General features: G+C 66.8%; 52 protein-coding genes and 1 pseudogene (2 of these 53 running past the window's edge). 24 read left to right on the top strand and 29 right to left on the bottom strand.

What is annotated here, in order from left to right; translation table 11 throughout:
- Together CX676_RS03660 and recR are read left to right on the top strand one after the other, a co-directional pair.
- A protein-coding gene (locus CX676_RS03660; RefSeq protein ID WP_101751406.1) for a YbaB/EbfC family nucleoid-associated protein crosses the window boundary here: on the top strand, positions 1-253 show its 3' portion. 92 nt of this gene lie to the left of the window's left edge; 253 of the gene's 345 nt are visible here — the last part of the coding sequence; its start codon lies off the left edge, out of view; the stop codon is at positions 251-253.
- Between the two features lie 7 nt (positions 254-260).
- Positions 261-860, top strand: a complete 600-nt coding sequence (gene recR / locus CX676_RS03655) for a recombination mediator RecR (protein ID WP_101751405.1) — start codon at positions 261-263, stop codon at positions 858-860.
- Positions 861-957: 97 nt separating this feature from the next.
- Here the strand turns inward: recR and CX676_RS03650 are convergent, their stop codons facing one another.
- The gene (locus tag CX676_RS03650; protein WP_101751404.1) at positions 958-1,413 is read right to left on the bottom strand and encodes an Hsp20 family protein; all 456 of its coding nucleotides are present in this window, start codon (positions 1,411-1,413) and stop codon (positions 958-960) included.
- Between the two features lie 280 nt (positions 1,414-1,693).
- Between CX676_RS03650 and CX676_RS03645 the strand changes: the two genes are divergently transcribed.
- Positions 1,694-2,410, top strand: coding sequence for a hypothetical protein (locus CX676_RS03645; RefSeq protein ID WP_157935840.1), 717 nt, complete (start codon positions 1,694-1,696; stop codon positions 2,408-2,410).
- Positions 2,411-2,483: 73 nt separating this feature from the next.
- The gene (locus CX676_RS03640; RefSeq protein ID WP_198590271.1) at positions 2,484-3,245 is read left to right on the top strand and encodes a DUF599 domain-containing protein; all 762 of its coding nucleotides are present in this window, start codon (positions 2,484-2,486) and stop codon (positions 3,243-3,245) included.
- Here the strand turns inward: CX676_RS03640 and CX676_RS03635 are convergent.
- On the bottom strand, positions 3,166-4,353 hold the full coding sequence (locus CX676_RS03635) for an MFS transporter (protein ID WP_101751402.1): 1,188 nt from the start codon (positions 4,351-4,353) through the stop codon (positions 3,166-3,168). The two genes, CX676_RS03640 and CX676_RS03635, sit on opposite strands and share 80 nt — an antisense overlap.
- Before the next feature lie 220 nt (positions 4,354-4,573).
- Here CX676_RS03635 and CX676_RS03630 point away from each other — a divergent pair, with 220 nt between their 5' ends.
- Positions 4,574-7,738, top strand: coding sequence for a Hint domain-containing protein (locus CX676_RS03630; protein ID WP_101751401.1), 3,165 nt, complete (start codon positions 4,574-4,576; stop codon positions 7,736-7,738).
- Between the two features lie 13 nt (positions 7,739-7,751).
- On the opposite strand, the gene CX676_RS03625 is transcribed toward CX676_RS03630, so the two are convergent.
- On the bottom strand, positions 7,752-8,009 hold the full coding sequence (locus CX676_RS03625) for a hypothetical protein (RefSeq protein ID WP_101751400.1): 258 nt from the start codon (positions 8,007-8,009) through the stop codon (positions 7,752-7,754).
- A 132-nt stretch (positions 8,010-8,141) separates the two neighbouring features.
- On the opposite strand from CX676_RS03625, the gene CX676_RS03620 reads away from it, so the two are divergent.
- Positions 8,142-8,843, top strand: coding sequence for a GntR family transcriptional regulator (locus tag CX676_RS03620; RefSeq protein ID WP_101751399.1), 702 nt, complete (start codon positions 8,142-8,144; stop codon positions 8,841-8,843).
- Between the two features lie 46 nt (positions 8,844-8,889).
- Positions 8,890-9,627 (top strand): cytochrome c biogenesis CcdA family protein, encoded by a 738-nt coding sequence (locus CX676_RS03615; protein WP_101751398.1) that lies wholly within the window; start codon positions 8,890-8,892, stop codon positions 9,625-9,627.
- A 23-nt stretch (positions 9,628-9,650) separates the two neighbouring features.
- Here the strand turns inward: CX676_RS03615 and CX676_RS03610 are convergent, their stop codons facing one another.
- From CX676_RS03610 to CX676_RS03600, 3 genes are all read right to left on the bottom strand, one after another.
- A complete protein-coding gene (locus CX676_RS03610) occupies positions 9,651-10,940 on the bottom strand; it encodes a PQQ-dependent sugar dehydrogenase (protein WP_101751397.1) in 1,290 nt (429 codons plus the stop codon).
- Positions 10,941-11,016: 76 nt separating this feature from the next.
- Positions 11,017-11,397 carry a YigZ family protein gene (locus tag CX676_RS03605; RefSeq protein WP_101751396.1) on the bottom strand — a complete coding sequence of 127 codons (381 nt, stop codon included), beginning with the start codon at positions 11,395-11,397 and terminating at the stop codon, positions 11,017-11,019.
- On the bottom strand, positions 11,397-12,047 hold the full coding sequence (locus CX676_RS03600) for a lytic transglycosylase domain-containing protein (protein WP_101751395.1): 651 nt from the start codon (positions 12,045-12,047) through the stop codon (positions 11,397-11,399). The genes CX676_RS03605 and CX676_RS03600 overlap by 1 nt, the downstream gene beginning before the upstream one ends.
- 234 nt (positions 12,048-12,281) lie before the next feature.
- Here CX676_RS03600 and gatB point away from each other — a divergent pair, with 234 nt between their 5' ends.
- The 4 genes from gatB (at position 12,282) to CX676_RS03580 (ending at position 17,015) form a co-directional block, all read left to right on the top strand.
- Positions 12,282-13,793, top strand: a complete 1,512-nt coding sequence (gene gatB / locus CX676_RS03595) for an Asp-tRNA(Asn)/Glu-tRNA(Gln) amidotransferase subunit GatB (protein ID WP_101751394.1) — start codon at positions 12,282-12,284, stop codon at positions 13,791-13,793.
- 120 nt (positions 13,794-13,913) lie between these two features.
- Positions 13,914-14,792, top strand: coding sequence for a YcaO-like family protein (locus tag CX676_RS03590; RefSeq protein WP_232816574.1), 879 nt, complete (start codon positions 13,914-13,916; stop codon positions 14,790-14,792).
- Positions 14,793-14,841: 49 nt separating this feature from the next.
- Positions 14,842-16,287, top strand: a complete 1,446-nt coding sequence (locus CX676_RS03585; protein WP_101751392.1) for a peroxidase family protein — start codon at positions 14,842-14,844, stop codon at positions 16,285-16,287.
- Positions 16,288-16,292: 5 nt separating this feature from the next.
- Entirely contained in the window at positions 16,293-17,015 is a 723-nt protein-coding gene (locus CX676_RS03580) for a hypothetical protein (RefSeq protein ID WP_101751391.1), read from the top strand.
- Here CX676_RS03580 and CX676_RS03575 read toward each other — a convergent pair.
- The 9 genes from CX676_RS03575 to CX676_RS03535 all read right to left on the bottom strand — a co-directional run bounded on the left by CX676_RS03575 (position 17,012) and on the right by CX676_RS03535 (position 27,711).
- Positions 17,012-18,913 (bottom strand): BTAD domain-containing putative transcriptional regulator, encoded by a 1,902-nt coding sequence (locus CX676_RS03575; RefSeq protein WP_101751390.1) that lies wholly within the window; start codon positions 18,911-18,913, stop codon positions 17,012-17,014. The two genes, CX676_RS03580 and CX676_RS03575, sit on opposite strands and share 4 nt — an antisense overlap.
- 119 nt (positions 18,914-19,032) lie before the next feature.
- A complete protein-coding gene (gene chrA / locus CX676_RS03570; RefSeq protein ID WP_101751389.1) occupies positions 19,033-20,409 on the bottom strand; it encodes a chromate efflux transporter in 1,377 nt (458 codons plus the stop codon).
- 67 nt (positions 20,410-20,476) lie between these two features.
- The gene (locus CX676_RS03565; protein WP_101751388.1) at positions 20,477-21,787 is read right to left on the bottom strand and encodes a TRAP transporter large permease; all 1,311 of its coding nucleotides are present in this window, start codon (positions 21,785-21,787) and stop codon (positions 20,477-20,479) included.
- Positions 21,780-22,331 (bottom strand): TRAP transporter small permease, encoded by a 552-nt coding sequence (locus tag CX676_RS03560; protein ID WP_101751387.1) that lies wholly within the window; start codon positions 22,329-22,331, stop codon positions 21,780-21,782. Before CX676_RS03560 ends, CX676_RS03565 begins: the two co-directional genes overlap by 8 nt.
- A 57-nt stretch (positions 22,332-22,388) precedes the next feature.
- On the bottom strand, positions 22,389-23,531 hold the full coding sequence (locus tag CX676_RS03555) for a C4-dicarboxylate TRAP transporter substrate-binding protein (RefSeq protein WP_101751386.1): 1,143 nt from the start codon (positions 23,529-23,531) through the stop codon (positions 22,389-22,391).
- Between the two features lie 74 nt (positions 23,532-23,605).
- Complete coding sequence (locus CX676_RS03550) at positions 23,606-24,595, bottom strand: NAD(P)H-quinone oxidoreductase (protein ID WP_101754123.1); 990 nt, start codon at positions 24,593-24,595, stop codon at positions 23,606-23,608.
- A gap of 13 nt (positions 24,596-24,608) precedes the next feature.
- Complete coding sequence (locus CX676_RS03545; protein ID WP_101751385.1) at positions 24,609-25,628, bottom strand: phosphotransferase family protein; 1,020 nt, start codon at positions 25,626-25,628, stop codon at positions 24,609-24,611.
- A gap of 3 nt (positions 25,629-25,631) precedes the next feature.
- Positions 25,632-26,864, bottom strand: a complete 1,233-nt coding sequence (locus CX676_RS03540) for an acyl-CoA dehydrogenase family protein (protein ID WP_101751384.1) — start codon at positions 26,862-26,864, stop codon at positions 25,632-25,634.
- A gap of 22 nt (positions 26,865-26,886) precedes the next feature.
- On the bottom strand, positions 26,887-27,711 hold the full coding sequence (locus CX676_RS03535; protein WP_232816573.1) for an SDR family NAD(P)-dependent oxidoreductase: 825 nt from the start codon (positions 27,709-27,711) through the stop codon (positions 26,887-26,889).
- A 109-nt stretch (positions 27,712-27,820) separates the two neighbouring features.
- Between CX676_RS03535 and CX676_RS03530 the strand changes: the two genes are divergently transcribed.
- Positions 27,821-29,440 (top strand): long-chain fatty acid--CoA ligase, encoded by a 1,620-nt coding sequence (locus CX676_RS03530; RefSeq protein ID WP_232816572.1) that lies wholly within the window; start codon positions 27,821-27,823, stop codon positions 29,438-29,440.
- 15 nt (positions 29,441-29,455) lie between these two features.
- Positions 29,456-30,073: a TetR/AcrR family transcriptional regulator gene (locus CX676_RS03525; protein WP_101751383.1), complete on the top strand. Its 618-nt coding sequence runs from the start codon at positions 29,456-29,458 to the stop codon at positions 30,071-30,073.
- Positions 30,074-30,086: 13 nt separating this feature from the next.
- Here CX676_RS03525 and CX676_RS03520 read toward each other — a convergent pair whose 3' ends face one another.
- The 3 genes from CX676_RS03520 to putA all read right to left on the bottom strand — a co-directional run bounded on the left by CX676_RS03520 (position 30,087) and on the right by putA (position 35,205).
- Positions 30,087-30,806 carry a PA1136 family autoinducer-binding transcriptional regulator gene (locus CX676_RS03520; RefSeq protein ID WP_101751382.1) on the bottom strand — a complete coding sequence of 240 codons (720 nt, stop codon included), beginning with the start codon at positions 30,804-30,806 and terminating at the stop codon, positions 30,087-30,089.
- The gene (hchA, locus tag CX676_RS03515) at positions 30,806-31,669 is read right to left on the bottom strand and encodes a glyoxalase III HchA (RefSeq protein WP_101751381.1); all 864 of its coding nucleotides are present in this window, start codon (positions 31,667-31,669) and stop codon (positions 30,806-30,808) included. Before hchA ends, CX676_RS03520 begins: the two co-directional genes overlap by 1 nt.
- Before the next feature lie 116 nt (positions 31,670-31,785).
- The gene (gene putA / locus CX676_RS03510) at positions 31,786-35,205 is read right to left on the bottom strand and encodes a bifunctional proline dehydrogenase/L-glutamate gamma-semialdehyde dehydrogenase PutA (RefSeq protein WP_101751380.1); all 3,420 of its coding nucleotides are present in this window, start codon (positions 35,203-35,205) and stop codon (positions 31,786-31,788) included.
- A gap of 112 nt (positions 35,206-35,317) precedes the next feature.
- Here putA and CX676_RS03505 point away from each other — a divergent pair, with 112 nt between their 5' ends.
- Entirely contained in the window at positions 35,318-35,785 is a 468-nt protein-coding gene (locus CX676_RS03505; protein WP_101751379.1) for an Lrp/AsnC family transcriptional regulator, read from the top strand.
- Between the two features lie 16 nt (positions 35,786-35,801).
- Here CX676_RS03505 and CX676_RS03500 read toward each other — a convergent pair whose 3' ends face one another.
- Entirely contained in the window at positions 35,802-36,866 is a 1,065-nt protein-coding gene (locus CX676_RS03500) for an ornithine cyclodeaminase (protein ID WP_101751378.1), read from the bottom strand.
- Between the two features lie 130 nt (positions 36,867-36,996).
- On the opposite strand from CX676_RS03500, the gene CX676_RS03495 reads away from it, so the two are divergent.
- On the top strand, positions 36,997-37,440 hold the full coding sequence (locus tag CX676_RS03495; protein ID WP_101751377.1) for an Lrp/AsnC family transcriptional regulator: 444 nt from the start codon (positions 36,997-36,999) through the stop codon (positions 37,438-37,440).
- Positions 37,441-37,550: 110 nt separating this feature from the next.
- Positions 37,551-37,967 (top strand): VOC family protein, encoded by a 417-nt coding sequence (locus tag CX676_RS03490; protein ID WP_101754120.1) that lies wholly within the window; start codon positions 37,551-37,553, stop codon positions 37,965-37,967.
- A gap of 3 nt (positions 37,968-37,970) precedes the next feature.
- Here CX676_RS03490 and aroA read toward each other — a convergent pair whose 3' ends face one another.
- The gene (gene aroA / locus CX676_RS03485; protein WP_101751376.1) at positions 37,971-39,302 is read right to left on the bottom strand and encodes a 3-phosphoshikimate 1-carboxyvinyltransferase; all 1,332 of its coding nucleotides are present in this window, start codon (positions 39,300-39,302) and stop codon (positions 37,971-37,973) included.
- Between the two features lie 112 nt (positions 39,303-39,414).
- Here aroA and CX676_RS03480 point away from each other — a divergent pair, with 112 nt between their 5' ends.
- Entirely contained in the window at positions 39,415-40,095 is a 681-nt protein-coding gene (locus CX676_RS03480) for a DNA alkylation repair protein (RefSeq protein ID WP_101751375.1), read from the top strand.
- Here the strand turns inward: CX676_RS03480 and CX676_RS03475 are convergent.
- A complete protein-coding gene (locus CX676_RS03475; RefSeq protein WP_101751374.1) occupies positions 40,092-40,622 on the bottom strand; it encodes a hypothetical protein in 531 nt (176 codons plus the stop codon). The two genes, CX676_RS03480 and CX676_RS03475, sit on opposite strands and share 4 nt — an antisense overlap.
- A gap of 121 nt (positions 40,623-40,743) precedes the next feature.
- Here CX676_RS03475 and moaA point away from each other — a divergent pair, with 121 nt between their 5' ends.
- A complete protein-coding gene (moaA, locus tag CX676_RS03470; RefSeq protein WP_101751373.1) occupies positions 40,744-41,748 on the top strand; it encodes a GTP 3',8-cyclase MoaA in 1,005 nt (334 codons plus the stop codon).
- Between the two features lie 170 nt (positions 41,749-41,918).
- Here moaA and betA read toward each other — a convergent pair whose 3' ends face one another.
- From betA to betI, 4 genes are read right to left on the bottom strand one after another with little or no spacing between them, the layout of a single operon-like run.
- Positions 41,919-43,535, bottom strand: coding sequence for a choline dehydrogenase (gene betA / locus CX676_RS03465; RefSeq protein ID WP_101754119.1), 1,617 nt, complete (start codon positions 43,533-43,535; stop codon positions 41,919-41,921).
- Positions 43,535-44,188, bottom strand: coding sequence for a glutathione S-transferase family protein (locus CX676_RS03460; RefSeq protein ID WP_101751372.1), 654 nt, complete (start codon positions 44,186-44,188; stop codon positions 43,535-43,537). Before CX676_RS03460 ends, betA begins: the two co-directional genes overlap by 1 nt.
- Positions 44,175-45,614 carry a betaine-aldehyde dehydrogenase gene (betB, locus tag CX676_RS03455; RefSeq protein WP_198590322.1) on the bottom strand — a complete coding sequence of 480 codons (1,440 nt, stop codon included), beginning with the start codon at positions 45,612-45,614 and terminating at the stop codon, positions 44,175-44,177. Before betB ends, CX676_RS03460 begins: the two co-directional genes overlap by 14 nt.
- Before the next feature lie 2 nt (positions 45,615-45,616).
- Complete coding sequence (betI, locus tag CX676_RS03450; RefSeq protein WP_101751370.1) at positions 45,617-46,183, bottom strand: transcriptional regulator BetI; 567 nt, start codon at positions 46,181-46,183, stop codon at positions 45,617-45,619.
- A gap of 93 nt (positions 46,184-46,276) precedes the next feature.
- Between betI and choX the strand changes: the two genes are divergently transcribed.
- From choX to CX676_RS03430, 4 genes and pseudogenes are all read left to right on the top strand, one after another.
- On the top strand, positions 46,277-47,218 hold the full coding sequence (gene choX / locus CX676_RS03445; protein ID WP_101751369.1) for a choline ABC transporter substrate-binding protein: 942 nt from the start codon (positions 46,277-46,279) through the stop codon (positions 47,216-47,218).
- An 83-nt stretch (positions 47,219-47,301) separates the two neighbouring features.
- Positions 47,302-48,147: a choline ABC transporter permease subunit gene (gene choW / locus CX676_RS03440; protein ID WP_101751368.1), complete on the top strand. Its 846-nt coding sequence runs from the start codon at positions 47,302-47,304 to the stop codon at positions 48,145-48,147.
- A complete protein-coding gene (choV, locus tag CX676_RS03435) occupies positions 48,147-49,178 on the top strand; it encodes a choline ABC transporter ATP-binding protein (RefSeq protein ID WP_101751367.1) in 1,032 nt (343 codons plus the stop codon). Before choW ends, choV begins: the two co-directional genes overlap by 1 nt.
- Before the next feature lie 184 nt (positions 49,179-49,362).
- Positions 49,363-50,569 (top strand): annotated as a pseudogene (locus tag CX676_RS03430) (NAD-dependent epimerase/dehydratase family protein); the annotation flags it as partial.
- Positions 50,570-50,716: 147 nt separating this feature from the next.
- Here CX676_RS03430 and CX676_RS03425 read toward each other — a convergent pair.
- From CX676_RS03425 to CX676_RS03410, 4 genes are all read right to left on the bottom strand, one after another.
- Positions 50,717-51,538, bottom strand: coding sequence for an MBL fold metallo-hydrolase (locus CX676_RS03425; RefSeq protein WP_101751365.1), 822 nt, complete (start codon positions 51,536-51,538; stop codon positions 50,717-50,719).
- A gap of 92 nt (positions 51,539-51,630) precedes the next feature.
- Positions 51,631-53,556 carry an acyl CoA:acetate/3-ketoacid CoA transferase gene (locus tag CX676_RS03420; protein ID WP_101751364.1) on the bottom strand — a complete coding sequence of 642 codons (1,926 nt, stop codon included), beginning with the start codon at positions 53,554-53,556 and terminating at the stop codon, positions 51,631-51,633.
- Positions 53,557-53,584: 28 nt separating this feature from the next.
- A complete protein-coding gene (locus CX676_RS03415; RefSeq protein ID WP_101751363.1) occupies positions 53,585-54,958 on the bottom strand; it encodes a GntP family permease in 1,374 nt (457 codons plus the stop codon).
- A gap of 161 nt (positions 54,959-55,119) precedes the next feature.
- The gene (locus CX676_RS03410) at positions 55,120-55,503 is read right to left on the bottom strand and encodes a DUF2147 domain-containing protein (protein ID WP_101751362.1); all 384 of its coding nucleotides are present in this window, start codon (positions 55,501-55,503) and stop codon (positions 55,120-55,122) included.
- A 143-nt stretch (positions 55,504-55,646) separates the two neighbouring features.
- On the opposite strand from CX676_RS03410, the gene hisA reads away from it, so the two are divergent.
- Both hisA and CX676_RS03400 read left to right on the top strand, forming a co-directional pair.
- Positions 55,647-56,363, top strand: coding sequence for a 1-(5-phosphoribosyl)-5-[(5-phosphoribosylamino)methylideneamino]imidazole-4-carboxamide isomerase (gene hisA, locus CX676_RS03405; RefSeq protein ID WP_101751361.1), 717 nt, complete (start codon positions 55,647-55,649; stop codon positions 56,361-56,363).
- On the top strand, positions 56,363-56,647 hold the 5' portion of the coding sequence (locus CX676_RS03400; protein ID WP_101751360.1) for a DUF2867 domain-containing protein. 168 nt of this gene lie beyond the right edge of the window; only the first 285 of its 453 coding nucleotides appear in the window; it begins with the start codon at positions 56,363-56,365; its stop codon lies off the right edge, out of view. Before hisA ends, CX676_RS03400 begins: the two co-directional genes overlap by 1 nt.

Below are 56,647 nucleotides of genomic sequence, written 5' to 3'. Positions count from 1 at the left end.
TCTGGACAACATCAAGGTCCAGGGCGAATCCGGCGGCGGGCTGGTGCGCGCCACGGCGACGGCCAAGGGCGAGCTGACGGCGCTGGAGATCGATCCCTCGATCTTCGTGGCTTCCGAAAAGGAACTGGTCGAGGACCTGATCCTTGCCGCCATCAAGGATGCGCAGCGCCGGGCGCAGGATCGCAGCCAGCAGGAAATGTCGCGCATCACCCAGGAATTGGGCCTGCCTGCCGACATGAAGCTGCCCTTCTAGGACCAAGATGGCCGAGGGCAGCGACGACATCCAGGCGCTGATCGCGCTGATGGGCCGGCTGCCCGGCCTCGGGCCGCGCTCGGCCCGTCGCATCGTCTTGCACCTGATCCGCAAGCGGCAGGGCCAGATGGCGCAGCTGTCGGCGCTCTTGGACAGCGTCGCCAGCAACTCGCGCGAATGCCTGACCTGCGGCAATATCACCGACCGCGACGACTGTGCGATCTGCACCGACCCGGCCCGCGCCACCGGCGAGATCTGCGTGGTGCAGGACGTGGCCGATCTCTGGGCGCTGGAACGCGGCCATGCCTTCAAGGGCCGCTATCACGTGCTGGGCGGCACGCTGTCGGCGCTGGACGAGATCGGACCCGAGGATCTGGGTATTCCATCGCTCATCGACCGCATCGCACGCGACCGTATCAGCGAAGTCATTCTGGCGCTGAACGCCACGGTCGACGGCCAGACCACCGCCCATTACATCGCCGACGCGCTGGAAGGCACCGGCGTCACCGTCACTGGCCTCGCACAGGGCGTGCCGATCGGGGGCGAGCTCGACTATCTCGACGACGGCACCATCACCGCCGCGCTCCGCGCCCGCCGCCGCCTTTGACGCGAAAAGGGCGCGGCCCGCGGCCACGCCCTTTCATCTTGGCTCAAATATCCTCGGGGGTCTGGGGGCGGACAGCCCCCAGCCTCTTCAGCTGCGCTTATGCGTCGAGCTTTTGCACCTTGCGGCTGTCCAGCTTCTCGATGGCGATCTGGCGGGGCTTCAGCGCCTCGGGGATCTCGCGGACCAGGTCGATATGCAGCATCCCGTCGACATGGCTGGCGCCCTCGACGCGGACATGATCGGCCAGGGTGAACTTGCGCTCGAAGGCGCGGGTGGCGATGCCGCGATGCAGGAAGGTGCGGCTGGTGTCTTCCTCGGCCTTGCGGGCGGCGACGATCACAGCGGCGTCGCGGACTTCGACCGACAGGTCATCGGCGGCAAAACCGGCCACGGCGATGGAGATGCGATAGGCATTCTCGCCGGTCTTCTCGATATTGTAGGGGGGATAGCTGGTCTGGGCCAGGTCGGCCGACAGCGTGCGGTCCATGACATCGGCCAGGCGGTCGAAACCAACCGAGGCGCGGTAGAGCGGCGTCAGATCGAAGTTACGCATAGGGAACATCCTTTCAAAGCGATGCAAGTTGTAACCCCCCGTTTCCGGGCGGGCATGGTGCCGGCGCAGATCCTGCCCTCCGACAGCAGAGAGGTAGGCAGTCATCGGCGATATTCAAGCACCGACGCGGTGGCACCGGGTTTATCCGGTCGCATTTAAATGCAATCACGAATTGTAAAAGAAATATTGAATTAAAATATAATCGGAATTAATATAATAATGTCATTCCAGCGCCCCGATCCAACTGAAGCTTCCGGTTTCACATCCGATAGGTGCTGCCATGTCTCAAGACCCCGCCCCTGCTGTCGGCCCTGCCCCGATCGCGCCGCCAGCCAAGCCCGTTGACCCGCCCGCCGATCGCGAACCGCGTCGCTGGTGGCAATGGATGTTCCTCTATCCCACCGCCGCCGCGCTGTTGCTGACCGCCGTCCCGGACTGGGTCGACAGTCTTCGCGCGTTCTATAACGACCTCGACCGGACCAAGATCACCATGGCCGAGGCACTGGCGCGGACCAGCCGGATCAACCGCAACCTCGGCTGCCTCGCCACGCCCGCCCCCTTGGTGCCGGCCGGGACCTCCAGCGTCGAAAGCTTGATCTGCGACAGCGGCGACATCCTGATCAGGCTGGTGACGCAGGACGGCAAGAGGGCTTACGAGATCATCGAGATCGCGCGCCTGCTGGCCCAGAACGAGCCGGCGCCCACGGCCTCGGCGGCGCCTTTGCTGGGGCGGCTCATCTCGCTGACGGCAGAAGCCCGGCAGACCGAGCCGCGCATGACCCTTGGTCCCATCGCCGAACAGGTGCCGGAAGATCAGCCCGCGATAACCCTTGCGCAGCAGTACCAGATCATCACACTCTGCCAGCGCTTTCTGGATGAGCGGATGCTGCTGCGAAACGTGCAGATCGGCGGGTCTTGTTTCCATGAAACGCTGGATACCTATACCGGCATCGTCGTCTCGCGCGAGCAGGTGCCCTGCAGCAATACCTGCGGCTGACGCATCCGGACAGGCCATGGCCGGTCAGACGCAGGGGCTTTCAAACCCCTGCGACCATGCCTAGAACGAGGTCATGGGACTGGATTTCATTCTGACGCAGGCGATGAGCCGCACCGACCTGATCGCGCTGATCCTGCTCTTTGCCGGCTGGCTGGGGATCGGCTGGTTCACCGAGCATCCGCCGCAGGGCAAGCCCTCGGTCTCGGTACTGATGAAACGCTACCGCCGCGAATGGATGCGCCATTTCGTCAGCCGCGATCCGCGCATCTTCGATGGCAATGTGCTGACCAGCCTGCGTGAGGGTACCGCCTTCTTCGCCTCGGCCTGCATGATCGGCATCGGCGGCGCGCTGGCACTGATCGGCAATACCGACCAGCTGCGCGGTCTGGCGCAGGATCTGGAACTGGGCCAGGGCGCCTCGATCCTGTGGGAGATCAAGCTGCTCTTGCCCATGGCCTTCGTGGTCAACGCCTTCCTGAAATTTGTCTGGGCGCATCGGCTGTTCGGCTATTGCGCCATTCTGATGGCCTCGGTCCCCGACGATCCGGGCGATCCCTCGGCCCTGCCCCGGGCCGATCAGGCGGCCGATCTGAACATCACCGCCGCGCGCAGCTTCAATGCCGGGCTGCGGAGCGTCTATTACGCCATCGGTGCGCTGACCTGGCTTGCGGGACCATGGGCGCTGATGGCGGCGGCGGGCTTCGTCACCTTCATCACCTGGCGGCGCGAGTTTGCCAGCCGCTCGCGCCGGGTGATCATGCAGTCCTTGCCCGAACCTCGCCTGCCCGCTCTTGCCAAAGTGCAAGCGTCAGGATCACCGCCCCCAGCGCCGTAAGCGCCATCCCGACATAGCCCGAGGATTGCCAGCCCCAGCCGGCGGCGAGTGCCATCCCGGCCAGCAGCGGCCCCAGCGCATTGGCGGCGTTGAAGGCGGCGTGGTTCATCGCCGAAGCCATGTTCTGCGCCCGCCCGGCCACGTCCATCAGCCGCGTCTGCAGCGGGATGAACAGGCAGGCTGCCAGCGCCAGAAGGAACGACGACAAGACCATCAACGGCCAGCTGCCCACCGCCTGCGCGGCAAAGAACTGCGTCAGCGCCATGGCGGCAAGGCTGGCATAGGCGGTCCGCGCCGTGCCCCAGATCTCGGTCAGCCGACCGGCGCCCCAGGTGCCGATGGTGCCGCCGATGCCGAACATGGTCAGCGCCGCCGGGATCGCCCAGGCCGGGGCATCAGTGGTGGCCATGATCGCGGCGGTCAGGAAGGAGTAGACGGCAAACATCCCGCCCGAGCCGATCGAGCCAACGGCCAGCAGCCACAACACGCGCGGGTTACGCAGCGCCGCCAGTTCGTCCAGCGGTCGGGCGTTCGGGTTGCCACCGACGCGCGGCGCCAGCTTCAGGATTGCCCAGGCCGAGATCAGCCCCAGCAGGCCCGGAAGCGCAAAGCCCCAGCGCCAGCCGATCTCCTGCCCCAGCACCCCGGCCAGCGGCACGCCGACGATATTGGCGACGGTCAGGCCCAGCAGCACCTGCGCCGCCCCCCGAGCCCGCTGCTCGCGCGGCAGGGCATCGGCGGCATAAAGCATCGCCACGCCGAGGAAACCGCCATGCGGCACCCCGGCCAGAAAGCGGGTGATCGCCAGCGCCGAGAAACCCGGCAGCAGGGCGGCCAGCAGGTTCATCACCGCATAGAAGCCGATCAGCGCCGCGAGGTAGCGCCGGCGCGGCAGCTTTGCCCCGGCAATCGCGGTCAGCGGCGCGCCGATCACCACACCAAGCGCATAGGCGCTGATGATATGGCCGGCCTCGGGCTCGGTCAGGCCGAGATCGGCGGCGAAATAGGGCAGAAGCCCCATGGCCGCGAATTCAGAGGTGCCGATGGCAAAGGCGCCAAGGGCAAGCGCAAGGATCGCGGGACGCAGGCTGCGGGTCTCGGTGGTCATGGGGGAATCTCTGGCTGGTATACCGGCAAAATATGCTGCAGCGCAGCAATGTCGAGCGCTATCAGGGAAAGGCTGGTTTGCAGATTCTGCATGGCGGTCGGATCGACCTCGGGTTGCCGATTTAGATAAATTGCAATCGTTCCTATCGGAATTTATTGGTTCAAGGTCAGATATGACATATGCTGCTGGCGGTCGGTCAGCGGTAAGGGATGGACGTGCGATGCCAGTTTTTACAGGAACCAATGGTGCCGATGTCCTTGGTCCCGCGCCGAACAGCAATTCTGCTGACACGATCAACGGGCTTGGTGGCAATGACACCATAGACGGGCGTGCTGGCGATGATCTGATCGACGGCGGCTCTGGCGCCGATACCATCATCGGCGGGACCGGTGCGGATTCCATTCGCGGTGGTGCGGGAAATGACACCATCGATGCCGGGGCCGAGAATGACACGGTCGATGGCGGCTCGAACAACGACAACATCCTGGCGGGCGACGGCAACAACACGGTCTATGGCGGCAGCGGCCATGACACCATCAACTCGGGCAGCGGCGCCGATATCATCTATGGCGACAAAAACCCGGCCGATACCGTCCTCGGCGGAGAGTTCGACTATCAGGCCTATTGGTACGGCACGAATTTCCAGGCTTCGGCTGCCGGCAATGTCCACCATTACGACGGCATCAACCTTACCGGCGCGCCGATCATGGTCACCCTCAAGGATGACGATGCCTTCCTGCGCACGGACGGGCTTGGCGGCAACAACGACGTCTTCAACGAACCCAACCAGGTCGTCATCATCAATGGTGTCGAGTATCCGGTTCTTCTGGAGCAGATCGTCACCTATCGCGACCCCGCGACCGGTCTGACCTATCGCTTCCTGCAATGCGATGTCGATTTCAATCGCAGCGGCAATGCCGAGCAAGCCAACCTCAACGAGCAGGGCTCGCTTCAGATCCTGATCTCATCGCCACCACCGCCGAACAACGCGCAGTTGCGGATTGTCCCGAACACTACTCCTCCGACCCCCGCCGCGGACCTCCTCGACACCACCAGCGACCACGAATACGACGCCAATTACAACGACTCGATCACCAGCGGCGCCGGTGATGACAGGGTCTTCGGCCAGTTGGGTAATGACACGATCCGTGCCGGCGATGGTGCGGATAGTGTCGATGGCGGCGCGGGCAACGACTCCGTCCTCGGCGGCATCGGCAATGACACCATCATCGGCGGGACCGGCAACGACACGCTCTCGGGCGAAGCCGACAATGACCTGATCTATGGCGGCGACGGCAACGACAGCATCCTCGGCGACGACGGCAACGACTCCATCGAGGCTGATGCCGGCAACGATACCATTCATGGCGGCACGGGCAACGACACGATCGGCGGCGGGGCGAATGACGACTCGATCACCGGCGGCACCGGCAACGACATCCTCTATGGCGACGATGGCAATGACACCCTTGATGGCGGTCTCGACAACGACACGCTCTGGGGCTTTGCCGGTACCGACTCGGTCGTGGGCGGCGATGGCAACGACGTTCTCGGTGGCGGCTCGGGCAATGACACGGTCGAGGGTGGCGCCGGCGACGATGCCCTGGCCGGCGAGACAGGAAATGACCTGATCTATGGCGGCGATGGCAACGACGTCTCCTACGTGACAGCCGACAACGAAGCCGGCGACGACACGATCTATGGCGGCCTCGGCAATGATAGCCTGGGCGGAGGTCTCGGCAACGACTCGCTGTCCGGAGACGGGGACGACGACGCGCTGGAAGGCGGCGATGGGGCGGACACGATCCGCGGTGGCACCGGAAACGACTACATCGTTGGCTTCGATGTCGCGAACCTCGCGACGAGCGCGACAAGCGGAACCGTTACGCCGACGGTCACCTCGGACGACAACGCCAATGACCAGCTCTTTGGCGGCGACGGCAATGACACCGTCCTTGGCGGCGGCGGCAACGACACCCTTGACGGCGGCATCGGTGCCGACCGGCTGGATGGCGGCACGGGCGACGATTCCATCGCCGGCGGCGGGGACAACGACTCGATCACCGGCGGTACCGGCAATGACTACGTCGACGGCGGGGCCGGCGACGACACGATCGATGGCGGGGCCGGCAACGATACCCTCGATGGCGGGGCCGACAACGACCTCATCGACGGCGGGGCCGATGACGACCAGATCTCCGGCGGCGCCGGCACCGACTTCCTGGCTGGCGGCAGCGGCAATGACAGCCTCGATGGCGGGACGGGCGACGACCAGCTGAACGGCGATGACGGCAATGACACGCTGACCGGCGGGGCCGGATTCGACATGCTCAACGGCAATGCCGGCAACGACCTGTTGCTGGGCGGCGGCGACATGGACCAGTTGGTCGGCGAGGCTGGTGATGACACCCTGGATGGCGGTGCCGGTGCCGATCAGTTGTTCGGTGGCCGTGGCAATGACCAGATCACCGCCGGGCTTGGCGATCAGGCGCAGGGTGGCGACGACCGCGACACCTTCACGCTGAGCACTGTCGATGGCGGCTCGGGCGGCTTTACCATCAATGGCGGCACCGGCTCGACCGCACCCGGCGATGTCGACGACTACGATTCCATCGTGCTGGGGCCGGGACTCAGTTTTGTTCTTGGCTCGATGAACAAGACTGTCGACGAGGCGACCGGTCCGGGCATGTCCTGGCAGGGCACGTTCCGGGTGACCGATGGCACCAACACCTACACGGTGAATTTCCAGGAAATCGAGAACCTGCCGATATGCTTCACCCGCGGCAGCCTGATCGAGACCCTGACTGGCCCGCAGCCGGTCGAGGCGCTGAAAGCCGGCGACTTGATCCGCACCCGCGACAACGGGTTCAAGCCGATCCGCTGGATCGGCTCGCGGGTCTTCGCCAATGACCGCGGCGAGGATACGTTGGCGATCAGCCCGATCCGCATCCGTGCTGGCGCGCTCGGCGAGGGCCTGCCCGGGCGCGATCTGTCGCTGTCGCCGCAGCATCGGGTTCTGGTGCGCTCGCGCATCGCACGACGGATGTTCGGCGAGGACGAGGTTCTGGTCGCGGTCAAGCATCTCCTGGAACTGCCGGGGGTCGAGGCGCTGGCTGACTTCGACGAGGTGGAGTATTTCCACATCCTCTTCGACCAGCACGAGATCGTCTATGCCAACGGACTTGAGGCGGAATCGCTGCATACCGGGCCGCAGGCGCTGAAATCGCTGGACCGCGCGGCGCTGGACGAGGTGCTTGCCATCTTCCCCGAACTGGCCGACCCGACGCCCGATGCCATCCGGCAGATGGCGCGCCCGGTGCCCAAGGGCCGGCTGGCCCGGCAGCTGGCGCATCGGCATGTGAAGAACGGCCTGCCGCTGCAATAGCGGCAGGAGGGGCTCAGCCCGCCAGCAGTTCCCACAGGAAGTTCAGGCAGACGGCGACGAGGAAGAGGCCGAAGGTGGTCTCCAGCTTGCGCCGCGAAAGCGACAGCTTTGTCGTGAATGGTCGAGAGACGGACCGAATCCCCCCACTGGTCCGTCTCTCCCCCCGATCATGCACCAAGTTCCAGATATTCCCATTCTCTAATTGATCGAACGTATATTTTTTTGCCGTTCCGAAATAACCGGTTAGCCCGGCGCGATCCTGCGCCCGCATCGCGCATCCGCAGCCCGCAGGCCTGCAACGCGGCGCGTCGGAATTGCGACCGGTCGTGACCTGTGCCAGAACGGCGCGACCAACACGCGGGCACATCCCTGCCCGGGCAGGCCAACGGATCGGAGCATCGCCATGAACGAAGCCCAGCAGAGCCTTGCCGATGATCCGCGCAGCCTGTCGGAACAGGCCTATGACCGCATTCGCCGCGACATCCTGCTGGGCAACCTGATGCCCGATGCCAAGCTGCAGATCGAAACCGTTTCGGACCGCTATGGCATCGGCGCGGTGCCGGTGCGCGAGGCGCTGAACCGGCTTTCGGCCGAGGGGCTGGTCCAGCGCCGCAACCAGCGGGGCTTCTTCGTGTCGCCGCTGGTGATCGAGGAGCTGGCCGAGCTGGTGCGCACCCGCATCCTGCTGGAAACGCTGGCGCTACGCGAATCCATCGCCCTTGGCGACGAGCAATGGGAAGAGGACCTGGTGCTGGCCTGCCACCGCCTCGCCCGCAGTTCGCGCCGCCTTGGACCCGAGGTCGCCACGCGCATTTCCGAGGAATGGGATATCCGCCACAACGAGTTCCACCGGCTGCTGATCAGCTGCTGCGCCTCGGCCTGGCTCAAGGGCTTCTGCGCCACGATGATGGTTCAGGCGGTGCGCTATCGGAACATCTCGCTGAACATCAACCCCAATCCGGCACGGCGCGACGGCGCGGTGGCCGAGCATCAGGCACTGCTCGAGGCAGCACTGGCGCGGGATGCCGATCTGGCCTGCCGGCTGCTGGGAGAGCATTACAGCGCCACCCTGGCCACCCTGCGACCGGCCGGGATGCAAGCTTGACCATCCGCCACCCCTCGCCCGCCGTCCCGGCCTGAAGGGGGACGCCATGCCGGACATCGGATATCTGGGTGCCGCGCTGGCCGGGCTTCTGGCCTTTGCCTCGCCCTGCATCCTGCCGATGCTGCCCTTCTATCTCGGCTACCTGGGCGGGGTCTCGATCCCCGAGTTGCGGGGCAGCGAGGCGATCGCGCCGCGCGCGCAACGCCGCCTGATCATGGCCGCCATCGCCTTCGCGCTTGGCGTGACCAGCATCTTCCTGCTGTTCGGGCTGGGCGCAACCACGCTTGGCCGCGCCTTTGCCGATTACCGCCAGCCGCTGTCCTATGTGGCGGCGGCGGTTCTGGCCGTTCTTGGGTTGCACCTGCTGGGAGTGCTGCGGCTCGCGCCCCTCGACCGGCAGGCGCGGATCGGGGCCGAGCCCCGGCGGCGCGGTGCCTTTGGCAGCTATCTCGTCGGGCTGGCCTTCGGCTTTGGCTGGACGCCCTGCGTCGGGCCGTCGCTGGCCGCGATCCTGCTGATTGCCTCGGGCAGCGACAGTCTGATGCGCGGGGTCGGCTTGCTGGCGACCTTCGGACTCAGCATGACCCTGCCCTTCGTGCTGGCGGCAGCTTTCGCGGCGCCGGTGCTGGGCTGGATCGCCCGGCATCGCGACGTGATGCGCCATGCCGAACGCGCCTCGGGTCTGCTGCTTCTGGTCTTCGCGGCCCTCGTCGCCACAGGCAGCGTGAACCGCATCGCCGACTGGATGATCCGGACCTTCGACTGGTCGGCTGTTCTAGTCTGACGGGAGCTGGTCTGACGGGCGGCTTACGCCCCCGTCACCCGCCAGATCACATTGCCCACGTCATCGGCCATCAACAGCGACTTGCCATCCGGCCCGACCGCCACGCCCACCGGCCGGCCATAGGACCATTTTTCGTCCGGCGAGAGGAAGCCCGACAGGATGTCGCGCGGCGGACCCGAGGGCTTGCCGCCCGCGAAGGGCACGAAGATCAGCTTGTAACCGCTCAGCGTCGAGCGGTTCCACGATCCGTGCTGGCCGATCACCATGCCGGCGCCAAATCCGGGCAAGGTGCCCTCGGGCATCCAGCAGAGACCGAGCGAGGCCGTATGCCCGCCAAGCGCGTAATCCGGGGTGATGGCGCGCGCGACCAGCGCGGCATCCTGCGCCACCCGGTCATCGACGGTGCGGCCCCAATAGGAATAGGGCCAGCCGTAGAAACCGCCGTCCGTGACCGAGGTCAGGTAATCCGGCGGCGTCTCATCACCCAGACCGTCGCGTTCATTCACCACCGTCCAGAGCGCACCCGTCTCCGGCTCCCAGGCAAGACCCACCGGATTGCGCAGCCCGGTGGCAAATTCGCGCGCCTGCCCGCTGGCCAGATCCAGTTCCCAGATCGAGGCGCGGCCTTCTTCCTCGGCCATGCCCTGATCGCCGATATTGCTGAGCGAGCCGACGCCCGCATAGATCCGCTGCCGATCGGGCGAGACGATCAGGCTGCGGGTCCAGTGCCCGCCCGGCTTGAAATCGACCAGCTTGCGGCCTTGCCCCTCGATCCGGTCCGCGCCCTCGGCATAGGCAAAGGCCACGATCCCGTCGGTATTGCCGACATAGAAGGTGCCATCGACCAGCGCCATGCCGAAGGGCTGGCGCTGCCCGGTCAGGAAATCATGGCGGATCTCGGCCACGCCATCGCCGTCGCGGTCGCGCCACAGCGAGATGCGGTTCGCGCTTTTGCCGACCGCCGCCGCGCGCTTCATCGTGCCGACCATGGCCCGGTCCATCAGGTCGCGAGGCGGGCGTTCTTCCTGCAATGCCTCGGCCACCAGCACGTCGCCATTGGGCAGAACCTTGATCCAGCGCGGATGGGCCAGCCCCTCGGCAAAGGCATTCACCTTGAGCCCCGGTGCCGTCTGCGGCTTATGCCCCTTGTCCCAGCCCCGCGCCGTCGGCATCTTCAGCGTCATGATGCCCTGCTTCTTCGCATCCGGGATCTCGGGCGTGGTCCCCACTGCCGCAATCTTCGGCGCCGAGGATTTGCGCAGCTGCACCATCACCCCGCCGACAACCTCGGCGACCTTCGTCATGAAATCCATGAAATCCCCCGTCTGGTATTCCAGACCATTCTAGCGTGCGGCCCGGCCAAGGCCAGACGCATTCGGGAAATCTGCCCTAACCCAGCCCGGTCTCGGAGAAATAATGCCGCACCGCATCGGCGACATGGCGAAAGCGGTCGCCGCCCAGATGCTTGCCGCCATACCAGCGGGTGACGATGACGACGTGATCGGTCAGCCCGGCGCGTTCCAGCATCTGCAGGATCAGCGCGCCGGCACCGGATTCGCCGTCATCATCCTTCACCGGCTCGCCCGCCAGGATCGCGGCCCAGGTGTTATGGGTGGCCTTAGCGAATCGCTTCTGCCGCTTCAGCGCGGCCAGCAGCGCCAAGGCCTCTTCACGGTCGCGCGCCACGCCGCCGCTGACGGCATAGCGCGACCCGCGATCGCTGATGATCTTGTCGTAGACGCGCAGGCCGTCCGCCTGCCCTTCAGTCATCAGACCGGCGACTGGCAGTAATTCTGCTTGCTGGTCCAGGCGGCGATATCGGCACGCTTGCTGGCATTGCGCATCGGCGCCCAGTCCCGCGCCACGCCGCGCCAGCCGTCGCCACCGCGGGCCACGGCATTGTCGCGCCCGACCTGGCGGCTCATGATCTTGACGGCGCAGGCCATGTTGTCGGCCCCGTCCATCATTTTGCCGGTGCAGCCGTAATGGTTCCAGGTCGCCGGCGAGATCTGCATCAGGCCCAGCCACTTGCCGCCGCCGCCGCTGGCCTGCGGGTTATAGGTGCTTTCGTGCTTGGCCACCGCCGACAACAGGCCGGCCCAGAAGGCGCGACGCCCCTCGGGCCCGCGCTCGGCATAGGCCGGGCAATACGACGAGATATCGCCGGGCACCTGCGAGACCATCTGCACCCCGTGCTGTTCCAGCGCCGCCAGCGTGGCCTTGGTCCAGGCATCCGACCCGTTGCGATCGCCCCAGCGCATCGAAACCTGCGCCGCGGCCGGGGCCGCAATCGCCGCCTTTGGCGCCGTCACCGGCAGCAGCATGTTCGCGCCTGCATCGGCTCCGGTTGTGGCGCTGTCGCATCCGGCGACGGCAAGGCAGAGGGCAAGCGGGGCGAAAAGCTTGGTCAGGGACGGCATGAGGCTCGACAGGGTTGTTGCTGTTACCTTGTCGCTAGCCGATCCGGTTCATTCCGCAAACGCCGGAATCGCTCGAGTTTTCGTGAGTTATCAAAACTGGGCGAGAACTTGCCGATCCAACGGCCCGACCGGCAAGGCGGCGCGCAAAGCCGCCCGCAGCGCCCCCGCGACGGCCGCCCTTGCCGCCCTGCCGCCCCTGCCGTAAATACCGGCGAAAGCAAAACGAGGCCCGCCATGCTCGACCATCTCTCCTATACCGCCCCCGAGCCGAAAGTCATTTCCGGCGCCAAGCAGGATTGGGAACTGGTCATCGGGCTGGAGGTTCACGCCCAGGTCAGCAGCAATGCCAAGCTTTTCTCGGGCGCCTCGACCGGCTTTGGCGCCGAGCCGAACAGCCATGTGGCCTTCGTCGATGCCGCCATGCCGGGGATGCTGCCGGTCATCAACGAGTTTTGCGTGGCGCAGGCGGTGAAGACCGGCCTTGGCATCAAGGCCGCGATCAACCTGCGCTCGGCCTTTGACCGCAAGAACTATTTCTATCCCGACCTGCCGCAGGGTTACCAGATCAGCCAGCTTTACCACCCCATCGTCGGCGAGGGCGAGGTGATCGTGGACATGGGTCCGGGCGTCGCCCGCCGCGTCCGCATCGAGCGCATCCACCTGGAACAGGATGCCGGCAAGTCGATCCATGACATGGACCCGACCATGTCCTTCGTCGACCTGAACCGCACCGGCGTGGCGCTGATGGAGATCGTCAGCCGCCCCGACATCCGTGGCCCGGAGGAGGCGGCGGCCTATGTGTCGAAGCTGCGCCAGATCATGCGCTATCTCGGCACCTGCGACGGCAACATGCAGAACGGCAACCTGCGTGCCGATGTGAACGTCTCGGTCTGCCCGCCCGGCGCCTATGAGCGGTACCAGGAGACGCAGGATTTCAGCCATCTGGGCACCCGCTGCGAGATCAAGAACATGAACTCGCTGCGCTTCATCCAGGCCGCCATCGATTACGAGGCCCGCCGCCAGATCGCCATCCTGGAAGACGGCGGCAAGGTCACGCAGGAAACCCGCCTCTACGATCCCGACAAGGGCGAGACGCGCTCGATGCGCTCGAAGGAAGAGGCGCATGATTACCGCTATTTCCCCGATCCCGACCTGCTGCCCCTGGAGATCGAGCAGGCCTGGATCGACGGCATCGCCGCCGGCCTGCCGGAACTTCCCGACGCCAAGAAGGCGCGTTTCGTCGAGGCTCTGGGCCTGTCGGAATACGACGCCGGCGTGCTGACCGCCGAGGTCGAGAATGCCGATTACTTCGAGGCCGTGGCGCAGGGCCGCGACGGCAAGATGGCGGCGAACTGGGTCATCAACGAGCTGTTCGGGCGACTGAACAAGGAAGGGCTCAGCGTCGAGACCTCGCCGGTTTCGGCCGCACAGCTGGGCGGCGTGATCGACCTGATTGCCAAGGGCGACATCTCGGGCAAGATCGCAAAGGACCTGTTCGAGATCCTCTGGACCGAAGGCGGCGACCCGGCCCAGATCGTCGAGGCGCGCGGCATGAAGCAGGTGACCGACCTCGGCGCCATCGAGAAAGCGGTCGACGAGATCATCGCCGCCAACCCGGGCCAGGTCGAGAAAGCCAAGGCCAACCCGAAACTGGCCGGCTGGTTCGTCGGCCAGGTGCTGAAAGCCACCGGCGGCAAGGCCAACCCGGCGGCGGTGAACGAGCTGGTGGCGAAGAAGCTGGGGTGATCCCCGGTCGCTGACACCTCGCTCCGCAGCAAATTCACAGACAGATCACGCGGCTTTTTCTAGTCTGGGTTCAGGGCAACCGTCCCGACACCAGGGTAGTAGAAGCAGATGATCAGTTTGATGAGTAAACCCAGCGATCTTGCCAAGACGTGGCAGCGATTCGATTGGCGCGAGAGCTTCTTCGCGCCGAATGCCGTGATTCTTCAGGCGCTGACCAAGGGCGGGACCGCCAGTGGCGTCGGGCGCGGGCGCGAGGCCGCCTATCAGCGCTGCCTGGGGGAAACTGCGGAAATCCAGGCGTTGAGCGCGCTCCCGGCGGCGCTGCGCGCGGGCTTCACCCCGCTGCGCGACGGGCTCGCTGCGCATGTCGAACCCGAGGCCGCCCGCCGTTTCGCGCAGCTCGAGGCCTTCGAGCGTCAGGCGGTGGCGCGCTGGTGGCTGGAGGAGGTGCCGGCCCGTCCGCTGGACGACGGCTGGCTGGCCGCGACCGGGCTGCCCGGCATGGTCACCATCGCCCGGCTTGGCGCGGCGCTGAAGCGGCGCACCGGCTGGTGGCAGATCGAGACCCGGCCCGACCAGCCGGCGGTGATGGTCTGCCGCAGCATCAGCCCCGAGGGGCAGGACCCGGTGATCGGCTATGGCTGTGCCATGGACCCGGTCGAGGCGGCGCAGAAGGCGCTGCGCGAACTGTTCCTGATGGAGATGAACCTGATGGAACTGCTGGCCGCGCGCCGGCTGGATCTCGGGCACCCCCATCCGGCGCAGGAGCGCATCGCCACCTATGCCCGACGCGGCCCGGCGCTGCTGCCGTCGCTGCCGCCGGTAACGCCCGCCGCGACCGACACGGCTGCGACCGGGTCCACGCCCGATTTCTGGCTTGGTACCGCACTGACCGAACGTGACATTACCCCGCCCGATGGCCCCATCGCGGTCTGGCTGTGCCAGCCCGACCTGCCAGTGCCGATTTTCAATGACCGGACCGGCGTGCCTTTCATGTAGATTGCGCGCAGATGGGCGCAGCCACGAGGCGGGACGAGGAAAAGGACGCATGACCGATACGCTTGATCCCGACCCCGGCGACCTGCTGGCCAATTGCCGTTTCGGCTGCAGCCCCGCCCCAATCGACCCGGCACCACCCGCGTCGCAGCGCCCGAGCGCCGCGCGCTCTGCCGCTGCCGCGCCGGTCATCGGCACGCCCGACCCGGTGACACCGGTGCCACGCCAGCGGCCGGAGTTCCTGCTGCGCGCTGACCCGGCCTGGCGCCGCGCCTGCCTTGAGGCCAGCGCACATATCCCCTCGGGCTATACCTATCTCGGCCAGTTGATGGGCCATGACATGGGTTGCAGCGTGCCCTTGTCGGCGGTGCCCCATGCGACGCGGGGCGATGTGGTCGGCGTGGTCTCGGTGCTGGGACCGCGACGCTATAACCTGATCGACAACCCGCTGACGCTGGAAACCATCTACGGGCCGGGGCCGACGATGCTGTCGCATGTCTATGACCCCGACCAGATGCTGTTCCGGCTGACGCCCGGGGCGCGGCTGGCGCGGGTCTATCGCTTCGCGGCGGACAGCGCGCCGGGCGGCGACCGGCAGCCGCTGCGCGCGCTTTATGACGAGCGCAACCGGGATTCGCTGATGCTGCACGAGCTGTCGGTGGCCTGGATGCAGTTCCACAATCTCTGCGCCCGCCGGCTGATGGCCGAGGGGATGCGACCCTTCCCCGCCTATGTGGCGGTGCGCAACCATGCGGTGCGGGTCTGGCATGGCATCGTCACGGGCGACATCCTGCCCCGCTTCCTGCATCCCGAGATCGCCGCCCTGCCCACCCTGCCCGACGAATGGCAGTTGGACGAGGCGACGCTGCTGCACGGGTTGTTCCGCGCCTTCCATGCGCTGCCGCTGGCCGGCTATCACCTCGGGCGCAGCGGCACCCATAATCTGCGCGCGATGCTGAGAACCGGCTTTGACCACAGCGAGGCCGAGCTGGACTGGAGCATCGATTGGGACCTGTTCTTCGGGGCCAAGCCCGGGGGGCCGAAAACCGGCCTCTCGGCCAGCGTCGCGCCCGAACTGCGCCACCCTGCGACCGCTGCGGCGGTGATCGCCCTCGATGCCGAGTCCGCCCGCGAGGCCGAACCGCTGCGCGCCGGCAATGACCGGATCGAGGCCGCCATCGCGAAACTGCCCGCGCCCTGGCCCGCACGGCTGGCGGCGGGGACGATCACCCCCGAATTCAACACCCGCTTTCCCGCCTCGCCGGTGAAGGTGACGACCCAGATGATCGAATGGGGTCCGCTGTTCCAGACGCTGATGATCGAGGCGCAGCTGCACGGCGTCAGAGGCGGGTTCGGCCCCTTGGGCAGCGCGCTTTTGCGCGGCTCGATCGAGGGCTCGATCGCGCGGGTGCAACTGACCACCGGCAGCCGGGGCGCGCAGGGCCTGCCGCATCCGGCCACCATGCTTGAACTGATCGCTACTGTGAGAAAGGGGTAATCCAGATGAGCGGCAACCAATACGTGATCGTCGGCAGCGAGGTCGATCAGGCGGCCTTCTACCTGCATGGCGATGGCAGCATCGACGACCAGAAGGGCGGCGACGGCCAGCCGCTGAACGTGGAATTCATCGGCAAGCTGATGGTCCGGCTGTCGAAGCTGGGCCCGGGCGGCCTGCCGCCGGCCGAGCTGGACAAGCTGGAAGACCAGGTCCGGCACGCGCTGATGGTGCAGGATTTCTCGGTCCAGAGCGGCGGCGCGGCGCTGAGCGATGACGAGCGCGCCGCGATCCTCGACAATACAGATGTCCGGATCGAGTTCGAACGCCGCAAGCGCCGGCAAAAGAAGCCCGACCGCAACACCCGCATCCTCGTCGTGCCCTCGGACCAGACGCTCGAGATCACCGACAAGCAGTTGCAGGACCAGGGCAGCTCGGACGGGTTCCGGCCGCCGCTGTCCTACGAGTTGGACCGGGCGCTGATGCTGGCCAGCATGAAGGACGAGATCCTGCAGATGACGCGCGAATTCGCCACCAAGGGCGAACCGGGCTGGACGCAGGCGCTGCAGGACGCGCTGGAACGCCACATGGCCGAAACGTTGAAGGCGCGGGGCGTGTTCAACGATGCCGGCGGCGGCGCGGCGGATGACGTGAAGAACGAAATCATGAAAAGCCCGCTCCGGGCCTTCTACCGCTCGGTCGGGATCTACGCGACGAACATGTGCCGCTAGCCCGCGAGGGCGGCGGTTTGGGCCACGCGGTCCAGCGTCGCGCGCAGATCGGCCTGCGCGGCGGCGTCGCGCAGCGGGAAGCAATTGCCGAACCAGTCGAGGATGCGCGCATCCGTCGGCTCGGCTGACCCGCGCCACAGGCCACGTATCTCGGCGGTGTAGTCGCGCAAGCGCTGCACGGCCTCTTTCTCCTGCCCCAGCTTCCACAGCGACAGGCTGTGCCAGCCGCCGACCGTGGGCATCAGCCCGCCGCCGCGACTGCATTCCTCGGCGGCGGCCTGGTAGTCGCCCAGCAGGTAATCGGCGGCGGCGAGGTAGATCAGGTGGAACGGCTCCATCACCGCCGCATGGGCCTTGGTCTCGGCCACGAGGCTGGCGGCGCGGCCCGGATTGCCGGCAAAGGCAAAGCCGAGCGCACAGGAGGCCAGCGTCAGCGGGTTGCTGCGGTTGAGGTTCAGCGACTGGTCGAAATGGAACTCGGCCAGACCGAATTCCCGCTTGTGGCAATAGCACCAGGCCACGACCCGATGCGCCCGGGTGTCGAGCGGGTCGATCGAGACGGCAACGATGGCATGGTGCAGGGCGCGCTGGTTCACCTCGTCGCTGGGGCGGGTGCCGGGCAGCAGCACATGGCGGACGTTCAGCGCCCCGGCCAGTTCAGCATGGGCGGGGCCAAAGCGCGGCGCCTCGCGGGTGATCTCTTCCAGCATCACCATCGCCGCGCTTTCGGTCTGCGGCGACCAGTCGTCCAGCAGCGCCTGCGCCTTCAGCCAGCGGTCATAGATATGCGTGCCGGATTCCGACAGCGAGCGGTCCGAGACCACCACCGACAGCGCGTTCGCGATGTTCGACAGCAACCGGCGGGCCTTGCTTTCCCAATCACTCTCGGGGCTTTCGATCATCTCGGACCAGAGAAGCTGACGGTCGGTGCCGCGCTGCACCTCGACGAAGAGGCGATAGGTCTGCAGGGCATAGATCGGGCGCAGGGTGACGCGGGCCTGCGCGGTCTCGCCCCCCTCGTCGTCCAGTACCCGCCATTCGCGGAACCGCCCCATACGCATCCGGATATCCGAGAACAGCACCGTGCCAAAACTGACCATCTCGGCGGGAATGCCCTCGCCCGGCATCAGCCCCACGCTCAGCGAGACCTCGGGACGGCGGTTGACCACCTGCTTCTGCACCGCCCCCGCCGCCGGGCTCAGCTTGATCGCCGCCAGCAATTCGATGGTTTCGGGTTCCGGCTCCTGGTCGTATTCCTCGTCCAGATGGGCATAGAGCAGGTTGTAACGCTCGATCGCCCGGGTCGAGTGACCCGACTGCCAGTCCAGCGTCATCAGGATGCGCACCGCGGTTTCGTTCGCCGGCTCCAGCCCCAGCGCGAACTCGGCAGGCGCGCGCAACTCGGCCAGCCGCGCACCATCGGTCGCCTTCATCCGCTCGTCCAGCGTCTTGCGCAACAGCGACAGCAGGTTGTTGCGGGTGATCACCAGCCAGCTGTCGAAGGACGAGCTCAGCCCCTCGAGCCGCAGGGTATAGCCCACGAACTCGCGCAGGATCTCGGCGGTCTCCTCGCTCCAGCCTGCAGCGGCCAGCCCGGTCGCCACCTCGTTCTGGAACGAGAACCCGCCCGGCAGCCGCAGCGACACCGCGCCGAACCCGGTTTCCAGCGTGATCTCCTGCGCGGCATCCAACTCGCGGCGGATGTGGCGGATCACCTGCCGATAGGAGGACGAGGCCTTTTGCTGGTCGGATTCCTGCCAGAAGAGATCAATGATCTTGTCCGAGCGATGGACCCCGCCCTGATCGGCCAGCAGGAAATACAGCAATGCCTGCGCCTTGCGCAGGCGCACCGAGGATAGGATCTGCAGCAGGATGCGGGCGAGGCTGTCTTCACTCATGTCGAAAGGAACTATTGCGCCACGCGACTAAAGCAAAGCCCGGTGCGTCCTGCAACAGCAGAGGACCAAGGAAAACCCTTCGACACCAGGGCCCGAGGGTAGCGGTGCGCACCTGCGCCCTACCCCGTCATCCCCGCCAGGTAGAGCCCGATCCCCGCCGCAGCCGCGGCCCCCAGCACCGTCAGCATCCCGAGCTTCAGCCGGAAGACCGCGACGATCGCGCAGGCCGCAAGCATGGCCGCCGCCCAGTTGATCGAGCCAAGGACCGGCAGTTCCATCGACAGCGGCCCGGCCTCGACGCGGATGACCTCGCGCCAGATGACATGGATGGCAAACCAGATCGCCAGGTTCAGGATCACCCCCACCACCGCAGCCGTCACCGCCGTCAGTGCCGAGCTCAAGGCCCGGTTCTCGCGCAGCCGCTCCATCCACGGCGCGCCGAGGAAGATCCAGGCGAAACAGGGGGCGAAGGTGACCCAGGTGGCCAGCAATCCCCCCGCCGTGCCGCCGATCAGGTTGCCGGTCTCGCGCCAGGCGCCCATGAAGCCCACGAATTGCAGCACCATGATCAGCGGCCCCGGCGTGGTCTCGGCCATGCCGAGCCCGTCCAGCATCTCGCCGGGTGCCAGCCAGCCATAGGTGCCAACGGCCTCCTGCGCGACATAGGCCAGAACCGCATAGGCGCCGCCGAAGGTCACCACCGCCATCTTGGAAAAAAAGCCGGCGATGTCGGCAAAGACGGTTCCGGGGGCGAGGGCCAGCAAAAGCCCGACCGGCAGAAGCCACAGGACCAGCGCCGCCAGCCCGGCGACCAGCGCGCCGCGCCGCTCGCCCGCGGGCATGATGCGTGTCTCTTCGCCCAGCAGCGTCCCGGCATCGGCGACATGGGTGCCGCCCACGGAACCATGCCCGCCGCCTGCCGCGAAGGCCGCGATCCCCGCCTTGGCGCCCAGCCAGCCGACCAGCGCCGCGCCTGCCACGATCAGCGGAAAGAGCGCGCCGAAAGCGAAGATGGCGACGAAGGACAGGGCGGCGATGGCCCGCATCGCATTATTCTTCAGCGCCCGCTTGCCCACCCGCACCAGCGCCTGCAACACGATCGCCAGCACCGCCGCCTTGAGGCCGAAGAACAGCGCCGAGACGATGCCGACATTGCCCCAGATGGCATAGATCCAGCTGAGCGCCATGATCGAGACCACGCCCGGCAGGATGAACAGCACCCCGGCGATCAGAGCGCCGCGCACCCCGTGCATCAGCCAGCCGATATAGGTGGCCAGCTGCTGCGCCTCGGGTCCGGGCAGAAGCATGCAGAAGTTCAGCGCGTGCAGGAAACGGTCATCGCCGATCCAGCGCCGCTCCTCGACGATGATGCGATGCATCACCGCGATCTGCCCCGCCGGCCCGCCGAAGGACAGGGCGGCGACCCGCGCCCAGACCCTCGTGGCCTCGGCAAGCGTCGGATAGGGGCGCGCAGTCTGATCGGCAGGTTCGGTCATCTGGCGGCTCCGCTCGGGCTGATCGGCGCACCATCGGCGGCAATCACCCCGAACGCAAGCGCCGCCTCTACCCCGCCGCCAGCGCCGGCAGGAACAGCACCAGGTCGGGCCAGGCGATGCAGAGACCGACGATCAGCAGATCCACAAGCACGAACCACATCACGCCCCTGAAGATGCTGGACAGTTTCGCAAGATCGCCGACCACGCCCTTGATGACAAAGACATTCATCCCGACCGGCGGGGTGATCATCCCAATCTCCAGCAGCTTGGTCAGCACCACGCCGAACCAGATCAGCGAGAAGCCGGCATGATCGACCAGCGGGATGACGATGGGCAGGGTCAACAGCATCGCCCCCACCGGCTCGAGCATCATCCCCAGAAGCAGGTAGACCAGCACGATGCCGATCATCAGCGTGACCGGCGAGGCCTCGAAAGAGAGGATGAAGTCAGACAGCGCCGCGCCGGTGCCCGAGAGCGTCAGGAAGCGCGCCAGCAGGCTTGCGCCGGCGGCAATGATCATCAGCGCGGCGGTGGTGTTGATCGTCTCGGCCACCGCCAGCCGCACCGCCTTGAGCGTCAGCGACCGGCGGATGAGCGCGACGGCGCAGGACAGTGCAGCGCCAACCGCGCCCGCCTCGGTCGGCGTGAAGACCCCGCCGAAGAGGCCGGCAAAGACGCCGATGACGATGAGAAAGACCGGCCAGGTCTGGCCAAGCGCGGTAAACCGCTCGGACCATGACGCCGCCTCATCGACGCCCGGCGCGAGGTTCGGGTTCAGCCGCACCCTGAGCCAGATCATCAGCACATAGCCCAGCATGGTCACCGCGCCGATGACCAGCCCGCCGAGGAACAGGTCGCTGATCGGCTGGCGGGTGATGATGCCGTAGAGGATCATCAGGATCGAGGGCGGGATCAGTGCGCCGATGGTGCCGGCGGCGGCGACGGTGCCGGTGGCCAGTTCGGCGTCATAGCGGTGGCGCATCATCTCGGGCACGGCAATCTTGCCCATCGCGGCCGAACAGGCGACGGACGAGCCGGTGACGGCGGCAAAGCCCGCGCAGCCAAAGACCGAGGCGATGGCCAGCCCGCCCGGCACCGCCGACAGCCAGACCTGCGCCGCCTGGAACAGCCCCTGCGTCATGCGGGTGTGATAGCAGATGAAGCCCATGAACAGGAAAGCCGGGATCGAGCTCAGCACCCAGCTGGAGACAAAGCTGTGCGGGATCACACCCAGCGCGCCCCATGCGACGTTCCAGCCCATCATCGACCAGAGCCCGCCAAAGGAGACCGCGATCAGCGCGATCCCGATCGGGATGCGCACGAGGATCAGCGCGAACAGCGCGGCGATGAAGGCAACGGCGATCTGCAGGTCAGTCATGGTTTTCCTCCGCCGGCATGTAGGCCGCGATCTCGTTATGGCCGCGAAAGCCGCTGTCGATGCCAAGAAGCGCCGCGATCAGCCGCCACAGCGCCACCAGCGCCATAAGTCCGAAGCCCGCGGGCAGGATGAAATAGCTGGGCCAGGTGATGAATTTCGTCCCGCCCTCCAGCGAGAAGGTGCCAAGCGCGTACTTGCCCAACGCCTCCTCGCCGCTGCGGATCGCGATCAGGCTGGCGACGATGACCGTCAGCACTTGGCCAAGGATCATCAGCGCCCGCCGCAACCCGCCGGGAAACCGGTCAAACAGCAGTTCGACGGAAATATGGTTGTCGCCCTGTTCCACCAGCGCCAGCGGCAGGAAGGCGATGGCGACCATGTAGAAGGTCGAAACGAAGAGGATGGTGCCGTTCAGGGGCGCGTTGAAGACATAGCGCAGGATGACATCCAGCGTGACGTGGCAGACCAGCGCGAGGACGGCGAGGCCGGCAATTGCGCCCAAGGCTCCGCTGGCCCCAGAAAGGAGCTTTGCAATCGGGTTCATGTTGGAAATCCTCAGATCGAGGGGATGCGCCGGGCGAGGTGCCGCCCGGCGAGGGGCCTAGAGGCCATAGGTGGCGGGATCGATCTTGGAATAGACCTGATCCCACAGCAGCTTCTGCAGCGCGTCATGGGAGTCGACGCCGGAGACCAACCCGCGCCATTTCTCCAGCATCTGCGGGAAGTCGGCAGCGATCTCGTCCACCCGCGCGACGCCGTAGGTATCGCGGAAGATCGCCGCCGCCGTCTGCAGGTCGGCCTCGACAAACTCGCGGACGGACGCCTGCGAGGCCTCGTCGGGCTGGTGGATGCTGATGCCCTTGGCCTCGGCTGCGGCCATGGCCTCGGCCTCTTGCGTGACGAAGTTCCAGGTGATGCCAGCGGTCATCTGGCTCGCGCCCCACAGCACCGCCTCGCGTTCCTCGACCGTCAGGCGCTGCCAGACATCGCGGTTCACATTTGTCGAGGCGACCCCGGCAAAGAGGCCGCCGGGAATATTCGGGGTAATGTCGGTCACCACATCGGTCAGGTTGTAGTTGGTCAGTTCCGGCGCGCTGAGCATGGCGCAGTCGAGAACGCCCTGCGACAGCGCCTCGTAGACCTCGTTCACCGGCAGGGGCACGCCGACCGCACCGAAATGCTCGGCAAAGCGGACGAAGCCCGCGCCGGCGGTGCGCACCCGCTTGCCCTTCAGGTCGGCGATACTGGCGACGGGCTGGGTGCATTGCAGCCCGTAAAGCGTGGTCACGCCACCGCCGGTATAGACTTGGTTCTGCGCCGCGAATTCCGACAGGCATTCGGGGCATTTGGTCAGCGTGTATTCAAGGATCGCCCCGGTATAGGCCAGGGGCGCCGTGCCATCCTGCGGGCCGAGGTTAACCAGCGGGTTCAGTTCGTGCAGGAACAGGCTGGTGGCGTATTCGGCCGAGTAATAGGGGGTCAGCACATAGCCGATATCGGCCATGCCGTCGCGCAGCCCCGGCCCGGTCTCGCTGAGGCTGAGAAGCGACATGGAAAACGGCTGCACCGTCAGCTCGCCGCCGGTCTTCTGGCTGACCTCGTCGGCGAAACGCACCGCCGCCAGCCCCACGGCCGAGCTTTCCGGGTAGCCATAGGCGTAATTCAAGGTTTCTGCCCCCGCCGACAGCGTCGGCAAAAGCGCAAGCGATATCCCCGCGCCCAAAGCGCGTAGTGCGGTTGTCATAACCTCTTCTCCCTTTTTGATTGAAGTCCTCCGGCCTCCTCCGCCGGGACCTGTTGGCCGTCGCCCCTGCGGGGTCAGGCGACCTTCAGTATAATTTTGCCGATATGGGTTGATGCCTCCATCAGCCGGTGCGCCTCGACCGCGTCGGCCAAGGCAAATTCGCTGTCGATCTGCGGCGCAAAGCCGCCCTTGGCGATCATCGGCCAGACCTCGGCGCGCAGGCTGGCGGCGATGCGCGCCTTGCTGTCATGGGACTGGCGGCGCAGCGTGCTGCCGGTGACGGTCAGGCGCTTCAGCATCACGCTGAGAATATCCAGTTCGCCATGCGTGCCTTCGAGAAAGGCGATCTCGACCAGCCGGCCATCTTCTTTCAGCGCCTGGATGTTGCGCGGCAGATAGGCGCCGCCCACCATGTCGAGGATCACATCCGCCCCGCCCTCGGCCTGCACCGCGGCGACGAAATCGGTCTCGCGGTAATTGATCGCCAGATCGGCGCCCAGATCCAGGCAGGCCTGACATTTCGCCGCCGAGCCTGCGGTGGCAATCACGCGGGCACCCTTGGCATGGGCCAACTGGATCGCCGTCGTGCCGATGCCGCTGGTGCCGCCATGAACCAGAAAGGTCTCGCCCGGTTGCAGCGCGCCGCGCTGGAAGACGTTCGACCAGACGGTGAACAGCGTCTCGCAGAGGCCCGCCGCATCGCGCAGCGACATGCCCTCGGGCACGGGCAGGACATGGCGGGCATCGGTCACGGCGTATTCGGCATAGCCACCACCGGGCAAGAGCGCGGTCACCGCCTCGCCAATGGTCCAGCCGGTCACGCCCTCGCCCAGTGCCGCAATATGGCCCGAGGCCTCCAGCCCCGGCAGGTCCGAAGCACCGGGCGGCGGCGGGTAGACGCCGGCTCGCTGCGCCACGTCGGGCCGGTTCACCCCGGCATAGGCGATGCGGATCAGCACCTGCCCCGGCGCCGGCACCGGCAGCGGGCGGCGGGCGTGCCGCAGCACCTCGGGGCCGCCGGGTTCAGAGATCTCGACCACGGTCATTTCGGTGGGAAGGGTCATCATCGGCTCCGTGTCAGGCGGGCGCTGCGGGGTTCAGCCCCAGCGCGATCAAGTCGGGAATGGTGCGGATCAGCTTCCTGCCACGCTCGGGGTCCGAGGCATTGCCCTCCTCGATCCGGGCGCGCACGCCCTCGAGGATCGCGGCAAGGCGGAAGGCCGAGAGGCTGATCCAGAAATCCAGCGCCGGGGTTTCGGCCATGCCGGTCGCTGCGACATAGCGGGCGATAATCTCGGCCTCGGCGGGCAGCCCCTCGGCCGTGCGGTCGATGCCGCCCAGACCGTGAAACACGCTGTCATTCGGCAGGCGGTGGTGCATCAGCATATAGGCCAGATCGGCAAAGGGATGGCCGATGGTCGCCAGTTCCCAGTCCAGCACTGCCAGCACCTCGTCGCTGTCTGCGCGGTACATCAGATTATCGATGCGGAAATCGCCATGGACCAGCGTGGCGCGGCCATCATCCTCGGGCAGGTTCGCCTCAAGCCGCGCGATCAGCCGTTCCATGTCGGGATAGCTGCCGTCCTCGGTGGCGCGGAACTGGCGGCTCCAGCGGGCGATCTGGCGGGCGGCATAGTCATTGGGCTTGCCGAAATCCGCCAGCCCCGCCGCCCGCCAGTCGACCCGGTGCAGCGCCGCCAGCGTGTCGACCATGGCGAAGGTGACGGGCCGGCGATGCGCAGGGTCCATCTCGGGCAAGGCCGGGTTCCAGTGGACCACGCCATCGACGAAATCCATCAGGTAGAATTCCGAGCCGATGACGGTCTCGTCGGTGGCGTAATGCAGCGCCGGGGCCACCGGCACATCAGTCGGGGCCAGCGCCGTCAGCAGCCGGAACTCGCGGTCGATGGCATGGGCCGAGGGCAGGATCGGCCCGCCCGGCTTGCGGCGCAGCACAAAGCGGCGGTCCCCGGCCTTGAGCAGATAGGTCGGGTTCGACTGCCCGCCGCTGAACTGCTGCGCGCCAGTGAGGCGCGGCAGGTCTGGCAGCTGGGTGCCGAGGTAATCCGACAGGCGGTCCAGATCCAGCGTCGCCATGGCCTAGCCCGCCTCGTGCTTGCGCAGCTCGGTGCGGCCGATCACCCGGCGATGGACCGCATCGGGACCATCGGCGAAGCGCAGCATCCGGGCGTTCATCCACATATGCGCCAGGGGCGTGTCCTGGCTGATGCCGGTCGCGCCGAACATCTGCATCGCCTCGTCGATCACCTGCTGGGCCATCCGGGGCGCCGCGACCTTGATCTGGCTGACCCAGACGGCAGCCTCGCGCGGTCCGGCGGTGTCCATCATCCACGCCGCCTTGAGGCACAGAAGCCGGGCCTGCTCGATGGCGATGCGGCTTTCGGCGATGATGTCATGGTTCGCGCCCAGATCGGCCAGCTTCTTGCCGAAAGCCGTGCGGCTCAGCGCGCGGTCGCACATCAAGTCCAGCGCCCGTTCCGCCTGCCCGATCAGCCGCATGCAATGATGGATGCGCCCCGGCCCCAGCCGCCCCTGCGCGATCAGGAAGCCGTCGCCCTCGGTCTGCAGCAGCTGATCGGCCGGCACCCGGACATTGGTGAAGCGGATGTGCATGTGGCCGTGGGGCGCGTCGTCATGGCCGAAGATCTCCATCGGCCGCAGGATCTCGATGCCGGGCGTGCCGGGTTCCACGAGGATCTGGCTGTGGCGACGGTGCTTGTCGCCTTCAGGATCGGTCAGCACCATGACGATATAGAGGCCGCAGCGCGTATCGCCCGCGCCCGAACCCCAGTATTTCTCGCCATTCAGCACGTAATGGTCGCCGTCCCGCACGGCACTCAGCGCGATATTGGTGGCATCCGACGAGGCCACATCGGGTTCGGTCATCAGGTAGGCCGAGCGGATTTCGCCCGCCAGCAGCGGATCGAGCCAGCGGCGCTGCTGCGCCTCGGTGCCGAAACGCGCCAGCACGTCCATGTTGCCGGTATCCGGGGCGGAACAGTTGAACACCTCGGCGCCCAGATGCGACCGGCCCATTTCCTCGGCCAGCTGCGCATATTCCACCGTGGTCAGCGCATCCGGCCCGGCCCCGGTCAGGGCCTTGGTGCGCCAGAGGTTCCACAACCCCTGCTCCCGCGCCTTTGCCTTCAGCCCCTCGAGGATTTCGATCTGACGCGGTGTGCGCTCGAAACGGTCGGCGCCCTTGCCCACCTCGGCCAGAAACTCGTGATCCAGCGGGATGATCTCGTCGCGCACCATGCGGCGCACCTTGTCGAGGATTTCCTGCGCTTTCGGTCGCATCGTGAAGTCCATGAGTGCCTCCTTTGCCGCCGGTTCAGCGGGCGTGTTCGAAAAGATCCGGGCCGGTCTGCACCGACAGGCCCCCATCCAGCGGGATGATGGCGCCGGTTGTAAAGGCGCCTCCCCTGCCGGCGAGATACAGCGCGGTGCCCATCATGTCCTCGGCCGTGCCGATCCGGCCGGCGGGAATGGTGGCGGCGGTCTCGCGCCGGCCATCCTCGCTGTCGGTGGCGAAGGCGGTCATGTTCGACTGGAACGGCCCCGGCGCGATGGCATTGACGGTGATGCCCTGGGGCGCCAGTTCCTTGGCCAGGATGCGGGTCAGCTGATGCACCGCCGCCTTCGAGGCCGCATAGGACCAGGCGCTGCCGCCCAAGGGCGCGGTGCCCATGACCGAGCCGATATTGATGACGCGGGCGGGCGAGGTCTCGCTGGACGCGGCGCGCAATAGGTCGGTCAGGTCGCGGGTCAGGGTGAACAGCCCGGCGACGTTCAGGTCCATCACCTTGGCCCAGGCATCGAAGGGAAATTCCTCGTAGGCCGCGCCCCAGCTGCGCCCGGCATTGTTCACCAGCACGTCCAGGCGGTCGGTGCGGCGGCGCAGTTCGGCGGCCAGCGCGGCCACGCCCTCGGCCGAGCCGACGTCACCGCCGAAGCCCTCGGCATGGCCCGGATGGCCGGCGGCGTTCAGCTCTGCCGCCACCGCCTCGCAGGCCGCCGCCTTGCGCGAGGCGATCAGCACCCGCGCCCCGGCCATGACGAACCCCGTGGCGATCATCCGGCCGATGCCGGTGGCGCCGCCGGTGACCAGCACCACCTTGCCCTCTGCCGAGATCAACCCTGCCATCCCATCGGTCATCGCCATCCTCCTTCATCTCCAAGCTTGTCACAATACAACATACTCGGTAGTATGCCGTCAAGTCGAATGTCACGACGCCCGCCGCGGCGTCACCTTGGGAGGTTTCAAGATGCTGTCAGGACTGATGATGGATCGGCCGCTTTCGGTGCCCTCGATCCTTGATTACGCTGCCGAAATTCACGGCGAGCAGGAAATTGTCTCGGCCCGGGTCGAGGGCGACCGGCACCGTCAGAGCTTTGCCGCGACCCGCGAACGGGCGCTGCGCCTTGCCGCCGCCTTGCGGGCCATGGGCATCGAATCGGGCGACCGGGTGGCGACGCTCGCGTGGAACGGCTATCGTCATCTGGAACTGTATTACGCCATCGCCGGCATCGGCGCGGTCTGCCACACGATCAATCCCCGCCTCTTTCCCGAGCAGATTTCATGGATCGCGACTCACGCCGAGGATCGGGTGCTGTTCTTCGACGCCGACCTCGCCCCGCTGGTCGCCGATCTGGCACCGCAGTTGCCCAAGGGCATACGGCTCGTCTGCCTTGGCGACACCGCGCCCACCGCGCTGCCCGGCGCGCTGGCCTATGAGGCGCTGATCGCCGGGCACGCCCCCGCCAGCGGCTGGACCGAACTGCCCGAACGCGCGGCCTCGGGCCTCTGCTATACCTCGGGCACGACCGGCAATCCCAAGGGCGCGCTCTACAGCCACCGCTCGACCGTGCTGCACGCGATGGCCGCCGTGCTGGCGGTGCCGTCCTCGTTCGGCACGGATCAGCGGGTGCTGCCGGCGGTGCCGCTGTTCCATGTGAATGCCTGGGGCCTGCCCTTCTCGGCGCTTCTTTCCGGCACCGACCTAGTCATGCCGGGGCCGCGCCTCGACGGCGCCAGCCTGTTTCAGCTGATGGACCAGGAAGCCGTCACCGCCGCCTGGGGCGTGCCGACGGTCTGGTCGGGGCTGATCGACGAGATGCGGGCGCAGGGTCGCAAGCCGCGCGCCTTGCATAGCCTGCTGATCGGCGGTTCGGCGGTCAGCGAGGCGCAGATCCGGGCGCTGGAATCCGAGTTCGGCATCGCGGTGCTGCATGGCTGGGGCATGACGGAACTCAGCCCGCTCGGCAGCGTCACCCGCCCGCGCCGCGATCTGCCGCTCGAGGATCGCATCGCCAGCAAGCTGTCACAGGGCCAGCGTCTCTTCGGGGTCGAGATGCGGATCATCGGCGATGACGGCCAGCCTCGCGCGCAGGACGGGCAGGCCGTGGGCGAGCTGGCGGTGCGCGGCAACAATGTCATCGCCGGCTATTTCAACGATGCCGAGGCCAGTGCCCGCGCGCTGGACGAAACCGGCTGGTTCCGTACCGGTGATGTGTCGCGTATCGACGGGTCGGGCGCCATGACCATCGTCGACCGCACCAAGGATCTGATCAAGTCGGGCGGCGAATGGATTTCCTCGATCGACCTGGAAAACGCCGCGACCGGCTGCCCGGGCGTGGCACAGGCCGCCGCCATCGGCATCAGCCACGAGAAATGGGGCGAGCGGCCTTTGCTGGTCATCGTGCGCGAGGCCGGAGCGAGCGTGACCGGCGCGGCGATTGCCGCCCACCTGGGCGCGAGCCTTGCCAAATGGCAGATCCCCCAGCATATCGTTTTCCGCGACAGCCTGCCGATGACGGCGACCGGCAAGGTCTCGAAACTGGACCTGCGACGGATCATCAGTGCCGAGGGACTGCCCGAGGCCTAGAGCGAGGAGTTTGCGGTGAAGGCAAGCGCGACCGAACCGACCGACAGCCGCTTCGAGATCGTCGAGGCGGCAGCGGAATGCTTCATGCGCCGTGGCTATGACAAGACCACCATCGACGACATCGCCGATGCGCTTGGCGCCACCAAGGGCCGGGTCTACCACCACTTCCGCTCGAAGAACGCGATCTTCTTCGCCGTCTATCGCGAGGCCATGCGCTATTGCTTCGAGGCGGCGGACCCGATCATCGACCTGCCCCTGCCCGCCATCGAGCGGCTGACCCGAATGTGCGAGGCGCATGTGATGGTGATGATCACCCGGCTCAGCTTCCAGCGCGGCATCAAGCAGGGGCTGGAGATCCAGATGCGCGGCCCGACAACCGAGCATGAGCGCGAGGTGTTCCAGGAATTGCAGGGGCTGCGCGACGGCTACGAGGCGCTGTTCCGCCGGGTGCTGGCCGAGGGCAATGAAGATGGCACTCTGAATGCCGCCGATGTACCGCTGGCCGGGCGCACCATCCTTGGCGCGCTGAACGCCGTGCCCGACTGGTACCGCCCCCGCCCCGACGGCAAGACGCCCGAGGCGATTGCAACCGAGATGACGGCGTTTCTGATCCGGGGGTTGGCGGCGCGCTAACCGCGCGTCCGCGTCAGCCGGCAAGCTCGCCCTGCCGCAGCGCCATGGTCACCGCCTGCGCGGTGGTGGTGACGCCAAGCCGGCGGCGGATGCGGCGCAGGTGGTTCTCGACCGTGCGTTCCGACAGGTTCAGCGTGGCCGCGATCTCGTTCTGCCGCCGACCGGCCGCGATCCATGACAGCACCTCGCGCTCGCGCGGGGAGAGGCTGGGCGAAGGAAGCTCGACCGGCGGCACGATCAGCCGGCGCGCGGCGCGGAAGGCTGCGACCGCGACCAGCGCCAGCGCCATGCGCGCACCGGGCGAGGCATCGATGCGCAGACCGCCAAGGCTCATCGCGCCCTCGAGCCCCAGCGGCCCGAAGACCGGAACCTGCAAGCCGTGGATGCCCGGCCCGCGCGGCTGGCCCACGACCTGGTAGCTGTCCTCGCCATCCTTGGTCAGCTTGGTCCAGAAGAACGGCTCGTCGGCCTTCAGCATGTGGCGGGTGACCGGGCAGCGCCGGACATAGAGATCGGCATCGACGGGCTTGCCCGAGCCGAACCAGTCGCCCTCGACCCAGTAGATCCGCTCGAGGATCTCGTCGCGCTGTACCGACGCCGAGAAAAGGACGAAGCGGTCATAGCCAAGCGGCGCGCAGAAGGACCGGGTGCGGGATTGCAGCGCGGCGAGGCTGTCGCTCTGCCCGATGGCGAGCGCCGTGCGGAACGCGCCATCGGGCAGAGCCTTGTCCATCACCCCTTGGCGCCTTTCAGCAGTTCCGCAGCCGCCAATTGACCGAGCGCATTCCCCGCCAGCGGGCTGTCGCCGGTCAGCATCTTGCGGTCCTTCTGCACCGCGCCCGAGATGTCGTCATTCACGATCTCGAAGCCGAGCGCCTTCAGCTTCTCGCCGAATTTCCAGGTCAGGTGGCCGGGCATGTAGCCGATATCCGGGGTCTGGGCGTCCAGCGCATCGGGGAAGGCACAGATCTTGTAGCCGCGGAACAGGTCGCTGCCCTCGCCCACCGCCAGGAAGGCCGCCGGCCCGTGGCAGAGCGAGATGACGAACTTGTCGTTCGCCTGCGCCCATTCCAGCGCGGCCTTCACGTCTTCGCTTTCGGGCAGGCCGATCAGCGCGCCGTGGCCGCCGGGGATGAATACGCCGATATAGTCCGAATCCGGGCCAAGCGCGTCGCGCACCACATCGGCCAGTTTCAGCGGCGTCTTGATCTGGTCGCGGTACTTGGCAAAGAGGCCCTTCACCTCCTCGTCCTGCGCGGGCATCGCCCACATCTCGAACTTGACCGGGTTGCCAGACACCGTGGCGATGTCGAACTGGAAGCCCGCCTTGTCCAGGTGATACATCGGCAGCAGGGTTTCGACCGGGTGGTTGCCGGTCGAGAACATGGTGCCGTTGTCGGTCAGGAGATAGCGTTCATCCGCCCCGATCATCAGGATCTTCCAGCGCCCGCCGGTATAGGGCTGGGGGTAATCCGCGCCGGAGAGGTTGGATTTCGGCGAGGTGAACTGGCTCAGCGAATAGGGCGAGGGGAAGAAGGCATTATCCTCGGCCGGATCGGGCTGCGGGCGCTTGTCATCGCTGTTCGGGTTGCTCATCGGGTCCTCCGGTCATGATCTGTCGCAGGGGGACAGATGACCATGCCGGGGCCGTGCGGGCAATGCGGGATTTCCCTCAACGGGTGAGGGAAATCCGCAAGCCCGCCTGCGCCGTGTCAGCCCGCCAGCAGTCCGACATTGCCACCGGCGGCGGTGGTATCGACGCAGAGATGGCGTTCATGCGCGACATGGGCCTGGTCGGGACGCGCCGTCAGCAGCGGCAGGATCTCGCCCTCGCGGCTGGCGAGCGCCCGGGCATGGGCCCGGCCCGTTGCCGCATCGCCCCACCAGATCGCCGCCGAGATCCCCTCGACCATGGCCAGCGCCTGCGGGCTGACGGCGCCGCCCGCCGGGATCGCCAGACCACCCAGAGCGGTAACGGCCTGCACCTGCGCCGCCTCGGCCTCGGCCCCCGGACCAAGGCACAGCACCGGGCCACGGCTGAGCAGCGTCAGCCGGTTCAGTTCGCCCGTCGGGCCGGGCATCAACCGCTCGCTGATCTTCTGCGGGCGCGCGGCGCTGAGGGCGAATTGCAGCCGCGAAATATCCGCCGGCTGCGCCTCTGCGGTGACCTCGGCCACCACCTCGGGCGCGAAGAAGCGGGCGAGGTAGAGCGGACCGCCGGCCTTCGGCCCGGTGCCCGACAGACCCTCGCCGCCAAAGGGCTGGCTACCCACCACCGCGCCGATCTGGTTGCGGTTCACATAGATATTGCCGACCTTGATCGCCTCGCTGATCTCCTGCACGCGGGTGTCGATGCGGGTGTGCAAACCGAAGGTCAGGCCGAAACCCTTGGCATTGATCGCCTCGACCACGCGGGGCAGATTCTTGCCCTTGAAGGTTGCGACATGCAGGACCGGGCCGAAGATCTCGCGGTCCATCTCCTCGATGCCGTTCACCTTGAGCAGCGTCGGCGCGATGAAGCTGCCCTGCCCCGGCACGTCCAACTGATGCAGGATGCTGCTGCGCTTCGCGCTCAGGTAATCGGCAATGCCAGCCTGTGCGCGCGGATCGATGACCGGGCCAATATCCGTGGACAGGAACCACGGATCGCCCACCACCTGCTGATCCATCGCGCCCTTGATCATCTCGATCAGATGGGGCGCGATGTCCTCCTGCACGTAGAGGCAGCGCAGGGCCGAGCAGCGCTGGCCGGCCGAACGGAAGGCCGAGGCGACGATATCGCGCACCGCCTGTTCGGGCAGCGCGGTGGAATCGACGATCATGGCGTTCAGCCCGCCGGTTTCCGCGATCAGCGGCGTGCCGGGGTCCAGATGTTCGGCCATGTTCTGGGCGATGGTCCGCGCCGTGGCGGTCGAGCCGGTGAAGACCACGCCCTTGATGCGCTGGTCCGAGGCCAGCGCCGTGCCGACCACCGCGCCGCGCCCCGGCAGCAGCTGCAGCGCCGCCTGCGGCACCCCGGCCTGATGCAGCAGCCGCACGCCAAGCGTGGCGATCTGCGGCGTCGTCTCGGCGGGCTTTGCCAGCACCGCATTGCCTGCCATCAGCGCGGCGGCAATCTGCCCGGTGAAGATCGCCAGCGGGAAGTTCCACGGGCTGATGGCGGCGATGATCCCGCGCGCGCTGCCGTTCGCGGCCTCGCCTTCGGCGGCATAGTAGCGCAGGAAATCCACCGCCTCCCGCAACTCGCCCACGGCATCGCCAAGGGTCTTGCCGGCCTCGCGGGTCAGCGTGGCGAAGATAGGGCCGAAGTTTTCCTCGTAAAGCTCGGCAGCGCGGCGCAGCACGGCGGCACGCTCGGCAGGCGGGGCGTCCCAAAGACGGGCATCCTCGATCGCGCGGGTGACGGAGGCGGCGTCGACCTCGATCCCCAACCCGATGACCTCGCCGGTGGCGGGGTTGGTGATCGGCGCGTCGGTTCCGCTGGCCGGGCGGACGGTCAGCGCCTTGGCCTCGACCTGAACACCCGAACGGGCCGCCGCGATCCGGGCCAGCGTCGCCTCGTCATTCAGGTCAAAGCCCGCAGCATTCACCCGGCCCGCGCCAAAGATCGCCGCCGGGGCCTTCAGCGAGGCCGGGGACTGCGCCTCGGCAAGCGCCTCGAAGGGATCGCGGGCCACGTCCTCGGGGCGGATCGATTCATCGACGATCTGGTTCACGAAGGAGGAGTTCGCCCCGTTCTCCAGCAGCCGCCGGACCAGATAGGCCAGAAGGTCGCGATGCGCGCCGACCGGGGCATAGATTCGGCAGCGGCCTCCCCCATTTTTATCCGCGCTATCCGTCAGCACGATGTCATGCAGCCGCTCGCCCATGCCATGCAGGCGCTGGAATTCGAAGGGCGTGTCGCCCGCCAGATCAAGGATCGCGGCGACGGTCTGGGCGTTATGGGTGGCGAATTGCGGATAGATGCGATCGCCGTAGCCGATCAGCTTCTTGGCGTTCGCGATGTAGCTGACATCGGTGGCGGTCTTGCTGGTGAACAGCGGGAAATCAGCGAAGCCTTCGACCTGCGCGCGCTTGATCTCGGTATCCCAATAGGCGCCCTTGACCAGCCGCACCATGATCCGCCGGTCCAGCCTTTGGGTCAGGGCGTAAAGCCAGTCGATCACCTCGCCGGCGCGCTTGCCATAGGCCTGAACGACCACGCCGAACCCGTCCCAACCGGCGAGCGAGGGGTCCGACAGCACGGCCTCGATCACCTTCAGAGACAGGACCAGCCGGTCCTGTTCCTCGGCGTCGATGTTCATGCCCATGCCGGCGGCCTTGGCCTGCCGCGCCAGATCCAGCACCACCGGCACCAGTTCGGCCATCACCCGGGCCTCCTGCGCCACCTCGTAGCGCGGATGCAGCGCCGAAAGCTTGATCGAGATGCCGGGATTGGCTTCGACCGAGCCCTTGGTGCAGGCGCCGGCAATGGCGGTGATGGCCTTGCGATACTCGGCGGCATAGCGCACCGCATCGCCCGCCGTCATCGCCGCCTCGCCCAGCATGTCATAGCTGTAGGTGAAGCCCTGCGCCTCGCGGGTGCGCGCCCGGTCCAGCGCCGCATCGATGGTCTGGCCCAGCACGAATTGCCGGCCCATCTCGCGCATGGCGCGACCGACAGCGGTGCGGATGAAGGGTTCGCCCATGCGCTTGACCAGCCCGCGCAGGGTGCCGGCGATGCCCGGCTGATCGGCGTCCAGCACCCGGCCGGTCCACATCAGCGCCCAGGTCGAGGCATTGACCAGCGAGGACGAGGCTTCGCCCAAGTGCCGGCCCCAGTCCGAGGGGGCGATCTTGTCCTCGATCAGCGCGTCGATGGTGGCATTGTCGGGAACGCGCAGCATCGCCTCGGCCAGACACATCAGCGCCACGCCCTCGCGGGTCGAAAGCCCGTATTCCGACAGGAAATGCTCCATCAGCGAGGGCCGGGCCTGACTGCGGATGCGGCGCACCAGATCGGCGGCGCGGTCAGTGATGCGCGCGCGTTGCTCGGCGCTCAGCGCGGCCTCGGTGACCAGACGGTCAAGCAGCGCCGCTTCGGGCTGGAATTTTGCGGTGGCAGGAAAGGCGATCGACAGGTCATAGGGCATGGGGCATCTCCTCGGCTCGTCGCCTCAATATCCAAAGCCCGCTAGACGATGTGACTTATGACGACCTATATTCTAGGCGAAACGCCTGAAACATCGCCGGATTCTTGCCGATATGAACATTGACGATCCGATCAACCGCAAGATCCTCGCCGAACTGGTCGCCAATGCCCGCATCCCGATGAGCGAACTGGCCGAGCGGGTGGGTCTGTCGAAGACCCCGGTGGCACAGCGGGTGCGGCAGATGGAGGAGATCGGCCTCATCACCGGCTACCGCGCCATCCTGTCGCCGCTGAAACTGGGCCTGACCCATGTCACCTATGTCGAGGTGAAGATGAGCGATACGCGTCAGGTGGCGCTGGACCGTTTCAACGCCGGCGTGCGGCTGATCGCCGAGATCGAGGAATGCTACATGATCGCGGGCGGCTTCGATTACCTCTTGAAGGTCCGCTCGCGCGACATGGTGCATTTCCGCCAGATCATGGCCGAGCGCATCTCGACCCTGCCCTTCATCCACGCCACCTCCAGCTATGTCTCGATGGAGGCGGTGGTCGAGCAGAACTGGACCGGCGAGTTCGACTGAACGGGTTAGGGTCGGCTCAGGCGGCGGCCACGCCCGTGGCCCGGGTCAGCATGCCGAAGAGGTCGCGCGGGTCATCGGGATCGGCCAAGAGGTCCAGTTCCTGATAGAGCCCGGTCCCCTGCATCCGGTCGCGGACATAGCGCAGCGCCGAGAAATCCTCGGTCGCAAAGCCCACGCCGTCGAACAGGGTGATCTGGCGCGCGTCGCGGCGGCCTTGGGCGGCGCCAGTGACGACCTGCCAGAACTCGGTGACGGGAAAATCCTCGGGCATCTGCTGGATCTCACCCTCGATCCGGGTCTGCGGCGGGTATTCGACGAACACATCCGCGCGCGTGAGGATGCCCGGATGCAGTTCGGTCTTGCCCGGGCAGTCGCCGCCGATGGCGTTGATATGGACGCCCGCGCCGACCATGTTGTCGCTGAGGATGGTGGCATATTGCTTGTCGGCGGTGCAGGTGGTGATGATCTGCGCCCCCAGAATCGCCTCTTCCGCGGTCTTGCAGGCGGTCAGTTCAAAGCCGCGCCCGGCCAGGTTGCGCATCGCCTTGGCGGTGGCGCGCGGGTCAATGTCGTAAAGCCGCAGCTTGGTCACGCCACAGATCGCCTGCATCGCCAGCGCCTGGAACTCGGACTGCGCGCCATTGCCGATCAGCGCCATCGTGTCCGCCCCCGAAGGCGCCAGATATTTCGCCACCAGCGCCGAGGTCGCGGCGGTGCGCAGCGCGGTCAGCAGCGTCATCTCGGTCAGAAGCACCGGGTAGCCGGTCGCCACATCGGCCAGTAGGCCGAAGGCGGTGACGGTCTGCAGCCCCTCGCGGGTGTTCTTGGGATGGCCGTTCACGTATTTGAAGCCATAGGTCTCGCCATCCGAGGTCGGCATCAGCTCGATCACCCCTTCCTTGGAATGGGCGGCGACGCGGGGGGTCTTGTCGAACAGCTCCCACCGGCGGAAATCATCCTCGATATAGCCGGCCAGACCGGAGAGCATCTCGGCCACGCCGATCCGGTTCACCAGCCGCATCATGTTCTCGACGCTGACGAAGGGCACGAAGGCCAGTTCAGAGGGTTTGGGGGCGGTCATCTCGAGTCTCTTTCATGGGTTGCCCCATCATCCACCACGCAGATTGCAGGCGATATATCGAACCTGATGGATTTTCGCGGGTTTGCTGTGCATATTGCGGGCGTCAACTGTACAATTTGCTGGAAGCCACATGGACCGAAGCCCTGCCAAACCCATCTTCGACGACCTCGACCGCCAGTTGATCGCGCTTCTCCGCAAGGATGGCCGCGCCCCGGTGGCGAAGCTGGCCGAGATCATGGATGTCTCGCGCGGGACGGTGCAGACCCGGCTGGACCGGCTCTTGTCCTCGGGCGCGCTCTTGGGCTTCACCGCCCGCGTGCGCGAGGATTACGACGACAATGCCGTGCGCGCGGTGATGATGATAGAGGTGGCTGGCCGCAACACCAGCCATGTCATCAACCGTCTGCGCGGTCTGCCCGAGTTGCACACCTTGCACACCACTAGCGGCAAATGGGACCTCGTGGCCGAGATCGTGGTCGAGAACTTGACCGAGTTCGACCGCATCCTGCGCGAGGTGCGGCTGGTCGACGGGGTGATGAACAGCGAGACGAGCATCCTGCTGTCGAGCATTTGAGAGAAAATTCTTCTCTTTTTCGCCGAGATCCCCCGGAATCGCCGCCCCTCATTGCGATTTATCAACCGAACCGCCACCTCTCCTCCTGCGTTTCCTCGGTGGAGGTCACCATGCGTTACCATCAGGGCCGGCTGATCGACCATGTTCATCTGCGGGTCAGCGATTTTGACAGGTCGGTTGAATTTTACACGGCGATTTTCGAAGCCCTCGGCGTGGCGGACCATGCCCATGTCGGGCGCGACTGGATGGAGCTTGACGAGCTTTACATCGATGTCGCCGGCTCGCGGCAGATCGTCTCGCAGGTTCATATCGCCCTGCAGGCCGCGGACCGCGCGGCGGTGGATCGCTTCCATGCCGCGGGTCTGGCGAATGGCGGGCGTGACAATGGCCCGCCGGGACTGCGCGACTATCACCCCGATTATTACGCCGCCTACCTGCTGGACCCCGATGGCAACAATATCGAGGCCAAGGTGGATGGCCGGGTGCGCCGCCGCTCGGCCGGCTCGGTCGATGTCGAGACCGACTGATCCTCAGCCCAGATCGGCGCCGAGACCCTGCATCAGCGGGATGAAATCGGGGAAAGAGGTCATGATCGGGCTGCCGTCATCGACGCTGACCGGCTGATCGGTGGCGAGGCCGAGAACGAGGAAGGACATGGCAATGCGGTGATCGAGATGGGTCACCGCGCTGGCGCCGCCCGGCACGCGCGGCGCGCCATGAACGGTCATGCTGTCCGGTGTTTCAACGACGGTGACGCCATTGGCTTCCAGCCCGCGCGCCATGGCATCGATCCGGTCGCTTTCCTTGACCCGCAACTCCGCCACGCCATTCATCACCGTCCGCCCTTCGGCAAAGCTGGCGATGACCGAGAGGATGGGGAATTCGTCGATCATGCTGGCGGCGCGATCGGCGGGCACCTCGACACCCTTCAGCGGGCCGTGGCGCACCAGCAGATCGGCGACCGGCTCGCCGCCTTCCTCGCGCGGGTTCTCGAAGGTGATATCCGCTCCCATCTCCAGCAGCGTGACGTAAAGCCCGTCCCGCGTCGGGTTGCGGCTGACGCCCGGCACCCGGATTTCAGACCCCGGCACGATCAGCGCCGCCGCCACCGGAAAGGCCGCGCTGGAGGGATCGCGCGGCACCGCGACGGGCTGCCCCCTGAGTTCCGGCCGGCCGGTCAGGGTGATGACATGGCCTTCCTCGGTCTTTTCGGTGCGGATCGTCGCGCCGAAGCCGGCCAGCATCCGCTCGGAATGGTCGCGGGTGGGCTCCGCCTCGATCACCACCGTCTCGCCCGGGGCGTTCAGCCCGGCCAGCAGCACCGCCGACTTGATCTGCGCCGATGCCACCGGGGTCTTGTAGCGGACCGGCACCGGATCGACCGCGCCGGTGATGGTCACGGGCAGCCGCCCGCCCTCGCGCGCCACGATCTGGCTGCCGAACAGCGCCAGCGGATCGGTCACGCGGCCCATGGGGCGCTTCGACAGGCTGGCATCGCCGGTGAAGGTGGCGGTGATCGGCGTCGTCGCCATCGCCCCCATGATCAGCCGCACGCCGGTGCCGGAATTTCCGCAATCGATCACGTCCTCGGGCTCGGCAAAGCCGCCGACGCCGACGCCATGGACGACCCATTCGCCCTCGCCGGTGCGCTGCACGTCAGCACCAAAGGCGCGCATGGCCTTGGCGGTGTCCAGCACATCCTCGCCTTCCAAGAGGCCGGTGATCCGGGTCTCGCCCACCGACAGCGCGCCAAGGATCAGCGCGCGGTGGCTGATCGACTTGTCGCCCGGCACCTGCGCCACGCCGGTCAGCGGGCCCGAGCGGCGGGCGGTCATCGGGCGGGGGTCGGTTCCGTGGGACATGGGGATTCCTCGTGATTGCGCGGCTCTTTTACCGCTAGCACCCGGCACTCGCCACCACCTTCTTGCGGCGGGGTGACGCAGTTCCTAGAACCGGGCGAAGAAGGAGATCCCGATGGACGAGTTGAACGCCCTGACCGCGCTGGCCGACCCGCAGAAGGCCGCCGAGATGGCTGCCTATCACAAGGCCGAACGCCCCTATCTCGGCGTCCCGGTGCCAGAGGTCGAGGCGCTGGTGGCCGAGTGGCGGGCGGCGCGCGATCTGCCGGGCCGGGTGGCGCTGGCCGAGGCGCTGTGGTCCAGCAATATCCACGAGGCGCGGGTGGCAGCGGCGAAACTGCTGACGCAGGCCCGGCTGCCCGATGACGGCGCGGTCTGGGATCTGCTCGCCAGTTGGGTACCCGATTTCGATGGCTGGGCGCTGGCCGATCACGCCATGTCGGCGGCCTCGCGCCGGCTGGTCGCCCATCCCGAACGGCTGGACCAGGTCGAGGGCTGGACCCGCTCGGACCATCTCTGGACCCGCCGCGCCGCGCTGGTTGGCACCCTGCCCTGGGCCAAGATGAACAACCCCAAGCCCGATGACCTGACCCGGCGCGAGCGGGTGCTGGGCTGGGCGGCGGGCCTTGTGGAAGACCGCGAATGGTTCATCCAGAAGGCCATCGCCTGGTGGCTCAGGGACCTGTCTAAACGCGATGCGCCGCGGGTGCGGGCGTTTCTGGACGAACACGGGGCGCAGATGAAACCCTTCGCCCGGCGCGAGGCCGGGCGGTTGATTGCGCGCGAAACCCCTTAGGACTTGAACACCTCGAGCGTCGGCAGGTCGGTCAGCGACACGCCCAGCAATTGCAGCGCGGGCAGCGAGACCTGAGATCCCGCGCTGGCCGGACCATCCAGCGGGATCAGATCGACCTTGGCCGATTTGCCATTGGCCGGGTTGACGATCCGGCCGACGCCGCGCGACTTGACCAGCGGGGTCTTGATCCAGAAGCCGGGCTCGGTCGCATCGCCAAGCGAGGCCACGGTGCTGCCAAGCTTGGTCTCGGCCTCGGCCGAAGGCGCTGCGGCGGCGGCGCGTTGTTCGGTGGTGGTGGTGTTCAGCGAGGCGGCGCTGGCCCGCGCCGCCGGGCGCGGGGCGGGCGCGCGGGTGATGGCGGCGGCAGCCTCGATCTTCGCGGCGGTGGCGGCATCGACCGGGGCTTCGCTCGCCGCCGTGGTGGTCGTGGTGCCGGCCGGGCGGGACGCGGTGGTGCTTTGCAGACCGGTGCAGCCGGCCAGCGCGATCGCCGGCGTCAGCAGCAGCAGGGTGCGGAACGGGGTCATCTGTAACCTCCTCCAGGGTGTTTTGCCCGCAGCCTAGATGTGCCGCGGCAAAGCGTCCACTGGCGGCTGCGTGATCGGCGGAACCTTGTGCCAAGCCTGCCACGCGACTACATGTCAGCTTATGGACATGATGCCGCTGATCGATCCCTTTGCCCGCCCGATCACCTATCTTCGGGTGTCGGTCACCGATCGCTGCGATTTCCGCTGTACCTATTGCATGACCGAGCACATGCAGTTCCTGCCGAAAAAGGAACTGCTGACGCTGGAAGAGCTGGACCGGCTCTGCTCGGCCTTCATCGGCCTTGGTGTCAGGAAGCTGCGCATCACCGGCGGAGAACCGCTGGTCCGGCGCGGCATCATGGATTTCTTCCGCCAGGCCTCGCGCCATCTTGGTCAGGGTCTGGACGAGCTGACCCTGACCACCAATGGCAGCCAGCTCGCGCGTTTCGCGGGTGAGCTGGTCGATTGCGGCGTGCGGCGGATCAATGTCTCGCTGGATACGCTCGACCCCGACAAGTTCGCCGCCATCACCCGCTGGGGCCGGCTGGCACAGGTTCTGGACGGCATCGAGGCGGCCAAGCGCGCCGGGATGCGGGTCAAGATCAATGCCGTGGCGCTGAAGGGTTTCAACGAGCCGGAACTGTTCGATCTGGTCGCGTGGTGCGCCGAGAACGACCACGACCTGACCTTCATCGAGGTCATGCCGATGGGCGAGATGGGCGAAGAGGACCGGCTGGACCAGTATTGGCCGCTGTCGGACCTGCGCGCCCGGCTGGCCGAACGCTTTACGCTGATCGACTTGGCCGAACGGACCGGCGGCCCGGCGCGCTATGTCCGGCTGTCCGAGACGGGCCAGAAGATCGGCTTCATCACGCCGCTGACCCATAATTTCTGCGAAAGCTGCAACCGGGTGCGGGTGACCTGCACGGGCGAGCTTTACATGTGCCTCGGGCAGGAAGACCGCGCCGACCTGCGCGCGCCGCTGCGCGCCAGCAACGATGACGCGGCGCTGGTGGCGGCGATCCGCGAAGCGATCAGCCGCAAGCCCAAGGGCCATGATTTCGATTATTCCCGCCAGACCGTCGCCGGCCAGGTCAGCCGCCACATGAGCCATACCGGCGGCTGAAGCCACGCAGAAGAAAGGTCACCCCACGAGAGCCCCCGAGGGGGAACCGGGGCCGTGGGGTGCCTCGCTTCGAAGGATCCGGGGATTGCGCCCCCGTCCCTGGCACCCTCTTCGCACAGCCGGATTAAGATCGGGTAAAGTCGCGCCCGCCCCTGCAGGGCGGGCGGCCTTTACAGGTTCGACGGCGCCAGCATCCCCTGCCCGAGGATGTGATCGGCCGCCTTCTCGCCGCTCATGATCGAGGGTGCGTTCAGGTTACCATTGGTGATCCGCGGGAAGATCGAGCTGTCGGCCACCCTGAGACCCTTGACGCCGATCACCCGCAACTCGGGATCGACCACCGCATCGGGGTCATCGGCCGCCCCCACCCGCGCGGTGCCGCAGGGGTGATAGGCCGATTCGGCGTGTTCGCGGATGAAGGCGTCGATCTGGGCATCGGTCGTGACTGCCGCGCCCGGCTGGATCTCGTCGCCGCGATAGTCGTCGAAGGCCGATTGGCCAAAGATCTCGCGCGTCAGGCGGACGCAGGCGCGGAACTCGGTCCAGTCATCGGGATGGGACATGTAGTTGAAGCGGATCTCGGGCGCGGTCTCGGGATCGCCCGAGGCAAGCCGCACCGTGCCGCGTGATTTCGACCGCATCGGCCCGACATGGGCCTGGAACCCGTGCCCCTCGGCCGCCGCCTTGCCGTCATAGCGCACCGCCAGGGGCAGGAAGTGATACTGGATATCGGGATAATCCACCTTATCCGACGAGCGGATGAAGCCGCAGCTTTCGAACTGGTTCGAGGCGCCCAGCCCGGTCCGGCGCAGCAGCCATTCGGCACCGACCCGGCCCTTGCCGAAGAAGTTGTAATAGGAGAACAGCGTCACCGGCTTGGTGGCGCGGTACTGCATGTAGATCTCGAGATGATCCTGCAGGTTCGCGCCGACGCCCGGCCGGTCGGCGCGCAGCGCGATGCCGTGGTCCTTCAGGTGCTCGGCCGGGCCGATGCCCGAGAGCATCAGCAGTTTCGGCGTATTGATCGAACTGGCCGACAGGATCACCTCGGCCCGCGCGCGGATCACCTCGGTCCGGCGGCGGCGGGTCAGTTCGACACCCACCGCCCGGTCACCGTCGAACACCACGCGCCGGGCGAAGCCGGTGATCACCTGCAGCCGCCCCGAGCGCATCGCCGGACGCAGGTAGGCATTGGCGGCGGACCAGCGGCGGCCGTTCCAGATGGTCGCCTCCATCGGCCCGAACCCCTCCTGCTCGGCGCCGTTATAGTCGGGGGTCAGCGGGTAGCCGGCCTGTTCCCCCGCCGAGATGAAGGCATCGAACAGCGGGTTCTTGCGCGGGCCGCGCGTCACATGCAGCGGGCCGTCGGTGCCGCGATAGTCCGAGGGACCGTTGCCGCCGTGCCATGTCTCCATGCGTTTGAAATAGGGCAGCACATGGGCATAGTCCCAGCCTTCCGCCCCGCTGTCGGCCCAATGGTCGAAATCGGCGCGGTTGCCGCGCACGAAGACCATGCCGTTGATCGAAGAGGACCCGCCCAGCACCTTGCCGCGCGGCGTTGCCAGCCGGCGATTGCCCAGGTGCGGCTCGGGCTCGGACGAGAATCCCCAGTCATAGCGCGCCATGTTCATCGGATAGCTGAGCGCACCCGGCATCTGGATGAAGGGGCCGTAATCGGTGCCTCCGAACTCGATCAGCGCGACCGAACGCCCAGCCTGAACCAGCCGATAGGCCAGCGCACAACCGGCAGAACCGGCACCGACGATGACATAATCCGCCTCTGCCATCATGCCCTCAACGCGTCGTAGGAGATCATCACATGCTGGCGATAGGCCGGGCGGTCCTGCAACAGTGCATACCAGCCCTCGACCACGGGGCGCGGGCGGCGCGGCAGGTCCAGCGTGAACCAGCGATAGAGATAGTGGCCGGCGATGATGTCGGCGAGGGTGAAGTCAGGCCCGGTCAGCCAGTCGTGCCGGGTCAGCTGTGCCTCGATCATGTCGAGCGACTGTTCCCACCGGGCGATATTGGCGGCCAGTTGCCGGGCGTCACGCTCGGCCTCGGGGGTGCGGAACGACAGCCAGAAGACCGGGTAGGTGAAATGGTTGGCGCCCTCGTGCTTGGCCCATTCCGCCCACATGTCGACCCGCGCCCGCGCCACCGGATCGGCCGGCCAGAAGGCCCCGCCATCGCCATAGCGGCTGGCGAGATAGCGCAGGATGGCGCAGCTTTCCCACATCACCAGATCGCCGTCCTTCAGCGTCGGCACCCGGCCATGCGGGTTCATCGCGCGGTAGTCGGCCGTGTCCAGCTTGCCGAAGCGATGGCCGGCATCGATGCGGTTGACCGGCAGGCCCAGCTCGGCCGCGCCCCACATGACGGCCTGCACATTGGAACTGTCGGCGCGGCCCCAGACGGTGATCGGCTCAGTAGGGCGCATCGACGCCCCCCATGCCGACATAGACCGATTTCACCTGCGAATAATGCTCGATGGCGGCGGCGGAGTTTTCGCGCCCCAGACCCGACAGCTTCACCCCGCCAAAGGGCGCCTCGACCGGGGTGAGGTTATAGGCGTTGATCCAGCAGGTCCCCGCCTCGAGCCGCGCCGCGACGCGATGGCCGCGGGCCAGATCGCGGGTAAAGACCCCGGCGGCCAGACCATAGGGCGTGGCATTGGCGCGGGCGATCACCTCATCCTCATCGGCGAAGGACAGCGCCGTCAGCACCGGGCCAAAGATTTCCTCGCGGGCGATGGCCATCGCGTCGGTGGCATCGGCAAAGACCGTGGGCGGCACAAAGGCCCCCTCGCCCGGACCACCCGCCACCAGCCGCGCGCCCTCGGCCTGACCGGCAGCGATGGCCTCGCGGATCTTGGCGGCCTGCGCGGCATTGATGATCGGGCCGAACTGCGTTTCCGGGTCGCGCGGATCGCCGATGCGGACGGTGGCGATACGTTCGGCCAGCCGGGCCAGAAAGGCCTCGCGGATACCCTCCTGCACGAAGACCCGCGTGCCGTTCGAGCAGACCTGGCCCGAGGAATAGAAATTCGCCATGATCGCGGCGCCCACGGCGGCCTCGAGATCGGCATCGTCAAAGACGATCAGCGGCGACTTGCCACCCAGTTCCAGCGTCACGTGGCGCAGCCCCTCGGCGGCGGCGGCATAGACGCGCTGGCCGGTGGCGACCGAGCCGGTCAGCGAGACCTTGGCCACCCGCGCATCCGTGGTCAGCGCCGCGCCTACCGCGCCGCGCCCCTGCACCACGTTGAAGAGGCCCGCCGGCAACCCGGCCTCGGTGAAGATCTCGGCCAGTTTCAGCGCGCCGAGCGGGGTCTCCTCGGAGGGCTTGAAGACCATGGCATTGCCCATGACCAGCGCCGGCGCCGACTTCCAGCAGGCGATCTGGCTGGGATAGTTCCACGCCCCGATCCCGGCGCAAAGGCCAAGCGGCTCGCGGATGGTATAGACCCAGTCGCGGCCAAGCGGGATCATCTGGCCGGTCAGCGTCGCCGCCAGCCCGCCGAAATATTCCAGCGCAGCCGCCCCGGATTCCCAGTCCGCCACCAGCGTCTCCTGCAGCGGCTTGCCGGTATCCAGCGTCTCCAGCATCGACAGTTCTTCGTTGCGTTCGCGGATGATCGCCGCCGCACGCAGCAGCACCCGGCCGCGTTCCACCGGGGCCAGCGCCGCCCATGCGGGCTGGGCGCGGCTGGCGGCGGCGCAGGCCTCGGCCACCTGCGCAACGCTCGCCTCGTGCAACAGCGCGATCTGGCTGCCGTCATAGGGGAACAGCACCGGCAGGGCGGCGCCCTGCCCCTCGACGAAGGATCCATCGATATAGAGGCTGGCCTTGGGCTGGGTCTCAATGGTCATTTCAGGGTCTCGTTCAGATAATCGTCAATCATGCGGATCGCCGCCGCGCCATTGGCGGGGCCACGGCCAAGGGCGGCGCGCAGGTAAACCCCGTCGATCAGCGCCGCCAGCGTGTCGGCCACCCGCTCGGGCCGGTCGGTCAGTGGCCGCAGCGCCACCAGCAGGTTCGAGCGCAGCCGGCGGTGATAGACCGTCAGCAGCCGCGCGGCCTGATCGTTCACCCGTGAAAGCGCGTAGAAATTCAGCCAGGCGCTGATCACCTCCTGATGGAAGTTCGGCTCGTCGAAACTGGCGGCGATGATCGCGTCCAGCCGCTTGCGCGGGGCGCCACCCGGCAGACGATCACGCACCGAATCGCGGTATCCGTTCAGCACATGGCGCATCGCAGCGAGGAACATCTGGTCCTTCGAGCCGAAATAATGATGCGCCAGCGCCGAGGACATGCCCGCCTCGCGGGCTATCTGGGCCACCGTCACATCAAGGCTGCCCGCCCGCCCGACGGCAGCAATTGCCGCGTTGATCAGCGCGGCTTTTCGGATAGGCTCGGCCCCGAGCTTGGGCATGGGATCACACCCCCGGCGTAAGAAAAAAGTTGCGTCTTTAGCGCGTATCAGGTTTTTAATTGACTGGTCAATCAACAAAACAGGGAGATAAACATGACACTCACCCGCATCATCGCCGCCGCACTGGCCGCCACCGCACTGGCCGGCCCGGCGCTGTCGCAGGAAGCCGAGGACTGCAAATCCATCGTCTTCTCGGATGTCGGCTGGACCGACATCACCGCCACCACGGCGGTGGCGACGACGATCCTGCAGGCGCTCGGCTATGACACCGAGATCAAGGTCCTGTCGGTGCCGGTGACCTACACAGCGCTGTCGACGGATGATGTGGACGTGTTCCTTGGCAACTGGATGCCGACGATGGAGGCCGACATTGCCCCCTACCGCGATGCCGGCACGGTCGACACGGTGCGCACCAACCTGACGGGCGCGAAATACACGCTGGCGACCAACAAGGCCGGCAAGGATCTGGGCATCGACAGCTTCGAGAAGATCGCCGAGCACAAGGATGCGCTGGACGGCAAGATCTATGGCATCGAGCCGGGCAATGACGGCAACCGCCTGCTGCTCGACATGGTGGCCGGGGACAAGTTCGGGCTGGGTACCTTCGAGGTGGTCGAATCGAGCGAACAGGGGATGCTGGCGCAGGTCACCCGCGCCGATCAGGCCAGCGAGCCGATCGTCTTCCTCGGTTGGGAACCCCACCCGATGAACGCCGCGCATGAGCTGACCTATCTGGAAGGCGGCGACGAGGTCTTTGGCCCCAACCTGGGCGGCGCCGAGGTGGCAACGAATACCCGCGCCGGCTATGTCGCAGCCTGCCCCAATGTCGGGAAATTCCTGCAAAATCTCGAGTTCACCCTGGCACTGGAAAACGAGGTGATGGGCAAGATCCTGAATGACGGCGCCGACCCGGCCGATGCCGCCAAGGAGTGGCTGACCGCCAATCCCGACGCCGCCACCCCCTGGCTCGACGGCGTGACCACCTTTGACGGCGGCGATGCCAAGGCGGCGCTGACCGAGGCGCTGGCAGGCTGAACGCCGCCAGTGTCATGAACCATACCGGCCCGCGACGCGCGGGCCGGTTTCATAACGAGACCGGGAAAGCAGGGACGCGCTGAATGGAGCAACTGACCAATCTGGTGACCGATCACAAGATCCCGGTCGGCAAGGGGGCAAAGGCGGTTTTCGACTGGCTGAACGCCCATGCCGCATGGCTGTTTGAGGCCATCTCGGACGGGCTGAACGCGCTGATCGCCGGCATCCTCTGGCTCTTGGAGACGCCGCATCCCTTCGTGCTGATCGGGGTCTTCGTGGCGCTGACGTGGTTCCTGCAGAAGAACTGGAAGACCTGCCTGCTGGTGCTTCTGGGCCTCCTCTTCATCCTCAACCAGGATTACTGGGAAGAGACCATGCAGTCGCTGACGCTGGTGCTGTCGGCCTGCGTGGTCTGCATGGCGGTCGGCGTGCCGATCGGCATCGCGGTTGCGCACCGGCCGAGGCTCTATGCCTGGGTGCGCCCCGTGCTGGACCTGATGCAGACACTGCCGACCTTCGTCTACCTGATCCCGGCCATCGTCTTCTTCGGCATCGGCATGGTGCCGGGCCTGATCGCCACGGTGATCTTTGTCCTGCCCGCGCCGATCCGGCTGACGCATCTGGGCATCTCCTCCACCCCGATGTCGCTGATCGAGGCCGCCACCGCCTTCGGCGCCACGCCCCGGCAACTCTTGTGGAAGGTCGAACTGCCAAGCGCCCTGCCGCAGATCATGGCCGGGCTGAACCAGACCATCATGCTGTCGCTGTCCATGGTCGTTATCGCCGCGCTGGTCGGGGCCTCGGGGCTTGGCGTGCCAGTGGTCCGGGCACTGAACAGCGTGAACACGGCGCTTGGGTTCGAATCCGGCTTCATCATCGTCATCGTGGCGATCATGCTGGACCGGATGCTGCGGATGGAGGATCGGTGATGGCCGAAATGGGCGAGAATGCCGTCGAATTCGACCGGGTCTGCATCGTCTTCGGTGACAAGCCCGAAAGCGCCCTGCCGCTGATGGACCAGGGGCTGGAGCGCGGGCCGATCAAGGCCGAGACCGGGCAGGTGCTGGGCGTGCATGATTGCAGCCTGTCAGTGAAGCAGGGCGAGATCCTGGTGCTGATGGGCCTCTCGGGCTCGGGCAAGTCCACGCTGCTGCGCGCGGTCAATGCGCTGAATGATGTCTGCCGCGGCGAGGTGCGGGTGCGCACCGACGAAGGCATGACCTCGGTGACCGGCGCGGGAAAGCGGGCGCTGCGTGATATCCGCCTGAGGCAGGTGGCGATGGTCTTCCAGCAATTCGGCCTGCTGCCTTGGCGCACGGTGCGCGAGAATGTCGGGCTGGGGCTGGAACTCGCGGGCCTCTCGCCCGCCGAGCGCGCCGAGAAGGTGGACCGGCAGCTGGCCACCGTCGGGTTGACCGATTGGGCCGATCGCAAGGTTGGCGATCTTTCGGGCGGGATGCAGCAGCGCGTTGGCCTTGCCCGCGCCTTTGCCACCGAGGCGCCGATCCTCTTGATGGACGAACCCTTCTCGGCGCTGGATCCACTGATCCGCACCCGGCTGCAGGATGAACTGCTGGAATTGCAGGCCAAGACCCGGCGCACCATCGTCTTCGTCAGCCATGACCTCGACGAGGCCTTCAAGCTGGGCAATCGCATCGCGCTGATGGAGGGCGGGCGCATCGTCCAGATCGGCACCGCGCGCGAGATCATCGCCAACCCGGTCAATGGCTATGTCGCCGATTTCGTCGCCCATATGAACCCGCTTGGCGTGTTGACCGCCGAGGACATGGTCGAACCCGGCGAGGCCGAGGGGGCGCCGCTGCCCCGCGACCTGCCGGTGCGCGAGGTGATGGGACGGCTGGCGGAACACGCATCGCTGCCGGTCGAGGGCGGCGGGCGCGTCACCCGCGACGGCGTGCTGGCCCGGCTGATCGCGCCGCGCGGTTCGGACCGGATCTAGCCGGGAAAAATGACAGATTTGCGATATTTTGCGCAGCGGGCCCCCGGCCCGGCTGCCGAGGTTGCGGTGCCCGGACCGCGGCGATAAGCATTCCCCCAGCACCACAGCCGGAGCCTTGCGCATTGCCCTTTGCCTTGCCCCATCGGTCCCCGAGACCCGCCCGGTTGAACAAGGAACCCCATTCATGAAAATCATTATCCTCGGCGGCGACGGCTTTTGCGGCTGGCCCTCGGCCCTGCATCTTTCCGCCCGCGGCCATGACGTCGTGATCGTCGACAACCTCTCGCGCCGCAAGATCGACGTGGAGCTTGAGGTCACCTCGCTGACCCCGATCCGCCCGCTTGGCGAGCGCATCCGGGCGTGGAAGGAACTGACTGGCCGCGAGATCCGCTTTGAAAACTTCACCGTGGGCGAGCATTACCACCGGCTACTGACGCTTCTGCGCGAGGAAAAGCCCGATGCGGTGATCCATTTCGCCGAGCAGCGCGCCGCGCCCTATTCGATGAAATCGAGCTGGCACAAGCGTTACACCGTCAACAACAACCTGAACGCCACCAATGACGTGCTGGCCGCCATCGTGGAAAGCGGGCAGGACATCCACCTGGTGCATCTGGGCACCATGGGCGTCTATGGCTATGGCACAGCGGGAATGAAAATTCCCGAAGGTTATCTAGATGTTCTGGTCGAAACCGAGAACGGACCTCACCGTCAGGAGATCCTCTATCCGGCCAATCCGGGCAGCATCTACCACATGACCAAGACCCAGGATCAGCTGTTCTTCTTCTACTACAACAAGAATGACGGGGTGCGGATCACCGACCTGCATCAGGGCATCGTCTGGGGGACCCAGACGGAGGAGACCCGGCTGGATGAACGGCTGATCAACCGTTTCGACTATGATGGAGATTACGGCACGGTGCTGAACCGCTTCCTGATGCAGGCGGCGGTGAACTATCCGCTGACCGTCCACGGCACCGGCGGCCAGACCCGCGCCTTCATCCACATTCAGGACACTTGCCGCTGCATCGAGCTGGCGCTGTCGAACCCGCCGCAGAAGGGCGAGCGGGTGAACATCCTGAACCAGATGACCGAGACCCACCGCGTCCGCGACCTGGCGCAGATGATCGCCGATCAGACCGGGGCCGAGGTGGCCTTCCTGAAGAACCCAAGGAACGAGGCCGACGAGAACGAGTTGCACGTCGCCAATGACCGTTTCCTCGGTCTGGGACTGGAGCCGATCAAGCTTCAGGACGGGCTTCTGGCCGAGGTACAGGAGATCGCCCGGAAATATGCCGAGCGCGCGGACCGGGAGAAGATCCCCTGCGTGTCGCAATGGCGCAGCTGACTGCGGAACAGAGGGCCAGCGCCGGCCCGTGGGAAGGCGCTGCCGGGGCCGGAACGATGTGCTTTATGGTGCCAAGCCCCTCTTCTGCCTGAATGCAGGACCAGCGGCACCAAAGCGCCTGCCCGGGGGACGGGCCGGCGCTGGCCCGGGCGGGCTTCGCCCTTGTCCCCGGGCGGGGTCTGCAGGCGGCCGGTCACTCCACCAGCCCCTGCGGCTCCAGCACCAGGATCGTCGGCTGCGGCGGCAGCGTGCCAAGCGAAACCGTCACCTCGCTGATCCCCGGCCGCTCGACCCGGAACTCGCCCGACATGCCGGCCAGAAACGCCTCGAGCCGGCCATCGTTGAACCAGTGCATCGGGATGACCAGCGAGCTGTGCAGCCGTTCGACCACGCGCATCATCACCGATTGCGCCATGGTCATGCTGCCATCAACCGGCACCATCAGCACATCGACCCGGCCAAGCGCGGCATACTGGGCGTCGCTCGGCTCCTGATGCAGATGGCCCAGATGGGCGACGCAGAGATTGGCCAGCTCGAAAACGAAGATGGAATTGCCGTTCTCTTCGACCGCGCCAAAGCTGCGGATATCGGTGGTGACATTGCGGATCAGCACGTCTCCCAACTCGGCATGATGATCCGCACCGATGCCGAACTGCTCCGACCAGCCGCGGAACACATGCTCTATTCCGTCGAGATTTTCCGACCAATGACTTGAATGCGCACGATTCATCGTCACCGCATCGGGGCGGAATGTGGTCGGACCCAGATAGCCGTTATAGTCGGTAACGATGTCCACGCCGCCCTCGCTCTGGATCAGGAACATCGAATGATCGACATAGCTGATGCGCAGGCTGCGCTCGGGCACCGGGTCGGTCCAGCTGGCCTGTTGCAGGAACTCGATCCCCGGCGCGGCCTCGGCGATGGCGATGCAATGGCTGTAGCGCCGATCCTGCGCGGCGGCGGGCAGGGCCAGAAGGTAGGCGAGGAAGGCGATGACGGCGGATGTCTGGGGCATGGGCGTCACTCCGGCTTTCGGGGATGATAGCCCGAAATCCGCGCCCTGCCCCTCAACCAGAGGTCGCGTTGCGGCTCACTTCCGCGTGAGGCTCAGCCCTCCCGCAGCGCCGCCCGCGCCGCCGCCTCGCTTTCATAGATGGTGGTGCGCCGCCGCGCCTCCAGCGTCTCGCCCAAGCGGCGGCGCAGGAAGGCCGAGCCGGAATAACGCGTCACCCGCCCGTAAAGCCGGTCCTCGAGATCGCCGACCATCGCCGCCCAGTCATGCTGGATGCGCTCGTCGATGCGGGTGAAGTCGTAATTCACCACCGCATCGACCCGGTGGCCCAGCCCCGCCACCGCCTGCTCCACCGCCTGCTTCACCGCCGCCACGTCGCCCGCGTCGCGGATCGCCATGCGGGCGAGGTTGATGAACAGGATCTGACGGTCGGGGTCCAGGTGGATGCGGCGCGACAGCGGGATCTCCAGCATCTCCTCGCGCAGGCCCATCGGCGCATCGGTGAAGATGCGCGGGTCCATTGGCAGGGGCTCACCGAAGATCGGCGCAAAGCCCATCTGCGACAGGATATCCCGCCCCATATCAACGCCCGGCGCGATCTCGGTCAGGTGCACGCCGTCGGGCCGCAACTCAAAGACGCAGCGCTCGGTCACGAACATCACCGGCTGGCGCAGGCGGCCTGCCCGCGCACCCGAGAAGGTGATCTGTTCGACCGCCTCGATGAACTTCCGCGACTGGCCCTCGGCTGCGATCTCCAGCCGGCCATCGCCGATCCGCGCCGCCAGCCCGCCCGCCGTAAACGTGCCGGCAAAGACCACGCGACGGGCGTTCTGGCTGATATTGATGAAGCCGCCCGCCCCTGCCAGCTTGGGCCCGAAGCGGCTGACATTCACATTGCCCTGCCCATCGACCTCGGCCATGCCAAGGCAGGTCATGTCCAGCCCGCCGCCATCGTAGAAGTCGAATTGCTGGTTCTGGGCGATGATCGCCTCGGTATTGATCGCCGCGCCGAAATCGAGACCCGAGGCCGGCTGCCCGCCGATCACGCCGGGCTCGGCTGTCAGGGTGACGTGAGAGAGAAGCCCCTCTTCCGCCGCCACCGCCGAAACCCCCTCGGGCATGCCGATGCCCAGGTTGACCACCCCGCCGATCGGCAGTTCGAAGGCGCAGCGCCTGGCGATGACCTTGCGCAGGTCCAGCGCCATCGGCGCGGCCCCACCCTCGGGCGCGCGATAGCGGCCGGTGAAATAGCGGTTGTACTGGCTGGCATAGGTCTGCGGGTGCAATTCCGCCGGGGCCTGCACCACGGCGTCGACCAGTGCGCCGGGGATGACCACCTCGCGCGCGGGCAGGCTGCCGCCCGAGACGATCTGGTCGACCTGCACGATCACCACGCCGCCCGAGTTCCGCGCCGCCATCGCCTGCGCGAGGTTGTCAAGGATCAGCGCCTCGCGCTCCATGGTGATATTGCCGCGCTCGTCAGCGGTCGAGCCGCGCAGCAGCGCCACGTGGATCGGCAGGGCGTGATAGAAGAGCCGCTCGACCCCGCCGAGCTGGATCAGCTCAACCAGATCATCCTGCGCCGCCGCGCTGACCCGGCCACCGCCAAGACGCGGATCGACAAAGGTCTCCAGCCCGACATGGCTGATGGTGCCGGGCTTTCCCGCGGCGATGTCCCGGAACAGGTGGCTGATGACACCCTGCGGGAAGTTCCAGCCCTCGATCTCGCCCCTGACGGCCATGGCGCCAAGTTTCGGGATCAGCCCCCAATGCCCGCCAATCACCCGTTTGACCAGCCCGGGCGCGGCCAGCCGGTCGAGGCCTCTGCCCTTGCCATCGCCCTGCCCGGCGGCAAAGAGCAGCGTCAGATCGCGCGGCTCGCCATCTTCGGCGTAACGGTCACCAAGCGCCTTCAGCAGCCCGTCCGGCACCCCCGCACCCACGAAGCCCGAGGTGGTGACGGTATCGCCGGAATGCACCAGCGCCGCGGCATCGCGGGCGGAGACGACCTTGTTCGACATGGGCAGCCCTTTCGCTTGCCCGCCGGGACTAGACCGAGCCGAGCAGAATCACGCAGATGGTCGCAAGGACCGGAATCGCCACGGCGACGACGAAGATATCAGCATAGCTTTGCCTGTGCGTCAGCCCGCAAATCCCCAGAAGCGTGATGACCGCCCCGTTATGGGGCAGCGCGTCGAACCCGCCCGAGGAGAGCGCGGTGACCCGGTGCATCAGCTCCATGCTGATCCCCTGCGCCTGCCCCATCTGGGCGAACTGCTCGCCAAGCGCGTTCAGCGCGATGGACATGCCGCCCGAGGCCGAGCCGGTGATCCCCGCCAGCACGTTCACTGCAACCGCCAGCGAGGCAACCGGATTGTCGGGGAAGAGGCCCAGCACCGCGTCGCGGATGATGGCAAAGGCCGGCAGGCTGGCGATGACCGCGCCATAACCCACTTCCGAGGCGGTGTTGAAGATCGGCAGCAGCGACCCCATCGTGCCGGCGTTCACCGTCTCCTTCACCTCGGTAAAGCGCGACCAGTTCAGCGCCAGCGCCAGCAGGATCGCCGCCAGCAGCGCCACGATGATCGCCCAGGTACCGGCGACCGAGCTGATCGTGGTCGCGCCATATTCGGGCTGGGCGAGATAGGCCGTGTCCATGTTCGGGATCACCAGGTAGGTGAAACTGGCGTTCAACAGGATCACCAGCACCACCGGCGCAATGGCCAGCGCAAATCCCGGCAGCGTGGCGTCATCAGAGAGCGAGCTGTCGGCGGCCATGCGCGGATGGGTGCCATAGCCCTCGCCCCCCGCCCAGGCCGCGCGGCGATTGAGCCAGAGGATCCCCCCGGCGATCATGATCGCGCCCGCTAGCGTACCCAGAAGCGGCGCGGCAAAGGCATTGGTGCCGAAGAAGGGCATCGGAATGGCGTTCTGGATCGCCGGCGTGCCGGGCAGCGCGGTCATGGTGAAGGTGAAGGAGCCGAGCGCGATGGTCGCCGGAAGCAAGCGCTTGGGGATATCCGCGCGGCGGAACAGTGCGTTGGCGATCGGATAGATAGCGAAGGCCACCACGAACAGCGACACCCCGCCATAGGTCAGCACCCCGCAGGCCAGCACCACGGCGGTGATCGCCTGACCGGCGCCGACCCGCTCGACGATCTTCTCGGCAATGACCCGGGCCGAGCCGCTGTCGGCCATCACCTTGCCGAAGATCGCGCCCAGAAGGAACAGCGGGAAATAGAGAACGACATAGCCGCCAAGCGCCTTCATGAAGACCTGCGTATAGGTCGCCAGCAGCGGCAGGTCGCCCGCCATCAGCGTCGCCAGCAGCGCCAGCAGCGGCGCGAGGATCAGCACGTTGATGCCGCGATAGGCCAGGTACATCAGCAGGCCGAGCGACAGGAAAATCCCGATGAGACCCATGAAACACTCCCTCGTTACACCCCGCCCCCAACGGGCGGTCCTTAACCGTCATGTCTCGCAGATCGCGGACCCGTGCAAGGCGAGTCTGCCGCAATTCCCTCACCCCCGAATGCAAAACGGCCCCCGAAACGGGGGCCGTCCGTCAGGATCGCTGGCCGCGATTACTGGATCTTCACCCAAGTCTGGCTTTTGCAGATCAGCCCGCCGGCGACGCAGCCCGCGAGGCTCATCTGGTTGCCGCTGACCGAGGCCTTGCCGTTATAGACCTTGTCATTCGCCGGCCGCCAGACCTGGCCCTCGTAGTTACCGTCGCCCTTGGCGACCATGCTGCGTACGATCTGCTTGCCGACGTTGGGCGAGGCAAATTCGGCCTTGTCCTTGAAGGCGCGGGTGATGGTGCCGCAATAGGCATTGCCGCAGGGGGCGATGGTCACATGGGCGAAGGCGCCGTCATCGGGCTGGGTCTGCCAGACACCTTCGATCGGGTCGGCATGGGCGGCAACCGCGGCAAGGGCAAAGGCGGCGGCCAAGGCAAAGGTCTTCATTGGGCTATTTCCCCTCCTCAGGAAATGATCTGCAGCGGATCATGCGCGGCCACCCGCCACCGATCAAGCATGACGTGGGGTCCGGCCCTTCACCTTCCGGCGCGCCTGTGCCACACCCGCCGCGAAGCAGCCGGAGTCCCCCCATGATCCTCTATCCCGCCATCGACCTGAAGGACGGAAACTGCGTGCGCCTGTTGCGCGGCGAGATGGAGGCGGCGACCGTCTTCGGCACCGATCCGGCGGCGCAGGCACTGGCCTTCCAGCAGGCCGGGGCCGAATGGCTGCACCTCGTCGACCTGAACGGGGCCTTCGCCGGCAAGCCGGTGAATGGCGCGGCGGTCGAGGCCATTCTGAACGCGACCAGCATCCCGGCGCAGCTGGGCGGCGGCATCCGCGACATGGCGACGATCGAGGGCTGGCTGGACAAGGGCCTCGCCCGCGTGATCCTTGGCACCGTGGCCGTCGAACAGCCCGACCTGGTGCGCGAGGCGGCCATGGCCTTTCCCGGCAAGATCGCCGTCGGCATCGATGCCCGCAATGGCCGCGTGGCCACCCGGGGTTGGGCCGAGGAAACCAATGTCATGGTCACCGACCTGGCCCGGCAATTCCAGGACGCGGGCGTGGCCGCGATCATCTATACCGATATCGACCGCGACGGCGCCATGCAGGGGCCGAATGTCGCGGCGACCGAGGCACTGGCCCGCGCCGTCACCATCCCGGTCATCGCCTCGGGCGGTGTGTCCTCGATGGCCGATCTCAAGGCGCTGAACGACACCCGCATCATCGCCGGCGCCATCTCGGGCCGGGCGCTCTATGATGGGGCGATCGACCTGGCCGAGGCGCTGAGGTCGCTGGCCTGATGGGCCGGGTGCGCAAGGCAGACCTGCCCGCCTCCTCGGCCCTCTGGGACCGGATGGGCAAGGGCGATTTCATGGATTGCTATGCCACCCGGGCCGACCTGCCCCCGCGAGAGGCCGCGCAGCTGGCCTTCGCCATGCCCGGATGGGCGCGCGGGCTCTTGTCGCTACGCAACGCCATTGTCGCACCGTTCGGTCTGAAGACCGGAGCCAAGCCGGGAAGCGACGCGATCGGCATCTTCCCGGTCGTCAGCGACACCCCGGACGAGATCATCCTCGGCCTCGAT

Source organism: Paracoccus zhejiangensis (assembly GCF_002847445.1).
Taxonomy (GTDB): Bacteria; Pseudomonadota; Alphaproteobacteria; order Rhodobacterales; family Rhodobacteraceae; genus Paracoccus; species Paracoccus zhejiangensis.
This window is presented reverse-complemented; position numbering and strand designations above follow the sequence as displayed.

Coding starts and splice junctions, on each gene's coding strand:
- recR (WP_101751405.1), top strand. CDS start 261: ATGGCCGAGGGCAGCGACGACATCCAGGCGCTGATCGCGCTGATGGGC.
- CX676_RS03650 (WP_101751404.1), bottom strand. CDS start 1,413: ATGCGTAACTTCGATCTGACGCCGCTCTACCGCGCCTCGGTTGGTTTC.
- CX676_RS03645 (WP_157935840.1), top strand. CDS start 1,694: ATGTCTCAAGACCCCGCCCCTGCTGTCGGCCCTGCCCCGATCGCGCCG.
- CX676_RS03640 (WP_198590271.1), top strand. CDS start 2,484: ATGGGACTGGATTTCATTCTGACGCAGGCGATGAGCCGCACCGACCTG.
- CX676_RS03635 (WP_101751402.1), bottom strand. CDS start 4,353: ATGACCACCGAGACCCGCAGCCTGCGTCCCGCGATCCTTGCGCTTGCC.
- CX676_RS03630 (WP_101751401.1), top strand. CDS start 4,574: ATGCCAGTTTTTACAGGAACCAATGGTGCCGATGTCCTTGGTCCCGCG.
- CX676_RS03625 (WP_101751400.1), bottom strand. CDS start 8,009: ATGCGGGCGCAGGATCGCGCCGGGCTAACCGGTTATTTCGGAACGGCA.
- CX676_RS03620 (WP_101751399.1), top strand. CDS start 8,142: ATGAACGAAGCCCAGCAGAGCCTTGCCGATGATCCGCGCAGCCTGTCG.
- CX676_RS03615 (WP_101751398.1), top strand. CDS start 8,890: ATGCCGGACATCGGATATCTGGGTGCCGCGCTGGCCGGGCTTCTGGCC.
- CX676_RS03610 (WP_101751397.1), bottom strand. CDS start 10,940: ATGGATTTCATGACGAAGGTCGCCGAGGTTGTCGGCGGGGTGATGGTG.
- CX676_RS03605 (WP_101751396.1), bottom strand. CDS start 11,397: ATGACTGAAGGGCAGGCGGACGGCCTGCGCGTCTACGACAAGATCATC.
- CX676_RS03600 (WP_101751395.1), bottom strand. CDS start 12,047: ATGCCGTCCCTGACCAAGCTTTTCGCCCCGCTTGCCCTCTGCCTTGCC.
- gatB (WP_101751394.1), top strand. CDS start 12,282: ATGCTCGACCATCTCTCCTATACCGCCCCCGAGCCGAAAGTCATTTCC.
- CX676_RS03590 (WP_232816574.1), top strand. CDS start 13,914: ATGAGTAAACCCAGCGATCTTGCCAAGACGTGGCAGCGATTCGATTGG.
- CX676_RS03585 (WP_101751392.1), top strand. CDS start 14,842: ATGACCGATACGCTTGATCCCGACCCCGGCGACCTGCTGGCCAATTGC.
- CX676_RS03580 (WP_101751391.1), top strand. CDS start 16,293: ATGAGCGGCAACCAATACGTGATCGTCGGCAGCGAGGTCGATCAGGCG.
- CX676_RS03575 (WP_101751390.1), bottom strand. CDS start 18,913: ATGAGTGAAGACAGCCTCGCCCGCATCCTGCTGCAGATCCTATCCTCG.
- chrA (WP_101751389.1), bottom strand. CDS start 20,409: ATGACCGAACCTGCCGATCAGACTGCGCGCCCCTATCCGACGCTTGCC.
- CX676_RS03565 (WP_101751388.1), bottom strand. CDS start 21,787: ATGACTGACCTGCAGATCGCCGTTGCCTTCATCGCCGCGCTGTTCGCG.
- CX676_RS03560 (WP_101751387.1), bottom strand. CDS start 22,331: ATGAACCCGATTGCAAAGCTCCTTTCTGGGGCCAGCGGAGCCTTGGGC.
- CX676_RS03555 (WP_101751386.1), bottom strand. CDS start 23,531: ATGACAACCGCACTACGCGCTTTGGGCGCGGGGATATCGCTTGCGCTT.
- CX676_RS03550 (WP_101754123.1), bottom strand. CDS start 24,595: ATGACCCTTCCCACCGAAATGACCGTGGTCGAGATCTCTGAACCCGGC.
- CX676_RS03545 (WP_101751385.1), bottom strand. CDS start 25,628: ATGGCGACGCTGGATCTGGACCGCCTGTCGGATTACCTCGGCACCCAG.
- CX676_RS03540 (WP_101751384.1), bottom strand. CDS start 26,864: ATGGACTTCACGATGCGACCGAAAGCGCAGGAAATCCTCGACAAGGTG.
- CX676_RS03535 (WP_232816573.1), bottom strand. CDS start 27,711: ATGACCGATGGGATGGCAGGGTTGATCTCGGCAGAGGGCAAGGTGGTG.
- CX676_RS03530 (WP_232816572.1), top strand. CDS start 27,821: ATGCTGTCAGGACTGATGATGGATCGGCCGCTTTCGGTGCCCTCGATC.
- CX676_RS03520 (WP_101751382.1), bottom strand. CDS start 30,806: ATGGACAAGGCTCTGCCCGATGGCGCGTTCCGCACGGCGCTCGCCATC.
- hchA (WP_101751381.1), bottom strand. CDS start 31,669: ATGAGCAACCCGAACAGCGATGACAAGCGCCCGCAGCCCGATCCGGCC.
- putA (WP_101751380.1), bottom strand. CDS start 35,205: ATGCCCTATGACCTGTCGATCGCCTTTCCTGCCACCGCAAAATTCCAG.
- CX676_RS03505 (WP_101751379.1), top strand. CDS start 35,318: ATGAACATTGACGATCCGATCAACCGCAAGATCCTCGCCGAACTGGTC.
- CX676_RS03500 (WP_101751378.1), bottom strand. CDS start 36,866: ATGACCGCCCCCAAACCCTCTGAACTGGCCTTCGTGCCCTTCGTCAGC.
- CX676_RS03495 (WP_101751377.1), top strand. CDS start 36,997: ATGGACCGAAGCCCTGCCAAACCCATCTTCGACGACCTCGACCGCCAG.
- CX676_RS03490 (WP_101754120.1), top strand. CDS start 37,551: ATGCGTTACCATCAGGGCCGGCTGATCGACCATGTTCATCTGCGGGTC.
- aroA (WP_101751376.1), bottom strand. CDS start 39,302: ATGTCCCACGGAACCGACCCCCGCCCGATGACCGCCCGCCGCTCGGGC.
- CX676_RS03480 (WP_101751375.1), top strand. CDS start 39,415: ATGGACGAGTTGAACGCCCTGACCGCGCTGGCCGACCCGCAGAAGGCC.
- CX676_RS03475 (WP_101751374.1), bottom strand. CDS start 40,622: ATGACCCCGTTCCGCACCCTGCTGCTGCTGACGCCGGCGATCGCGCTG.
- moaA (WP_101751373.1), top strand. CDS start 40,744: ATGGACATGATGCCGCTGATCGATCCCTTTGCCCGCCCGATCACCTAT.
- betA (WP_101754119.1), bottom strand. CDS start 43,535: ATGGCAGAGGCGGATTATGTCATCGTCGGTGCCGGTTCTGCCGGTTGT.
- CX676_RS03460 (WP_101751372.1), bottom strand. CDS start 44,188: ATGCGCCCTACTGAGCCGATCACCGTCTGGGGCCGCGCCGACAGTTCC.
- betI (WP_101751370.1), bottom strand. CDS start 46,183: ATGCCCAAGCTCGGGGCCGAGCCTATCCGAAAAGCCGCGCTGATCAAC.
- choX (WP_101751369.1), top strand. CDS start 46,277: ATGACACTCACCCGCATCATCGCCGCCGCACTGGCCGCCACCGCACTG.
- choW (WP_101751368.1), top strand. CDS start 47,302: ATGGAGCAACTGACCAATCTGGTGACCGATCACAAGATCCCGGTCGGC.
- choV (WP_101751367.1), top strand. CDS start 48,147: ATGGCCGAAATGGGCGAGAATGCCGTCGAATTCGACCGGGTCTGCATC.
- CX676_RS03425 (WP_101751365.1), bottom strand. CDS start 51,538: ATGCCCCAGACATCCGCCGTCATCGCCTTCCTCGCCTACCTTCTGGCC.
- CX676_RS03420 (WP_101751364.1), bottom strand. CDS start 53,556: ATGTCGAACAAGGTCGTCTCCGCCCGCGATGCCGCGGCGCTGGTGCAT.
- CX676_RS03415 (WP_101751363.1), bottom strand. CDS start 54,958: ATGGGTCTCATCGGGATTTTCCTGTCGCTCGGCCTGCTGATGTACCTG.
- CX676_RS03410 (WP_101751362.1), bottom strand. CDS start 55,503: ATGAAGACCTTTGCCTTGGCCGCCGCCTTTGCCCTTGCCGCGGTTGCC.
- hisA (WP_101751361.1), top strand. CDS start 55,647: ATGATCCTCTATCCCGCCATCGACCTGAAGGACGGAAACTGCGTGCGC.